Origin of the sequence: Sediminibacillus massiliensis (assembly GCF_900156915.1) — a bacterium.
Lineage (GTDB): Bacteria > Bacillota > Bacilli > Bacillales > Amphibacillaceae > Sediminibacillus_A > Sediminibacillus_A massiliensis.
The window spans coordinates 3,740,582-3,798,252 of record NZ_LT732535.1 but is presented as its reverse complement, the minus strand read 5'-3'; the positions used below and the strand labels follow the sequence as shown (position 1 = coordinate 3,798,252).

53 protein-coding genes and 1 riboswitch (1 of these 54 cut by a window edge) are annotated in these 57,671 nt (G+C 42.0%); of the genes, 14 read left to right on the top strand and 39 right to left on the bottom strand.

The genetic code is table 11. The features are described from left to right. The 3 genes from CZ434_RS19480 to putP form a co-directional block, all read right to left on the bottom strand. On the bottom strand, nucleotides 1-71 hold the start of the coding sequence (locus tag CZ434_RS19480; protein WP_425442083.1) for an LCP family glycopolymer transferase. 892 nt of this gene lie to the left of the window's left edge; the window shows 71 of its 963 coding nt (coding positions 1-71); it begins with the start codon at nucleotides 69-71; the stop codon falls past the left edge of the window. Between the two features lie 250 nt (nucleotides 72-321). After that, nucleotides 322-1,272, bottom strand: coding sequence for an agmatinase family protein (locus CZ434_RS19475; protein WP_077624644.1), 951 nt, complete (start codon nucleotides 1,270-1,272; stop codon nucleotides 322-324). Nucleotides 1,273-1,303: 31 nt separating this feature from the next. Next, nucleotides 1,304-2,803 (bottom strand): sodium/proline symporter PutP, encoded by a 1,500-nt coding sequence (gene putP / locus CZ434_RS19470; protein ID WP_077624643.1) that lies wholly within the window; start codon nucleotides 2,801-2,803, stop codon nucleotides 1,304-1,306. 381 nt (nucleotides 2,804-3,184) lie between these two features. Here putP and CZ434_RS19465 point away from each other — a divergent pair, with 381 nt between their 5' ends. The 3 genes from CZ434_RS19465 to CZ434_RS22715 all read left to right on the top strand — a co-directional run bounded on the left by CZ434_RS19465 (nucleotide 3,185) and on the right by CZ434_RS22715 (nucleotide 5,057). After that, entirely contained in the window at nucleotides 3,185-4,387 is a 1,203-nt protein-coding gene (locus tag CZ434_RS19465) for a dicarboxylate/amino acid:cation symporter (RefSeq protein ID WP_077625272.1), read from the top strand. Nucleotides 4,388-4,518: 131 nt separating this feature from the next. After that, entirely contained in the window at nucleotides 4,519-4,929 is a 411-nt protein-coding gene (locus CZ434_RS19460) for a VOC family protein (RefSeq protein ID WP_077624642.1), read from the top strand. Further along, nucleotides 4,929-5,057, top strand: a complete 129-nt coding sequence (locus CZ434_RS22715; RefSeq protein WP_281252288.1) for a hypothetical protein — start codon at nucleotides 4,929-4,931, stop codon at nucleotides 5,055-5,057. The genes CZ434_RS19460 and CZ434_RS22715 overlap by 1 nt, the downstream gene beginning before the upstream one ends. Before the next feature lie 68 nt (nucleotides 5,058-5,125). Here CZ434_RS22715 and CZ434_RS19455 read toward each other — a convergent pair whose 3' ends face one another. From CZ434_RS19455 to CZ434_RS19435, 5 genes are all read right to left on the bottom strand, one after another. Then, nucleotides 5,126-7,525, bottom strand: a complete 2,400-nt coding sequence (locus CZ434_RS19455) for an EAL domain-containing protein (protein ID WP_179107323.1) — start codon at nucleotides 7,523-7,525, stop codon at nucleotides 5,126-5,128. Between the two features lie 96 nt (nucleotides 7,526-7,621). Beyond that, nucleotides 7,622-7,711, bottom strand: a riboswitch (cyclic di-GMP riboswitch). Nucleotides 7,712-8,340: 629 nt separating this feature from the next. Beyond that, nucleotides 8,341-8,754, bottom strand: coding sequence for a hypothetical protein (locus tag CZ434_RS19450; RefSeq protein WP_077624640.1), 414 nt, complete (start codon nucleotides 8,752-8,754; stop codon nucleotides 8,341-8,343). Nucleotides 8,755-8,756: 2 nt separating this feature from the next. Then, nucleotides 8,757-9,794, bottom strand: coding sequence for a TolB-like translocation protein (locus tag CZ434_RS19445; protein WP_077624639.1), 1,038 nt, complete (start codon nucleotides 9,792-9,794; stop codon nucleotides 8,757-8,759). 13 nt (nucleotides 9,795-9,807) lie between these two features. Then, nucleotides 9,808-10,680, bottom strand: coding sequence for a permease prefix domain 1-containing protein (locus CZ434_RS19440; protein ID WP_077624638.1), 873 nt, complete (start codon nucleotides 10,678-10,680; stop codon nucleotides 9,808-9,810). Next, nucleotides 10,677-11,000: a PadR family transcriptional regulator gene (locus CZ434_RS19435; protein WP_077624637.1), complete on the bottom strand. Its 324-nt coding sequence runs from the start codon at nucleotides 10,998-11,000 to the stop codon at nucleotides 10,677-10,679. Before CZ434_RS19435 ends, CZ434_RS19440 begins: the two co-directional genes overlap by 4 nt. A gap of 349 nt (nucleotides 11,001-11,349) precedes the next feature. Here CZ434_RS19435 and CZ434_RS19430 point away from each other — a divergent pair, with 349 nt between their 5' ends. The 3 genes from CZ434_RS19430 (at nucleotide 11,350) to CZ434_RS19420 (ending at nucleotide 16,616) form a co-directional block, all read left to right on the top strand. Further along, nucleotides 11,350-13,047: a serine hydrolase domain-containing protein gene (locus CZ434_RS19430; RefSeq protein ID WP_077624636.1), complete on the top strand. Its 1,698-nt coding sequence runs from the start codon at nucleotides 11,350-11,352 to the stop codon at nucleotides 13,045-13,047. A gap of 26 nt (nucleotides 13,048-13,073) precedes the next feature. Beyond that, entirely contained in the window at nucleotides 13,074-15,179 is a 2,106-nt protein-coding gene (locus CZ434_RS19425) for a glycoside hydrolase family 3 protein (RefSeq protein ID WP_245831031.1), read from the top strand. Between the two features lie 150 nt (nucleotides 15,180-15,329). Continuing rightward, nucleotides 15,330-16,616: an exo-beta-N-acetylmuramidase NamZ family protein gene (locus tag CZ434_RS19420; protein WP_077624634.1), complete on the top strand. Its 1,287-nt coding sequence runs from the start codon at nucleotides 15,330-15,332 to the stop codon at nucleotides 16,614-16,616. 75 nt (nucleotides 16,617-16,691) lie between these two features. On the opposite strand, the gene CZ434_RS19415 is transcribed toward CZ434_RS19420, so the two are convergent. The 7 genes from CZ434_RS19415 to CZ434_RS19385 form a co-directional block, all read right to left on the bottom strand. Next, on the bottom strand, nucleotides 16,692-17,528 hold the full coding sequence (locus tag CZ434_RS19415; RefSeq protein WP_077624633.1) for a MurR/RpiR family transcriptional regulator: 837 nt from the start codon (nucleotides 17,526-17,528) through the stop codon (nucleotides 16,692-16,694). Nucleotides 17,529-17,606: 78 nt separating this feature from the next. Further along, nucleotides 17,607-18,440: a carbohydrate ABC transporter permease gene (locus tag CZ434_RS19410; RefSeq protein WP_179107385.1), complete on the bottom strand. Its 834-nt coding sequence runs from the start codon at nucleotides 18,438-18,440 to the stop codon at nucleotides 17,607-17,609. A gap of 48 nt (nucleotides 18,441-18,488) precedes the next feature. After that, complete coding sequence (locus CZ434_RS19405) at nucleotides 18,489-19,382, bottom strand: carbohydrate ABC transporter permease (RefSeq protein WP_077624631.1); 894 nt, start codon at nucleotides 19,380-19,382, stop codon at nucleotides 18,489-18,491. 262 nt (nucleotides 19,383-19,644) lie between these two features. Further along, complete coding sequence (locus CZ434_RS19400) at nucleotides 19,645-21,021, bottom strand: extracellular solute-binding protein (protein WP_425442105.1); 1,377 nt, start codon at nucleotides 21,019-21,021, stop codon at nucleotides 19,645-19,647. 99 nt (nucleotides 21,022-21,120) lie between these two features. Continuing rightward, nucleotides 21,121-22,038 carry an N-acetylmuramic acid 6-phosphate etherase gene (murQ, locus tag CZ434_RS19395; protein WP_077624629.1) on the bottom strand — a complete coding sequence of 306 codons (918 nt, stop codon included), beginning with the start codon at nucleotides 22,036-22,038 and terminating at the stop codon, nucleotides 21,121-21,123. Nucleotides 22,039-22,091: 53 nt separating this feature from the next. Further along, nucleotides 22,092-23,042 carry an N-acetylglucosamine kinase gene (locus tag CZ434_RS19390; protein WP_179107322.1) on the bottom strand — a complete coding sequence of 317 codons (951 nt, stop codon included), beginning with the start codon at nucleotides 23,040-23,042 and terminating at the stop codon, nucleotides 22,092-22,094. A 146-nt stretch (nucleotides 23,043-23,188) separates the two neighbouring features. Next, nucleotides 23,189-23,836 carry a M50 family metallopeptidase gene (locus CZ434_RS19385; RefSeq protein WP_077624627.1) on the bottom strand — a complete coding sequence of 216 codons (648 nt, stop codon included), beginning with the start codon at nucleotides 23,834-23,836 and terminating at the stop codon, nucleotides 23,189-23,191. Nucleotides 23,837-24,069: 233 nt separating this feature from the next. Here CZ434_RS19385 and CZ434_RS19380 point away from each other — a divergent pair, with 233 nt between their 5' ends. Then, the gene (locus CZ434_RS19380; RefSeq protein WP_077624626.1) at nucleotides 24,070-24,645 is read left to right on the top strand and encodes a ribonuclease H-like YkuK family protein; all 576 of its coding nucleotides are present in this window, start codon (nucleotides 24,070-24,072) and stop codon (nucleotides 24,643-24,645) included. A 62-nt stretch (nucleotides 24,646-24,707) separates the two neighbouring features. Here the strand turns inward: CZ434_RS19380 and CZ434_RS19375 are convergent, their stop codons facing one another. The 3 genes from CZ434_RS19375 to CZ434_RS19365 form a co-directional block, all read right to left on the bottom strand. Then, the gene (locus CZ434_RS19375; protein ID WP_077624625.1) at nucleotides 24,708-24,998 is read right to left on the bottom strand and encodes a hypothetical protein; all 291 of its coding nucleotides are present in this window, start codon (nucleotides 24,996-24,998) and stop codon (nucleotides 24,708-24,710) included. 200 nt (nucleotides 24,999-25,198) lie between these two features. Beyond that, the gene (locus CZ434_RS19370) at nucleotides 25,199-25,465 is read right to left on the bottom strand and encodes a hypothetical protein (protein WP_077624624.1); all 267 of its coding nucleotides are present in this window, start codon (nucleotides 25,463-25,465) and stop codon (nucleotides 25,199-25,201) included. Between the two features lie 174 nt (nucleotides 25,466-25,639). Next, nucleotides 25,640-27,118, bottom strand: coding sequence for an aldehyde dehydrogenase family protein (locus CZ434_RS19365; protein WP_077624623.1), 1,479 nt, complete (start codon nucleotides 27,116-27,118; stop codon nucleotides 25,640-25,642). Between the two features lie 148 nt (nucleotides 27,119-27,266). Between CZ434_RS19365 and CZ434_RS19360 the strand changes: the two genes are divergently transcribed. Then, nucleotides 27,267-28,169: an acetamidase/formamidase family protein gene (locus CZ434_RS19360; protein WP_077624622.1), complete on the top strand. Its 903-nt coding sequence runs from the start codon at nucleotides 27,267-27,269 to the stop codon at nucleotides 28,167-28,169. Between the two features lie 160 nt (nucleotides 28,170-28,329). Here the strand turns inward: CZ434_RS19360 and CZ434_RS19355 are convergent, their stop codons facing one another. The 3 genes from CZ434_RS19355 to CZ434_RS19345 all read right to left on the bottom strand — a co-directional run bounded on the left by CZ434_RS19355 (nucleotide 28,330) and on the right by CZ434_RS19345 (nucleotide 30,477). Next, the gene (locus CZ434_RS19355) at nucleotides 28,330-28,773 is read right to left on the bottom strand and encodes a YkvA family protein (protein ID WP_077625271.1); all 444 of its coding nucleotides are present in this window, start codon (nucleotides 28,771-28,773) and stop codon (nucleotides 28,330-28,332) included. A 79-nt stretch (nucleotides 28,774-28,852) separates the two neighbouring features. Further along, a complete protein-coding gene (locus tag CZ434_RS19350) occupies nucleotides 28,853-29,245 on the bottom strand; it encodes an ectoine synthase (protein WP_077624621.1) in 393 nt (130 codons plus the stop codon). Nucleotides 29,246-30,090: 845 nt separating this feature from the next. Beyond that, on the bottom strand, nucleotides 30,091-30,477 hold the full coding sequence (locus CZ434_RS19345; RefSeq protein ID WP_077624620.1) for a PH domain-containing protein: 387 nt from the start codon (nucleotides 30,475-30,477) through the stop codon (nucleotides 30,091-30,093). Between the two features lie 260 nt (nucleotides 30,478-30,737). Between CZ434_RS19345 and zwf the strand changes: the two genes are divergently transcribed. Further along, nucleotides 30,738-32,219: a glucose-6-phosphate dehydrogenase gene (zwf, locus tag CZ434_RS19340; protein WP_077624619.1), complete on the top strand. Its 1,482-nt coding sequence runs from the start codon at nucleotides 30,738-30,740 to the stop codon at nucleotides 32,217-32,219. Between the two features lie 102 nt (nucleotides 32,220-32,321). On the opposite strand, the gene gndA is transcribed toward zwf, so the two are convergent. The 3 genes from gndA to CZ434_RS19325 all read right to left on the bottom strand — a co-directional run bounded on the left by gndA (nucleotide 32,322) and on the right by CZ434_RS19325 (nucleotide 35,124). Then, on the bottom strand, nucleotides 32,322-33,734 hold the full coding sequence (gene gndA, locus CZ434_RS19335; protein ID WP_077624618.1) for an NADP-dependent phosphogluconate dehydrogenase: 1,413 nt from the start codon (nucleotides 33,732-33,734) through the stop codon (nucleotides 32,322-32,324). A gap of 229 nt (nucleotides 33,735-33,963) precedes the next feature. Beyond that, on the bottom strand, nucleotides 33,964-34,524 hold the full coding sequence (locus CZ434_RS19330; RefSeq protein WP_077624617.1) for a DUF6241 domain-containing protein: 561 nt from the start codon (nucleotides 34,522-34,524) through the stop codon (nucleotides 33,964-33,966). Between the two features lie 255 nt (nucleotides 34,525-34,779). Further along, nucleotides 34,780-35,124, bottom strand: a complete 345-nt coding sequence (locus CZ434_RS19325; protein ID WP_245831030.1) for a hypothetical protein — start codon at nucleotides 35,122-35,124, stop codon at nucleotides 34,780-34,782. A gap of 170 nt (nucleotides 35,125-35,294) precedes the next feature. Here CZ434_RS19325 and CZ434_RS19320 point away from each other — a divergent pair, with 170 nt between their 5' ends. After that, a complete protein-coding gene (locus tag CZ434_RS19320; RefSeq protein WP_077625269.1) occupies nucleotides 35,295-36,113 on the top strand; it encodes a lipoate--protein ligase family protein in 819 nt (272 codons plus the stop codon). 17 nt (nucleotides 36,114-36,130) lie between these two features. After that, nucleotides 36,131-37,075, top strand: coding sequence for a lipoyl synthase (gene lipA, locus CZ434_RS19315; protein WP_077624616.1), 945 nt, complete (start codon nucleotides 36,131-36,133; stop codon nucleotides 37,073-37,075). A gap of 834 nt (nucleotides 37,076-37,909) precedes the next feature. Here lipA and CZ434_RS19310 read toward each other — a convergent pair. Next, nucleotides 37,910-39,064: a GNAT family N-acetyltransferase gene (locus CZ434_RS19310; RefSeq protein WP_077624615.1), complete on the bottom strand. Its 1,155-nt coding sequence runs from the start codon at nucleotides 39,062-39,064 to the stop codon at nucleotides 37,910-37,912. A gap of 143 nt (nucleotides 39,065-39,207) precedes the next feature. On the opposite strand from CZ434_RS19310, the gene CZ434_RS19305 reads away from it, so the two are divergent. Next, nucleotides 39,208-40,395: an MFS transporter gene (locus tag CZ434_RS19305; RefSeq protein ID WP_077624614.1), complete on the top strand. Its 1,188-nt coding sequence runs from the start codon at nucleotides 39,208-39,210 to the stop codon at nucleotides 40,393-40,395. A gap of 83 nt (nucleotides 40,396-40,478) precedes the next feature. Here the strand turns inward: CZ434_RS19305 and CZ434_RS19300 are convergent, their stop codons facing one another. From CZ434_RS19300 to CZ434_RS19285, 4 genes are all read right to left on the bottom strand, one after another. After that, nucleotides 40,479-41,300 carry a carbohydrate ABC transporter permease gene (locus CZ434_RS19300; RefSeq protein WP_077624613.1) on the bottom strand — a complete coding sequence of 274 codons (822 nt, stop codon included), beginning with the start codon at nucleotides 41,298-41,300 and terminating at the stop codon, nucleotides 40,479-40,481. 15 nt (nucleotides 41,301-41,315) lie between these two features. Next, nucleotides 41,316-42,638 (bottom strand): carbohydrate ABC transporter permease, encoded by a 1,323-nt coding sequence (locus tag CZ434_RS19295; RefSeq protein ID WP_425442082.1) that lies wholly within the window; start codon nucleotides 42,636-42,638, stop codon nucleotides 41,316-41,318. 122 nt (nucleotides 42,639-42,760) lie between these two features. Then, entirely contained in the window at nucleotides 42,761-44,110 is a 1,350-nt protein-coding gene (locus CZ434_RS19290) for an ABC transporter substrate-binding protein (protein WP_077624611.1), read from the bottom strand. Between the two features lie 201 nt (nucleotides 44,111-44,311). Beyond that, entirely contained in the window at nucleotides 44,312-45,061 is a 750-nt protein-coding gene (locus CZ434_RS19285; protein WP_077624610.1) for an SDR family oxidoreductase, read from the bottom strand. Nucleotides 45,062-45,727: 666 nt separating this feature from the next. Here CZ434_RS19285 and CZ434_RS19280 point away from each other — a divergent pair. Beyond that, nucleotides 45,728-46,447, top strand: coding sequence for a metallophosphoesterase family protein (locus CZ434_RS19280; protein ID WP_077624609.1), 720 nt, complete (start codon nucleotides 45,728-45,730; stop codon nucleotides 46,445-46,447). A gap of 45 nt (nucleotides 46,448-46,492) precedes the next feature. Here the strand turns inward: CZ434_RS19280 and CZ434_RS19275 are convergent, their stop codons facing one another. Then, entirely contained in the window at nucleotides 46,493-46,759 is a 267-nt protein-coding gene (locus CZ434_RS19275) for a hypothetical protein (protein ID WP_077624608.1), read from the bottom strand. 169 nt (nucleotides 46,760-46,928) lie between these two features. On the opposite strand from CZ434_RS19275, the gene CZ434_RS19270 reads away from it, so the two are divergent. Then, a complete protein-coding gene (locus CZ434_RS19270) occupies nucleotides 46,929-47,885 on the top strand; it encodes a ribose-phosphate diphosphokinase (protein WP_077624607.1) in 957 nt (318 codons plus the stop codon). A 59-nt stretch (nucleotides 47,886-47,944) separates the two neighbouring features. Here the strand turns inward: CZ434_RS19270 and pdxA are convergent, their stop codons facing one another. The 9 genes from pdxA to CZ434_RS22320 form a co-directional block, all read right to left on the bottom strand. Next, complete coding sequence (pdxA, locus tag CZ434_RS19265; RefSeq protein ID WP_077624606.1) at nucleotides 47,945-48,937, bottom strand: 4-hydroxythreonine-4-phosphate dehydrogenase PdxA; 993 nt, start codon at nucleotides 48,935-48,937, stop codon at nucleotides 47,945-47,947. Then, nucleotides 48,934-50,226, bottom strand: coding sequence for a four-carbon acid sugar kinase family protein (locus tag CZ434_RS19260; protein ID WP_077624605.1), 1,293 nt, complete (start codon nucleotides 50,224-50,226; stop codon nucleotides 48,934-48,936). The genes pdxA and CZ434_RS19260 overlap by 4 nt, the downstream gene beginning before the upstream one ends. A gap of 98 nt (nucleotides 50,227-50,324) precedes the next feature. Further along, nucleotides 50,325-51,200, bottom strand: coding sequence for a 6-phosphofructokinase (locus CZ434_RS19255; protein WP_077624604.1), 876 nt, complete (start codon nucleotides 51,198-51,200; stop codon nucleotides 50,325-50,327). Between the two features lie 133 nt (nucleotides 51,201-51,333). Next, nucleotides 51,334-52,020 carry an LrgB family protein gene (locus CZ434_RS19250; protein ID WP_077624603.1) on the bottom strand — a complete coding sequence of 229 codons (687 nt, stop codon included), beginning with the start codon at nucleotides 52,018-52,020 and terminating at the stop codon, nucleotides 51,334-51,336. Beyond that, nucleotides 52,017-52,385, bottom strand: coding sequence for a CidA/LrgA family protein (locus CZ434_RS19245; protein ID WP_077624602.1), 369 nt, complete (start codon nucleotides 52,383-52,385; stop codon nucleotides 52,017-52,019). Before CZ434_RS19245 ends, CZ434_RS19250 begins: the two co-directional genes overlap by 4 nt. A 130-nt stretch (nucleotides 52,386-52,515) precedes the next feature. After that, nucleotides 52,516-53,388, bottom strand: coding sequence for a LysR family transcriptional regulator (locus CZ434_RS19240; RefSeq protein ID WP_077624601.1), 873 nt, complete (start codon nucleotides 53,386-53,388; stop codon nucleotides 52,516-52,518). Between the two features lie 444 nt (nucleotides 53,389-53,832). Then, nucleotides 53,833-54,606 carry a CheR family methyltransferase gene (locus CZ434_RS19235; protein WP_077625268.1) on the bottom strand — a complete coding sequence of 258 codons (774 nt, stop codon included), beginning with the start codon at nucleotides 54,604-54,606 and terminating at the stop codon, nucleotides 53,833-53,835. A gap of 44 nt (nucleotides 54,607-54,650) precedes the next feature. Beyond that, nucleotides 54,651-57,407, bottom strand: a complete 2,757-nt coding sequence (locus CZ434_RS19230) for a bifunctional diguanylate cyclase/phosphodiesterase (protein ID WP_179107321.1) — start codon at nucleotides 57,405-57,407, stop codon at nucleotides 54,651-54,653. 9 nt (nucleotides 57,408-57,416) lie between these two features. Then, nucleotides 57,417-57,584: a hypothetical protein gene (locus CZ434_RS22320; RefSeq protein WP_179107320.1), complete on the bottom strand. Its 168-nt coding sequence runs from the start codon at nucleotides 57,582-57,584 to the stop codon at nucleotides 57,417-57,419. Between the last annotated feature and the right edge of the window lie 87 nt (nucleotides 57,585-57,671).

Sequence of the window (57,671 nt, the reverse complement as noted above, 5' to 3'; positions counted from 1 at the left end):
ACAATTGCTAAAGATATTTTCCACCATTTTCCAGACTTCCGCTTTTTCGTTGACATTCTGCTTTCTGCCAATCCCAACACCTCGTTTTCCCCTGTTTCTATAAACTCGTCTATTAAGTTATTATACTATAACATTGTAAATTTTTGTCTGAAATATTACAATGCTTTTTCTGAAAATGATTGGTATGAAACGATATTTCCCAGGAAATAGATAAGAATTGTCGAAGAGAGGGAGAATTTGACGGTGAAGTCTGTTTAAATACATTCCTGAATGTATAAAATTTAAAGCCGGTACTTTCTAATGAAAATACCGGCTTTTTGCTTATTTCTGCCCTCGGAGAATATTCCCCGCCAATGCATACAATACGATAGTACTTGCTAAATGGGAAGAAAAGTCATTTGGATCCTGTCTCGGATAAATCTCAACTAGATCCATTCCTCTAACACCGAGTTTGCAAAACTCGTGCACAAGTTCGACCAGCTCATAGGAAGTAAGGCCATTTCCATCAACGGGCCCTCCTGGGTTGAAAGCGAAATCCAAGACATCACTGCATATACTCAGATATACCGCTTCCGTCCCCTCGCTTGCTATGTCGTATGCTTTTTTCGCCATGCCTGCCAGGCTGTCGCACTGCCTGATTTCCCTTGAAGTAATAGTCGTCGCTCCTACTTCGCTTGCATATTTTCCGGTTTCTGGTTTGTTTCTGGGGCCATGAATTCCCATATGGACAATGCTTTCGCTCCGGATATTCCCATCTTCATACATCCGCGCGAATGGTGTACTTCTCGCATATAGATCTCCTTCATGGTCCGGCATGTTATCATAATGAGCGTCCAGATGGATAATTCCCACTTTGCCGTCCAGTTGTTTTCCTAACGCTTTTACAATTGGATAGGTAATACCGTGATCTCCACCAAAGGCAACTGGAAAAGTATTGGTTTTCCAAACATTGCTTGAGAAGTTTTCAATCCTGTTCATGGTTTCTTCTGAATCTGCAGGCACCACATCCACATCTCCGAGATCACCCAACGTATAGTGACTCAACACATCAATATGGTTCAGTTCTGGCAAGTAACCGGAGTATCTGGCCGAACTAAGCCTGATCACCTTAGGCCCCATCTCGGCTCCTGTGTAATCACCCCATGTAACCGCCCCTTCCCATGGGACTCCATATATAAGCACATCTTTATCTTTTATACTCTCGTCTTTAAAAGAGACCTTGCTCCCTCCCAGAAAGCACGGGGTGTTTCCGTATATCTTTTCCTCGCCCATTCGTTTCTCACTCCTTTTGAATAATTAATATCTATTTAACCTTTATTACTTTGTCATACTCTTCTTTTATTTCCTCTGAAGGACCGCTGCCAATTAAACTTACCAGGATAATTGCGATACTGGAAAACACAAATCCAGGAACCATTTCATATAAATCCGAACCTGTATTTCCCCAAAGGAAAATTGTCAGACCCCCGACTATGATTCCTGTCAGGATACCATTTCGAGATGTCCTTCTCCAAAAAAGCGAGAACAATATGGCAGGCCCGAATGTAGCCCCGAACCCGGCCCAGGCATAAGAGACAAGATCCAGAACAGAGTTGTTTTCATTCCAAGCCAGCATTAAAGCAATAACAGCAATCAATAGAACCGCAAGACGACCTACCCAAACAAGCTCTTTCTCAGTCGCTTCTTTCCTCAAATATTTCCTATAGAAATCTTCGGATAGTGCACTGGAGGAAACAAGCAGCTGAGAATCAACTGTGCTCATGATAGCTGCCAAAACAGCAGCTAACAGAAATCCGGCAATCCACGGATTATACACCACTTGCACAAGCTGTATGAACACTTGTTCAGGGTCATCCAATGGCTGGTCAAACGTCACAATTCCGAGCATACCAACAATCAATGCACCATAAAGCGGAATGACAAGTCCCATGCTGACGCTGATCAATCTTGCTTTGCGGACTTCTTTGTGGGATCGTATTGCCATAAATCTGGCAAGGATATGGGGTTGTCCGAAGTAACCAAGCCCCCACGCAAGTGCGGAAATGATTCCTACAATTCCGATTGAGCCGGCAGCTTCCCAGAAAACTCCATCCCCTGCACTATAAGAGGTAGCCTGGAATGCATCTAGCAAACTTGTATTAATAGAACCCAGTTGATTGAATAATTCCCCAAATCCACCAACCTGGATAATTCCTATTAACGAAGTGAACAAAAGGGCTAAAAACATCAAGAAACCTTGAATGAAATCAGTGTAGCTAACAGCAAGGAACCCACCCAAAAATGTATATGCCACAATAATGACAGCACCTACTATTAGTGCGAGGTGATAATCGATTTCAAATGTTCCCTGAAAAAGTTTTGCACCGGCGACAAGACCGGATGCCGTATAAAACAGGAAGAATGCCAAAATAAATAATGCCGAGATAACTCTTAACAAATTAGTTCTGTCCCGGTACCTATTTTCAAAAAACTCCGGTAACGTAATCGAATCTTTGGAGAATTCGGTATAGATACGAAGCCTTTTGGCTACATACTGCCAGTTAATCATGGCACCGATGGCAAGGCCGACAGCGATCCATAAACTCCATTGTCCGAATCCTGCTGCGTACGCGGCCCCGGGCAACCCGATCAATAACCAGCCACTAAAGTCGCTTGCAGCCGCGGAAAATGCTGTGACCCAGCTATTCAAGCGCCTCCCGCCAAGTACATAATCGGACAATGTGTTTGTCATTCTATATGTAATAATGCCGATGGTGATCATGACTGCCAAATAAACAATAAAGGTGATTAAAGTTGCATTCATTGCTCTTCATCCTTCCTCTCTGTAAAAAAAGTAATTACAGCCCATACAATCAACAGGGGCATCGGTACAACGAACCAGAACATCGTCCAACCTGTTAATGCATATTCCTCCATGCAGTGCCCTCCTTTATTTCGAAGATTTTCAAGCCTAGTTACCGCTTACCCTTTCTTACATGGAACATTAGAAATAATAATAAGCATTAAATTCCGAATGTTCTGTATATTGAAAATATATTATTATGATGCATTATGTCAAACATGTTGAGCAGAAATACCTATCCAATACTTTACAGGGAAAAGAAAATTGTGTTTCTACCAACCTTGTTTTTATACTATAATTGGGAGGTTATTATTTAAAAGCGAAGGAGGAAAAATCGTGAAAATTAAATTCAACTTAATTACACAAATATTCATTGCATTTATCGTAGCTATCGCACTTGGAATTATATTCGGCGATTCCATTAGTATATTGGCACCACTAGGAGATTTGTTCCTGCGCTTGATTAAATTCATCATCACTCCGCTGATCCTTTCCACATTAGTGGTTGGTGTTGCAAGTTCCGGGGATCCCAAACAATTAGGCAGGATGGGTTTGAAGACAGTCTTCTACTACCTGCTTACGACAGCGGTCGCAATCATCATCGGTCTATCCGTCGCTTTCCTCATTTCTCCCGGGGAGGGTGTGGATGTTTCGGTTAATGAAAGTGAGCAAGCTGCTGCAGCCGATACCGAGTCACAAAGTGTTGTCGAAACCTTCTTGAATATCATACCGGAAAATCCATTTGATGCATTGGCCAGTGGAAACATCCTGCAAATTATATTTTTTGCTATCTTCATTGGTTTGGCGATTACATTTGTCGGAAAAAAAGCACAGCCTGTCTATGAATTTTTCGACGGATTTGCAGAGATTATGTACAAGATAACGGCAATCATCATGTACACAGCGCCGATTGGTATAATCGGACTTGTTGCGCCTGTAATCGGGGAATATGGATTGTCCGTCCTGCTGCCACTTATAAAGGTAATCCTTGCTGTGGTTATCGCCTGTCTAGTACATGCCGGGATTGTTTATTCTTCTGCAGTGAAAATATACGGAAAAATTAATCCAATCAAATTTTTCAAAGGGATTTCACCTGCAGCTTTAGTGGCTTTCAGTACTGCCAGCAGTGCAGGAACACTCCCTGTCACTCTTAAGAACACTCAAGAAAACCTTGGTGTCTCGACGAAAGTGAGCAGCTTCGTCTTGCCTTTGGGTGCAACGATCAATATGGATGGAACAGCTATTTATCAGGGGGTTGCAGTGGTATTTATCGCTCAATTCTACGGCCTCGACTTATCTTTCCTTCAATTATTGACAGTCGTTTTGACAACTGTCCTTGCCTCCATTGGTACGGCTGGCGTTCCAGGGGCCGGTCTAATCATGCTTACCATGGTATTAAGCTCTGTCAACATGCCTTTGGAAGGTATTGCTTTAATCGCTGGTGTCGATAGAATACTGGATATGTTCAGAACCACTCTCAACGTGGTGGGAGATGCATCGGCGACAGTAGTGGTCGGTGGGTCTGAAAAAGAATTGAAGAAATAATGATAAAAAAATTCCTGTTTTTTACGGGAATTTTTTTATGTCCTGTAATTCAAATCAACTTTCAAATAAAGGAATCCTGCTATTATTAGCGAAACTGATAAATAAATCAATAAAGTGAAGGAGTGAATAACGTGAAAGAAAATCTAATAAGAGTAGGAACGACCTATTTACCTGTGGAAAATCCCGGAAAAGCTTCTACATGGTATGTTGATAATTTGAATGCCGAACTAAACTACCTTGATGATGACAAAGCAATAATTAATTTAGCTAATCAAAGCTTTTTTCTTGTGAAATCCAAACATGGCCAAAAAGCCAACTTTATTGATAGTCAAGGCAAAGAACACTTTTCAGTGACTTTTGAAGTAGATGGACTTGAGGCTTTGGAAACTTTACATAAGAAATTCACAGAAAAGGGTATGGACACCGGAGATATTGAAGATAGAGGACATACAGGGAGAAATTTTGTTTTCTCTGATATTGACGGCAACATGTTTGATGTCTGGAGTCAATTAAGCCCCTCCTTCAAGCAAGAGCAAAGATAATGGAGGATAATCGTTTATTAGAAGCATCCGTGGAACAAGATAGAGAATTACCTTACACCCTTGAAACAGACTGGGGAAGCTGGATTGCAGATAAAATCTTGCAGCCACTATGTTACGTGGCAAAATAATAAATAATCGCCTGAATTATTATTCAGGCGACTTTGATGTCATCCAAAATATAAGCAGTAATTTTTGCTTAATACATGCTCTGGGATTTAGTCTCATTCTGCTTAGCCTTCGTGACCACTTTAAAAATTTCTTCAGCTGGTAAGGGCCTGCTCAGCAAGTAACCCTGGCCAATATCACATTCGTTTTCAATCAAAAACGTCAACTGTTCTTCTCTTTCAATCCCCTCAGCAACCACATCAGCGTTAATGTTCTTCCCAATGTCAATCATTGTTTTCATTAAGCGGTAGCCTTTATAAGAACCCATCATGTCTTGTATGAAGGACTGATCGATTTTCAACGTATCGATGTTCAGGTCCTTTACAAGATTCAACGACGAGTAGCCAGTGCCAAAATCGTCAACAGCTATCAGAATGCCCATTTCTTTTAGTTCATGGAATATCTTTTCAGATTCTTCAATATCGAACATCATGCTTTCGGTTATTTCTATTTCCAAAAATTCTGGTTCAAGCCCTGATTCATCCAATGTCTTCTTTACCAGATCGACAAAACCTTTGTCCATGAACTGTCTGGCCGATACATTTACTGCAATCGGAAATTTGGCGCATCCTTGTTCCTGCCATGATTTATTTTGCTGAACCGCTTCTGCAAGGACCCAATTGCCAATCGGAACAATCAATCCGGTTTCTTCCGCAACAGGTATGAACTCTCCTGGCGATATATAACCGTCTTCATTTTTCCATCTTAGCAATGCTTCGACTCCTACGACTCTCCCACTTGATAACTCTATCTGCGGCTGGTAGTGGAGAAAAAACTCTTGTCGGTCGATTGCCTTCCTAAGTCCCTTTTCAAGGGTCACTTTTCTAAGATTTTGATTATGTAATACCTCTGAATAAAATTGATAATTGTTTTTCCCTTTTTCCTTCGCAAGATACATGGCCAGGTCTGCTTGCTTCACTAGCTCCTCTGCACTGATAAACGTATGTTTATACATAGAGATACCTATACTCGGAGTGACAAAAATTTCATTGTTTCCAACGATGACTGGTTGGATGAAACCTCTTAACAGGCGTTCACTCACGACTTTTACACCCTGTTCTTCTATATCTTGAAGCAGGATGATAAATTCATCCCCGCCCTGCCTTGCCAAAATATCCTTCGAATCCAGCAAGTATCTCATCCTATCGGCAGCCTGTTTTAGAAATAAGTCCCCAACATGATGCCCCAATGTATCGTTGGTTCTCTTGAAATTATCAAAATCGATGAACATGATCGCGAACGAAGAGTTATTGTTCTTCGCCTTCAGTATGGCATTTTCCAAGTAATCCATAAACATGTACCTGTTGGGCAACTGAGTGAGCGTATCATGGTAGGCTAAATAATTGAGCCTTTCTTCCACTTGCTTATATTCATGGATGTCGACTGTAACTCCCTCAATTTGAACCACTTCTCCCCTGGCATTAAAGACAGGAGTTGAACTTGCGCTGACCCAACGGATCGCGCCATCTGAATGGACAATACGGTATTCGTGTTTAATTGCTTCCCCTTTATATACTTTTCCCATATCCATAAGAACGTAGGCTAGATCTTCCTGATGGACTTTATCCCTCCAAGCACGATAATCTACCATAAGTTCTTCCAGGGATAAATCATATACCTTTTCCACGTTTTTGGAACAGAAGATAATCTTCTCCCGTTTCACGTCTAATGCCCACACGAAAGAATCGATTGTATCAAGGAGGTTTTGCAGTTGAAAATTTCTTTGGCGCAAAGCTTCTTCTGTTTGTTTTCTCTCGGAAATATCTTGTAGAACACCCGTTGTTTTGGTGGCCTCTCCCAATCTGTTGAAAACCGGTGCTGATTTACTTTCTATCCAAATCATTTCACCATCCGGCCGGATGATCCGATACTCGAGTTTAGTCGGGAGACCTTCCCGCTGCATTTGCTCCGCTTCTTGTATTTTCTCTTGATCGAATGGGTGGACGTATTCCTTCCATAAAACAGGATTATTGTGTAACTCTCTTTGTCCATGACCGAGCATCTGAGCATTGCCCTCCGAAACTGTCATGCTCGCTTCCGTTCGATCATAACTCCAGATTGCCAATTGCATATTATTGAAAATATCGTTGATATCTTTCGTTTTTCTTCTCAAGCGATGCGCCAGTGCGCCTATCCCCATGGAAATGACAAACATGATCATCACCCTGAGCAAGTAGTTCGATAGGTTAAAAGATTCTCGTTGATACAGTTCAACAAATTCTGAGCCTGTGTATAAGAATACGATAAGGAAAAAAGCGAACGATCCTCCAGAGAATCCGGCATAATATGAAAAAATAACGACTGTGACTAGATTGAGCAACCAGGCAGTATCGTATTGATCTACATAGAAATCAAAAAGAACGGTCAATAATAATAAACCGGAACAGATTAACCAAATATATAAAGGCACTTCTCTCAGATCTCGTTTCATAGTCTTCCTTTCTACACTGTTATTGTGACATTGATTGCTCTTTTGAAACACAAAAAGGCAGTCCATCCCGGAACTGCCTAGTATGTAATACCTATCCTTGGCAACCCGGCCGCCATATCTAATTGATAGATTAAGGCCCGTGGCTTTGCGTCGCCCCCTTTCGGAATGGCTTTGCTATTAACGTGAACAGTTTGATATAAAATTTAAGTCTATTTTACTATATAAATCCATAATTTGCTATTGCGGAAGTCCCGATATTTATCATCAACCAAACGACATGTAAAACTTCCCTGATCAAGGATGTGATTTTTCTGGTAAAAATTCTATGGCATAGTTGAGAGGAATTGCGAACTAGTGAAAAATTTACTTAAGGCGAGACTTCCACATGTTCTTTTCAAGCTGAGTGCGAACCCGGCGCTGCGGAGGCTGAGGCCGTGCCCTAGGAAAGCGAAGTATGCTGCCGAAGCGGTGGTTTAGCATTTGCCTTAATCAGGACGAGAGGAAGTCACACTGCAGTTAGTTCGCAGTTTATGGATATTGCATATAAACATCAAACTTATTTAGAGGAATCTCTTTGCTTCGATGGCTTTGTCTATCTGAGCGTTGATGGGTGGTTTGGTCGTGAAGTTGCAGTTAATGCAAAAAAAAAGCCACATGGCGGACATACCTTGGGGGAGGTCAAATGTCTATTGCCATGTGGCTTTCGAGTGCAAATATTATATTTGCTTTTCCTCTCTTTAATTTATAACAATAATTTAAGTATTTGTCATAGGTCTTAAGATGGAAATGGCCTAATGTTCTTGTCTGACCCTCCATCAAGGCGCGAAAGGAAAGTAAAAAAAACCGATAAAGAAAAGGAGTAAATAGCCAAAAACTAGATAAACGAGATTGCAAAAAACCGCTACAGACCCAACAATCCATTTTTTCGATGGACTTTTCCCTTTCATTAAATTAAAAAACCTGTAATCTATCAAAATTAATAAAGAAACACAGAATGCTATAAAGAAAGGAAGCACCCATTCTCCCAAGATCACGAGATCCTCTCTGTCCGATCCATAGCTATTCGCCTGGAAAAATCCTATGTTGTATTTAATCACCAATGTACCGATGAAAAACACTACAGCTAGCGATACACTCGTAATTCCAAACCATTTTTTTTCTTTTGTGGATGCACCGATCAATAAACAGAATACAAGTAGCAGATATATTGCGAACATAAAGTACTCCATCATTATTCCCCCTTCCCCAAGCCTACATTTTTCACATTTTTTCCATCCATATCCATAGAATATAGGTGGAAATCTGACTCCTGTTGCGCGAATTGCTTATCGACCATAAAGTAAACCTTGTTGTTTTTTTGGTCGATAACAGGGTTGTCGGTATACTCCTTCAAAAACGTCAGCTGTTCTTCTTCTTTATTTTCCATATCATAATAATATAGTTCATACTCGAATGTTCCGCCTTCTTCCGGGTTGCTTATGGACTGATAAATCATTCCATCTTCCTCTGGTAAAAGAGCGAAATCAAAGACATCTTTCTCGGCACTTGTTACAGCTTTCATTTGTTCTGGCTCCTCTAGAGGAATCTCGAATATCCGTTGGTGTGAGGCAAAGATATCTTCGGCCGATTCGGCTTCCAAGTCATCATCCATTCTTACGAAAACAGAATCTGTTGTAGAAGAAACTTCCAGGGAATGCATGGCATATTTAGATAGATTAGTATGCTTTTTCGTTTCGTCAGTAGATATTCGATAACTGTGTATATCGTAGTCATGAGGGTTTGCACTCGCTATAGGGGAATAATTTTCGAAGGTCCCCGCTTGTAAGTAAAAGATTTCATCCGCATTTCCCGGGTCGAATTCTATGTCAGTTATGATGGCCTTTTCGCTGACTGCCTCAAATGTTGCCTTCTGCTGCAAGTCCAGCAAATAAATCGAAGTAGCTGTGCTTTCTTTTACATCTTTCGCTCCCTCTATGTATGCAAGCGACTCCCCATCTGGGGAAAAATCTATATCAAGGATGGTCTTTTGATTATCAAGTTCCAGGATCTTCTGCTCTTCTCCCTTGCCGCTCTTACGAAGATAAATCGTCGGGGAACCCCCATCAAAAATTACGTAGGCAATGCTTCCATCTTCAGCCACATCAAAAACATTCGTTATACCTTGTTGTTTTTCGTTTTCCGATTTATTAAAAACGATTCCGACTCCTGCCAAAATTAATGTAATGACAATGATTGTCGGAAAAATAATGAACATGTACTTTTTTTTCATAGAACCACTCCTGTTACATCTTGATCATCATAACTGCCACCCACACAAATACGGTGATGGAAAAGATCAACGGTATCAACGCCAGAAAATAAGCAAATGCCCGTTTTTTCGAAAGAAGTTTCATCTGGGAAATATAAAGAACGACCCAAAGTCCAAATGGAACAGTCAAAATAAGCATAGCTGGATGAAATTCGGAAAAGAAAGCCAGAATCCCCCAGACAAAAAACAAAGAAACCCCCACGACAATGAAGCCGGCAGTAATATTCAAAGCATGGAGACGCTTGGCTGTTTTGGACAGAGGCTGTTGAATCGAGTTATAGTCGAAAATCGTCGTTCTGTATACTAAAGCGATGGAGAGAATCAAAATAATAGCTGCATAACATGTCAAAAATACATTGATCGGATTGCTTATTCCTGTCGCAAGCAAAAAACCGAACAAATAAAGCGTGATATGAATAATTAATAAACTATTCATCCAACGCCTTCTATTCAAAAATGCTATCGGCTTAAGACAGAAAAACAAAAGGACAGAGCTTTGTGCGACTGATAACAGCAACCAGACAATATATGCATCTGCTTCCAAAAATAATTGTGCCGAATAAATGATGAATGAATAAATAATCGAAGCAATCGATAGGGATAAAAGCATTTCTTTACGATAGGGAAACATAGCCTGCTGAATTTGGGCGCCGACTGTCTCCTCTTCACCAAATTGTTCCATTGCACATTGTTGAGCTTTTGTTTCTTCCATTCCCTCTTGAATAAGCTGTTCTTTTGTTAGTTCCAAGTGGATAAGCAGCTCTTCGTAAAGGTCCTCTTTCTCCTCTTGATTGCCTTCTGTCTGGAGCACAATCTTTTTAACAAAACGGTCGAAAGAAGTAGTCATGTCAGTCCCTCCGAGCTTTTCCGGACTAGTGACTCAATTAACTTCCAATTGGCTCGTTTTTGCTCCAGTTCCCTTCTGCCATCTTCGGTTATCCGGTAATACTTCCTCCTGCCTTGTTCGGTTTCACTCCAATAAGAGTCCAACCATTTCTTTCTTTCCAAGCGCTTTAATGCAGAATACAATGTACCTTCGCTCATTTGATAAACGTCTTCACTGTACTGTTTCAGAATACGAGTCATTTCATATCCGTATAAGTCCCTTTGTGAAACAAGGGACAGCAATAGGAGATCGATGCTTCCTTTCATCATTTCCTTATCCATGTTTTCACCTCGAATTGTTGGTTACTATCATTGTATTACGATGTACCTCGTGTTACAAGGGTAATAAGGAATAAAACAAGCCTACCAATCGATTGATTCAAATGCTGCCAGTTAGCCTGAGGTTTTTTATTTTCTAATGATATAACCGCACTAAATAAAAGATAAGCGGTTTTACCTAGGATAAATTAACGATAACTTAACCATCTTTTCCAGGAAACGGGACTAATTCGGTATAGACAACTATAATTATATTCCTTTACCATTAAATCAAGTTCTGTACTCATTACCTACTCAGAACAAAAGGAGGTTTTCAAACAGTAGTAGAAAAGTACTTTAAAAGGAGGAACTTATGAAAAAAGCATTCTTACCTTTACTATCCGTTGCCCTTGTTTCCAGTCTGATCAATCCTGCCTATACACTTGCCAGCCCGCAGACCTCTAAGAAAAATACACCCACTCAAGAACAACGAAGTCACAAGCTATCTAATCCGAAAGCCCACCCTGTTTTTTCCTGGGATTCTCCAGGAAAAATATCGCCAATACTCCACCCTGGCTCCGCACGTGGAGCAGGAATGATGGACGGTCCCCTTCTCGCCATCGATGGCTCCATGAATTCATTTATCGACAATGGAACAATGCCCGGAGCCGTCACATTAGTCGCCAGGCGTGGACATATCGTGCAAAACAAAGCATACGGCCATGCTGTACGCTACCTCAATAGTTCAACGGAAATGGACAATCCGATTAAAATGTCACAAGATACTATTTTTGATCTCGCTTCTATTAGTAAGATTTTCACCACGACAGCCGCTATGAAACTCTTTGAACAAGGCTACTTCCACCTTGATGACCCTGTTTCTGAATACATTCCTGAATTTGCTCATAATGGAAAAGAAAAGGTTACAATAAGACAACTGATGACCCATACTTCTGGTTTTACTGCATGGGTACCCCTTTACACACAAGGTGAAAACCGGGCAGATCGCCTGGATTATGTCTTTCAATACGGTTTGGATTCCGAACCCGGTGAAAAATATACTTATAGTGACTTAAACATGATCACTCTCGGTGCCCTGGTTGAACGATTATCCGGGCAGCGTCTTGATGAATTCGTGAAAGAAAATATCACCTCTCCACTCAAAATGACCGATACTATGTACAATCCGCCTGCATCTCTGAAACACCGTATAGCTGCAACCGAATATCAAGCTGTTCCGGACAGAGGGCTCGTCTGGGGAGAAGTGCATGATGAAAATGCCTGGTCGCTTGATGGGGTGGCAGGGCATGCCGGAGTATTTTCAACAGCAGATGATCTAGCTAAATTCGCCCATATATTCCTGAATAAAGGACGTTATGCCGGCAAACAAATTCTTGAACCGGAAACTATCGAATTACTTTCGGAAAACCAGATTCCCCAATTTCCTGCTAATAGCCACGGGCTTGGTTGGGAATTAGGTCAAGGCTGGTATATGGACGCCCTTTCGGAAGGCTCGTCCCTGGGCCATACAGGTTATACCGGTACATCCATAACCATAAATAAAAACAATGGCACAATCGCCATACTGCTTACAAACCGTGTACATCCTACAAGAAATACTGTTTCGACCAATCCGGCTCGCCAACAGTTTGCCAGACACGTTGCCGATGCCATTCCTGTCTCCATGCCTGACAAAGACGGCGCCTGGTTCTCCGGCTACGGCAGTAACATAAATCATAATTTGGTTTTTAAAACAGAACCAGGTTCTTCTACATTGACATTTGATACTTGGTACCGAACAGAAGCCAATTATGATTATGGGTATGTGGAAGTTTCCATGGACGGAGAGAAATGGACCCAGCTCTCTGAAATCAATGGGAGCAGTATTGACTGGCAGCGCCAGGAGGTTAGATTACCTGAAGGTTCCAAATACGTCCGCTTCCGCTATGATACAGATGGAAGTGTAAACGGCCGAGGCTGGTATGTAGACAATGTCCAGCTTATATCAGAATCTGACCGCCAGTTGGAGCCGATTCCGACAATTGACGGATGGGTGGAAAGAAACTATTAAATAAGAATGAACTTAGGAGGATGAACATGAAGAAAGCCGCTAAGCCCTTGTCTTTCCTCTTCCTTGTCGCTTTGTTGATTGTTTCCCAGTTAACAAGTCATACAAGTGTACAGGCAGCCGAACAAGGGAAAAAAAGTTTGATTATCTATCAAAATGTCCCGCAAGCTGAACCATCAATAGAGAATGGAAAAATCACACTTCAAGCGCTTTATGTTTATGACGATGGCCGTTTTGAATTAGCTGACAGTGATGGTTTGTCCTGGAAATCGACAAATAAAAATATTGCATCTATCACTGATGATGGTACAGCCACCTTTACCGGCAAGAATGGGAGAACTTTCATCGAAGTTTCAGACGGTGATTTCAAAGACCGCATCACCCTTAATCATAAACCGGAGAAATCCACTGACAAAAAAGGGAAACCAGATTTCATCCCTTCTGTGATGAAATCTTCCGGTGAGAAATATGATATCCTATCACACGCAATGGAAAACATGACTATCAAGGAAAAAGTCGGACAAATGCTAATGCCGGATTTCCGTACCTGGGATGGTCAAAATGTTACAGAAATGCTGCCGGAGATTGACGAATTAGTAAAAGAATATGCCCTTGGCGGTGTCATCCTTTTTAGGGAGAATGTTGTAACAACTGAGCAAACAGCACAGCTTGTTGCGGATTATCAGGCTGCTGCTGAGAAATATGGATTACTATTGACCATAGACCAGGAAGGTGGAATTGTCACCAGACTTCAATCCGGGACCGATATGCCTGGTAACATGGCCTTAGGTGCTACTCGTTCAGCCGAAATCACGAAGGATGTCGGACAAGCAATCGGTGAAGAGCTGGCTGCATTGGGAATCAACATGAATCTCTCTCCTGTCATGGATGTCAACAACAATCCTGACAATCCAGTTATTGGAGTTCGATCTTTCGGTGAAGACCCGCAACTTGTGGCTGATTTGGGAATCGCCTATACCAAGGGACTGCAAAGTACTGGCGTAGCGGCGACTGCCAAGCACTTTCCGGGCCATGGTGATACGGCCGTTGATTCCCATCTTGGCTTGCCTGAAGTCCCTCATGACATAGAAAGGCTGAAAGAAGTGGAACTTTACCCGTTTCAAAAAGCGATGGAGGCAGGAATTGATGCTGTCATGACTGCCCATGTCACCTTTCCGAACATAGACGACACAAAAGTGACTTCCAAAAAGGATGGAACGGAAATCGCCCTTCCTGCCACCCTCTCCGAAAAAGTGCTGACAGGCCTTATGAGAGAAGAAATGGGTTATGAAGGAGTAATCATTACAGACGCTCTGAACATGAACGCAATAGCCGATCATTTTGGTCCTGTTGATGCGGCAATAAGAGCTGTCAAAGCTGGATCTGATATTGTCTTGATGCCGGTTGGGCTGGAAGAAGTGGCGCATGGCTTATACGAAGCCGTAGATACTGGGGAGATTACAATTGATAACATCGAAGACTCTGTTGAGCGCATTTTGACCTTAAAGATAAAACGAGGAATTATCAAAGATAGCAACCCGCAGCCAATAGAGGATAAAATCGTCAGAGCCCATGAAATTGTCGGATCAGAAGCACATAAACAAGTGGAAAAAACAGCATCGGAAAAAGCCGTCACTATGGTGAAAAACGATGCATCCCTTCCTTTATCAGCGAACAACGGAGATAAACTTGTAGTTGTCGGAAACACCTATGCAGAGAGCTTATATAACTCAGTCGAAGCAAAACACAGCAATACTGAATTAATTACTGCCTCCGGCCCATTGTCCAGTTCACAACTTGAATCACTACAGGGAGCCAAAGCTATCATTGTTGGCACTTACACGTACAACGTATCCGGAAGGTCTTCAAACAGTTCGCAAATGCAAATGGTTAATCAAATCGTCGAACATGCTGATGTTCCTGTGATCGGGGTTGGCATAAGAAATCCATACGACCTTATGGCCTATCCGGATATCGATGCTTATTTTGCACAGTACGGCTTTCGCTCATCAAGCTTTGATGCCACAGCAGGTGCTATCTTTGGAGAAATCAATCCAACCGGAAAACTACCTGTTTCAATCCCTGATACAAACGGAACAACGCTGTACGAATTCGGCCATGGCTTGAGCTACTAAAACAAAAGGGGGTTTCCCCCTTTTGAATGAAAAGGATGGTAGGAAGTCACGTTTAGTGAAGCTAGTTATGTAGCAGTTTTATGGTGGGGAGAGGTATCACAACCCAGCGATCTTTAAGGATTACCCTTAAAATAAAAAGGAGGAATTTTGATGAAAAAATGGATTGTTTCTCTGTTATCACTCATCCTGGTGCTATCCTCTCTGACTGTTGTGTTCGCTGAAAATGGCAATAATGGTAACGGGAATGCCTACGGAAAACAAAAGGGTAAAGGGAACCCACACAAATTCCAACTTGGCGTGGAAGTGCTTTTAAAAGAACAAAAAGACTTAATAGAGGGGAAAAAAGTAGGATTAATAACGAACCCGACTGGAGTCGATCAAGAACTAAACAGTATTGTCGATTTGCTTCATAACGATCCTAATGTTGATTTAACTTCTCTTTACGGACCAGAACATGGCGTGCGAGGAAGCGCACAAGCAGGGGAATATGTGGAATTTTACACAGATGAACAAACCGGCCTCCCAGTATACAGCCTTTACGGCCAGACAAGGAAACCAACACCAGAAATGCTGGAAAATATCGACGTACTTTTATTTGACATCCAGGATGTCGGAACACGTTTCTACACGTACATTTATACAATGGCTTATGCAATGGAAGCTGCTGCAGAAAATGACATCCCATTCATTGTTTTGGACAGGCCCAATCCGATTAGCGGCGACAGTGTGGAAGGACCTGTTCTCGAACCTGCTTATCAATCCTTTGTCGGTAATTATCCTATCCCACTCCGTCATGGAATGACTGTAGGAGAACTAGCCAAACTCTTTAATAATGAATTTGACATTGGCGCTGACTTAACAGTTGTAGAAATGAATGGATGGGACAGGGACATGTATTATGATGAAACACCACTTGAATTTGTTCTTCCTTCTCCTAATATGCCGACACTCGATACCGCATTGGTCTACCCTGGAGCAGCATTGATTGAAGGAACGAATATATCCGAAGGAAGAGGCACAACAAAACCATTTCAATTAATTGGCGCTCCCTTCATAAACAGCACAGAGCTTGCTGCTGCGTTAAATAGTATAGATTTACCTGGGGTTACATTCAGAGCGGCATCCTTTACCCCATCATTCTCCAAACATGCCGGTAGCCTGTCTAATGGAGTGGAACTACACGTAACGGACAAAGACAGCTTTAAGCCGGTTGAAACGGGGTTGTATCTCGTCAAAACGATTCACGATATGTATCCGGAAGACTTTGAATTCCGGGCCGAGAATAGCGCAGGAATTTCCTTCTTCGACAATTTGATCGGCAACGGGTGGATTCGGGAAGCAATTGAAGACGGCCAGTCTGTTGAGGAAATGATCGCTCGATGGCAGGATGGCTTAGAAGAATTCAAACAAACCAGAAAGAGCTACTTGCTTTATTAAATTAGAAATATAAAATAACTACAAAAAAGGCTTGGGGAAAAATCCCAAGCCTTTTTATAGTCGAACCCGATATACTTATTTCTCCTTCAAAAACTCCATCGCTGTGCGTATCTCCTTAAAATACTGATCCGCTTTATCATATTCGTCTGTGACAACACTGACAAACAAAATATCTATCATATGCAGCTGGGCCAGCCTGGAGGAAGTAGCTCCACTCCTAAATGGAGCAGGAACTTCACGGGAGGCAGAGATAAACAAATTGATATCTGAGCTCTCGGCTACAGGAGAGCTTCCGTATCTGGTAAGACTGATTGTTGTAGCACCTTTCTGTCTGGCAAGCTTCATGGTTTTCACTGTTTCTGTCGTCTCGCCTGAGAAAGAAATACCGAACACAACGTCATCTTCTTTCACATTTGCAATATACATGACAGCATTATGAACATCGGTGAACGCCGATACAGCTTTATTCAATCGCAAAAACTTCTGCTGGGCGTCCTGGGCGATGATACCTGATGCACCCACTCCGAAAAAATGGACTTTCTCTGCTTTTTTCAATGCAGTTACAGCCCTGTCCAATGTTTCATAATTTAAAAATTCTGTTGTTTCTTTTATTGCCTGTAAACTATTATTGGTTACTTTCTCAACGATAAGTTCCTGTGTTTCCCCTGGCTGAATATCCCTGTATTCCATGTCTGGATCCTTCTGCAAATCACCTGTTATTCTTATTTTCAATTCCTGGAACCCTTTTAATCCTAACGATTTGCATAATCTGATAACCGCAGCGCTGCTGGTTGAACTCAGCTCTCCCAGTTCAGATGCCGTGCAATGGATTGCTTCATGCGGCTGTTCCAAAATAAAAGAGGCGATTTTCCGTTCTGAAGGTGGAAGTTTTTCGATTATCTCATGCAGCATAATTAGTCCACCCGACAGAGATGTTTTTGTATTGTTCTTAATCCTCACTTGTCTCATCCCTCAGCTTTATAAATTTTATTAGCCTTTTATCGCACCCTCTGTCATTCCTTTGGCTATCCTTCTTTGGAAAATGGCGTAAAGGATGATGACCGGAATTATTGCAATGGTTAAACTGGCAAACAGTGTGCCCCAAGCATTTGTGTACTCTGCTTCATTACTAATAAAGTCAATGGCCAATGCCAATGTATAATTTTCTTCGCTTTGCAGGAAGATCAATGCCATAAAATATTCATTCCAAAATTGAATTGCGTTCATAATAGTAACCGTAATAACGCCTGTCATCGATAACGGAGCAATAATCCTCCACAACACACCGTATGGTGACATTCCATCAATGGCTGCAGCTTCCTCCAACGATTTGGGAATGGTACCCATAAAGCTTGTTAAAACAAAGATACTGAATGGCAGCTGACTTACCGCATAAACAATCGCCAGACCAAAGATATTGTCGAGCAATTTAAGCTGCATCAGCAGGAAAAACAATGGAATCCAGCCTAATACCATCGGAATCATCATAGCAGATATATAAATCGTAAACAAAAGTCTGTTACCTTTAAATACCATCCGTTCCAGGGCGTATGAAGTGGGGATGGCGAGAACAAGTGTCAAAACAGCACCTACGACCGTAACAATTAAACTATTGAATACACTGATATCGATATTGTAATCATTCCATGCCTGGGAAAAGTTTTGGAAATTAAACACCTTTGGCAGTCCCCAGGGATTTGCATATATTTCTGCATTCGATTTGAATGCACCGATGAACATCCAAATAATCGGATACAATACTGCAATGGTCCATAACACCAACGGGATGCGCACCATTATCTGACTGAATATACTACCGCCCATACGTTTCACTTGATTCCCTCCTTTTCGTTCCTACAATCAGTTGCCACCTTAGTATTCTACTTTTTCCCTTCTCATGAAAAACTGCATAACCAATACAGTAATCAAGGAAAGAATTAAAATCATAACACCGATCGTGGCACCATAGCCGAAATTATATTGTTGAAATGCCTGTTGATATAGATAGGAACCCATCACATGAGTCGAGTTGTTAGGACCCCCTGCCGTCATTATTTGGACAATGATGAAAGAGCCGTTCAAAGTGGTGATGACTATGTACAAAATGGAAATCTTGATTTGCGGCCAAATCAACGGAAGTGTCACTTTCCAAAATTGCTGCCATTCGGTAGCCCCGTCAATTTCAGCGGCCTCATAATAACTTTTCGAAACGTTGGCGATACCTCCCATAAGCATCAGCATGAACAGTCCGATTCCCGCCCAGACAGAAGGTAGGACCAAACTCGGCAATGCCCAATCCTCACTTCCCAGCCATGGTCTGGTCCAGCTTTCTAGGCCGATCAATTCAAGACCGGAGTTGATCAATCCCAGGCTCGGATTGTAAATGAATGTCCATAAGATACCGATGACAACCACCGACATAATATTCGGGAAGAAAAAAACGATACGGTAAAAAGGTGCCTCCTTGATCCGCAATTGGGTCAGGGCAACTGCAAAGAAAACCGCCAAAATCATAATGCCGATGATTTTGGTCACGACAAGAAAATAATCATGGTATATGGTGCGCGGAATGATCGAATCATTAAATAACTTCACATAGTTATCAAAACCGACAAATTCCGCAACAGAAGAAGACCCGGACCAGGCAAACAAAGAATAATATAATCCATTAAATAACGGATATAGGGTAAATACAGCAAACAAGATAAAAGTTGGCAGCAAACAAAAGGCCAGGAATAAATATTTTTGCTTTTTTGACTGTACCATTCAATCATCCTTTCCGACTCAAATAAGAGAATCCTGCTGATCAAATAAATGGCGGGATGTTTTTCCCATGATAAAAAGAAAATGCTCAAAGACAGATATAATCGTTGCCCTGTTGACATTGACAGTCAATCACCGAGAGTTAGGTTTAGATGACCATTCCAAGAGTCCTTAAACTGGCGGTCACTGGTAAAATCCACTATATAAAAAGGAATGCAAAGACGGATACTTTGCCTTTACATTCCTTTCACTGATTAGAAAATCACTATTGGTTACGGTATTCCTCTGCCGCCGCTTCTGCTTCTTCCACAAATTCTTCTGCACTAATATTACCCAGCATCAAGGACACTAAAGAGTTACTGATCGGTGTTTCCAAATCTGAACTCATCGGGTGAGGTTTCTGATAGATTTGCACCTGTTCTGGGTCGTTGATCATTTCATTGGCTTCTGCCAAATAATCGGGTACCTCTTCATTGCCTGTTAAATCAACACCTTCTATGTTCATGATTGCCCCTGTATGTTCAGAGAACAATGTGGCGTATTCTTTTGAAAAGACAAATTCAACAAACGCCTTAGCAGCTTCTGGGTTTTCAGCTTGTTCAGCAATTGCCAAAGGACGTAAATCCGGAACAATTGCATATGGTTCACCTGCATCCTGCATTGGTGAAGGGATAAAACCATAGTCGAAATCTTCCGGCGTATCATTTGCCATTTCATTTGGAAGCCAGAATCCGACTGGAATAAAGGCATTATCATGGAGTAGGAAGTTCATTTGAGATTGTGTATGATTCAATGCACCGAAACCGGAATCGATAAACCCTTCTTGCTGCATTTGCTCAACCTTCTTCATTACTTCCAACACAGGCTCGCTGGTCCATGCGCCTTCCGCTCCGGTGATGACATCAGCAAGCAATTCATCTCCGCCTGCTGCTCCAAATGCCGGGTACAATACTCCTCTCAAGAAGTAATATGGATATTGTCCGGTCGTCACGAACGGAGCGATGTCTGTCTGCTCTTGGATTGCTCCCATTGAACTCATGAAGCTGTCAAAATCTGTTGGGACCTCCCAGCCATTTTCTTCGAACCATGCTTCATCATACCAGGTTCCCCATGTATCAAAAACCAATGGAAGGGAATAAATGTCACCATCGAACTTACCGGGATCTACAATGAAACTATCCATGAGCGGGGTGCCATCTTCAAGTTCTACACCTTCTGCCCACTCAGTCAAGTTCATTAACTGGCCATCTTCTACCATTTGCGTTTCACTTGATCCAGCACCATCAATATATACAACATCTGGTGGATCATCCGAAACCCATCTTGACCTCATTTCTTCGTTGATATTTGGTCCAGCATGTTCGGTAACTGTTACATCAGGATATTGTTCCTTGAAATCACCGATTACTTCTTTCCACCAGGAATCCCCGTATCCACCCACGAAATACTGGATTTCCAATTCTCCAGAAATCTCTCCATCATCGCTTCCACTTTCTGCACTGTCGGAAGAACCTTCATCGGTTGATTCCTCCTCCTGACCACCGGCTTCTTCATCTCCTCCGCCAGCCCCAGGTGCACAGCCCACAATTAGTACAAGTGTGAAGAAAACCGCCCATAGGAACCAAACAGGACCATTAAACAACTTTTTCAAACCATCTGCCCCCTTTGAATAGTTGAATTTATATGAAACACACCGACGGCTTTACACCGCCATGTAATTCCATCAATCAATAAACACCTGCTATCCTTCTTTTCGGCTGGCAAGATCAATTGCCTGCCGGACATAACCATTGCCCTCTCTAATGGCTTCCTTAGCCCTGTCCAGGGAAACACCTGTCTCAGCCATTACAATCGCCGGTTTGACTTCCCCATTGGCATCCTTCAACGCCTTTTCCGCCTCTTGATAGGATGCTGATGTGATTTCCATAATGATGCGCTTAGCCCTTTCCAACAATTTATAATTGCTTGCATGAACATCGACCATCAGGTTCTCATATACTTTGCCGAGTTTAACCATTGCTGCTGTGCTGATCATATTCAATACCATCTTATGAGCAGTTCCGGCTTTCATGCGAGTGGAACCTGTCAACACCTCTGGGCCGACTACTACTTCGATTTGACAATCGGCATGCCTGCTGATGACTGCATTTTCATTACAAGCTAATGCCACTGTAAAGGCGCCGGTCTCTCTCGCGTATTTCAAGGCACCTATAGGATAAGGAGTTCTGCCACTGGCTGTGATACCAATTACGACATCGCGGCCCGTCAGCTTCTTGGCTTCCAGATCCTTTCTCCCTTGATCCTCATCATCTTCCGAATTCTCTACAGCATTATAAAACGCTTCATCTCCACCAGCCATTATGGTTTGAATCATTTCCGGGGAACTCATAAATGTCGGCGGGCACTCCGAAGCATCCAATACTCCCAACCTGCCGCTGGTACCGGCTCCCACATAAAACAGCCTTCCGCCCTTTACAAATGCTTCGTAGACCTGATCAATGGCTAATGATATTTGCGGGAGTACTTTTTCGACTGCAAAAGCCACCTTTTTGTCTTCCGCGTTAATTGTTTCCAGTATTTCGATGGTGGACATTTTATCCAATCGCTTGCTGTTTTTATTTCTTTTCTCGGTAGTAAGGCCTGATAGTTCCAATGACATTTCATCACCTTGCTTCCTAATTTTATAAAATTAAGTAATACTTTAATCTTGTGTTATTTTGCTGACAAAGTTAACTCCCTGGCAATCATGGCTGCTCCATATGCCGGAATTTGATAGGAGGATTGGTAGGTACCTAGATTTTTGGATAAAATAGTTTCGGTAAAGCGGGTTCTTATGAGGTCAGAATACTTAAATATGGAACCTGCCGTGGTGACAGGCGTATTAGTATTAAAATGGGGACTGCTTTTAAAAAGACTTTCGACATGAAGGATCAGCTCATTCGCTGCTTGTAGTAGTATCTCGATTGCGGCTTCATCTCCAAGCCGGGAAGCTTCAATAACCAGTTTGGCAAACCTGGCGATATCTTTTTTGGAGCGGGGAGTGCTGTAAAAATAATTAACAAGGTCTGTCGTTTCCCTCAGTTTCAACTCTTCAAGGATCATGTTTGTAAGTATTGTTTGAGGGCCTCTGCTGTCGTGTGCCCGAGTGACTTTGTTCAAGGCATGTAGTCCAATTTGATAACCACTTCCTTCATCACCGAGCAAGTGGCCCCAGCCTCCGGTCCTGTACAATCTCCCGGATTCCGTTTGTCCAATTGCATTTGATCCTGTTCCAGATATGACGAGAATCCCATGGGTCTTCCCTGGTGGCAACGCTCCCCGCAATGCTATGTATGTATCGGAGCAAATTTCCAAGACGCAATTTTCTGATAATTTTAGATTAAAAAAAATTTGTCTGATCTCCCTGTCCGCCTTCCTTGCATCATTTCGGCGGCCGACACCTGCCAGGCCACAGCAAACTCCTTTTATCTCAGCAGGATTGATCGACAATTCGTGTATTCCTTCTTCCATCATCTTCTGGATTCTATCGCGCATTGTTTCAAACCCAACCGCATGGGGATTGGTTCCCTCGCCTGTTACCAATAGGGTCTGCTGTCCCCCTTCCTTCATGAACAGACAGGTCGACTTCGTGCCTCCTCCATCGATACCAATCAGATATGACATATTTGTCCTCCAGTTATTATTTGCTTTCATTATAGAATTATTGAATTATTTTGTCAATAAAACTTTATTTTTTTGTAATATTATTTCACATTTAAAAAAGGATATAGCTAAGGCCGCGTATATGTCGTTATCCATCTCGTGCCCCTTTATCTCCAGATAAAATTGTTTATGATGAAATAACCTGTATAAATGGCCTGGCTGAAAAACACCATCCCCCATACAACTGCTGGAATTTTTGTCAGTCTGGATAAACTGGAAGCATCTCCAGCCTCCCCAGGATGTTTCGCACTGATTTTGAGGACATAAGCTGAACTGATAATCGATTCTATAAGAATAATGGAGGATACCAGAAAACTGATATGCCATAACAAGGAAAACATTTGCTTGTAGACCATGAAGCCAAGAATCATGACAAAAGTTATCGACCATAACAAACCAACCAAATTTCTAATCCATAAAAAAGCTGAAAGGAAGGTTAAACATAAGACAAACAAAATCACAGCAGCCTGGTAGCCTATGTGCAGCCAATAAAACAACAACAATGCAGCTGCAGACGAACCTGTATAACCAGCATATCCAGTGAGCACCCTGCCAAACCAGGAGGGAGAACTGACTTCGGCAAGACCCGAATTATCAGCATTCAAGGTAATCGAGTGCCCTTTTCCACCTGTCACCTTAGCTGCAATAATGTGGGATACCTCATGGATTACCGTGTTCAACATCTTCATATATGGGCCGATCACCGGCATATTGATCAGAATCAATGCCGCCAGAAAATAAAAGATAGCTTCCATATAAGACACTCCTTTAGGTATCAATATGATGTATGTTTTTCCCAAAGTACATACCTTTCCGGTTAATAGGGAAAGCTACAAACATCAGCTGGATAAGCCAGTCATAATCACCCACACAGACAGCATAATGTGGAATATAATAGTACAAACAAGCATCTGGTTGCTCCCTGAGTTAAAAGCTTCTAATTAATGGAACCACAATTGTCTTTACGTTTAAAGGAGATGGAGAAATTATGAAGAAGAAAGAAGGCTTTCCTTCTATACAGGGAAAAAAATTCATGAACCTGTCTAGAAACAATATGTCCTTCAACGAGGTATTTAATCATATCGTCCAATTTATGGAACAGGACCCAAAGGCAAGCTACCGCTTAATGGTCGGGACTGATTCCCAAGTGCATCAAATGTACACTATTTTTGTAACTGGAGTTGTCATCCAGCGGAAAGGAAAAGGCGCGTGGGGATGTATACTGCCTATTAAAGTCAACCGCAAATACTTAAACCTGCATGAAAAAATCTCCATGGAGACAACATTGACAGAACAGGTCGCTTTCCTGTTTGACGAAGATCACAAAAATAAATTAATTGATATAGTTCTCCCGTACTTATACAAGGGTAGTTCTTTGACAATGGAAGGTCATATCGATGTCGGTCTGGAGAAAAAGTCGTTATCCAGATTTTTAGCCGGCGAAATGATGGCCCGTATAAAATCTCTAGGACTCGAGCCAGTCGTAAAACCAGAAGCATTTGTGGCCTCTGCTTATGCCAACAGGTACACGAAGTCGTCTCAGAAACATTTGCTCAATGCCTGAATGCTCCAGCAAAAGTCCGGGGAACAAGAGGTTCCCCGGACTTTTGCTGGAGCATTTTTTTGTTATATCGTTTGGCCTTCAGAAACAAACATCACATCCTTGCTTTTTCCTGACTGATGTTTTTTTTCCTGTTTTTCGAGGACTTGAAGCATGTCTTCGAAAACAACACCTTTTCCATCAAGAATATCCTTTTTCAAACGGTTTTTGAGGATTTTTCTGGTCGATGTGTCAAACTCTTTCACAAGCTCTTCCCACATCTCCATATAAGACATGCCTGGAACGATGGAAATGCCATACAATCTGCACGTTTTCAGGACTTGGTCATGGAGTTCTTGAAACACGTCCTTGTTCATCATTTACCTCCCCGGCAATACATAGTTTAGCAATCCCATTCTTGTTGAAACACAGCTTCTCCGGCTCTATTAGGTTTGGAATCTGTTACTTTATTACTATCATTATATACAAAACTATCTTTTATATACCCCATAATTAATAGACTGCATATGTATATTTAAAGCCACCCAGGTTAACCTCTCAGGTGGCTTTGGAGAAACTATTCCATGGAGATGTGGCCCCGGCTTTCTTTCACGATTTTATCTGCCTCTGGATAATCTTCCTCGGCTACATCAAATTGGAGAACCTGAGGACTATGGCCTCCGTTTTTATTCGGTTCGATTATTTTTTTTATGATGTCTTCAATCCTGTTGTGATTCTCGGGAATTCTTTCAACTGAAACGTTCTCCACCTTTAAAGTCGACACACTTGTCTTGGCATCCTCTGCATCGTTTTCATTTTGAAAATATGCCTGTATCCGTTTCATTTTCACACATCCCTTCATCTTATTTCATAGAACAAACTTTTTATCTTATTGCTCTATTAATACTATTGCCTTTTTAATAGAATTGGAAACCACCTTTATTCACTTGAAAGATATCCAAGCCTGTAAAGTCTTATACGAGCGAAAAGCAGCAGGTGTACCTGCTGCTTTTCTGCCTTATTCCGGAATATATTCCAGATCCTTATTTAGCGGAGCATTGATAATATGCTTGGACACGTATGCCCTCAATCCGTCATCACCATATTCACGACCAATACCGGATTGTTTTACTCCTCCGAAAGCGTAGCGGACATCAAGACCCTGGACAGCAGCCGTGTTGATCATTGTTGTTCCTGCTTCAATTTGTCTGGCTACTTTGATGGCATGTTCTTCTTCGCCCCAAACAGAACTTGTCAATCCGAAAATACTATCGTTCGCAAGTTCGATCGCTTCTTTCTCATCTTCGTAAGGGATGATTGGAACCGTAGGACCGAATTGCTCTTCTTCAACGATTCGGTCTTGCTGGTTTGCGCCTAACACTACCGTAGGCTGTAAATAATATCCTTGATCGAACAAGTCCTCATGAAGGATTCGGCCGACTTTCCGTACTTCGGCTCCGTTTTTTTGTGCATCTTCCACCAGTTCCTCTACATATTCTTTCTGTGCTTTATTATTAATAGGACCTGTTGTCACTTCCCTGTCCAATGGATCGCCAATCCGAATCCATTTGTTGGCCGCCTCTATATATTTCTCCACAAAGCTATCATGCATGGAACGCGGCACATAAATTCTTTTTGCAATCATGCAAATTTCCCCGGCTGTGAGGAAATTAGAAATAACCAACCGCCGCATGGCTGCCTCATCATTAACATCGAAATCCGGCAAGATGATTGCTGGATCGTTGCCCCCTAATTCAAGGGTGATTTTCTTGATAGTATCCGCTGCCGACTTCATGATTTTTTTACCTGTTTCCGTTCCCCCTGTAAAGGCAATCTTCTGTATCTTTGGGTTGGATGTTAGTTCGATTCCCACTTCTGCTTCGCCGTTGACTAAATTTACCACCCCTGCCGGAAACTCTTCCGCAATGATTTTAATGGCTTTACTAACAGCAAGGGGCGCCAGTGGACTAGGTTTGATAACGATCGGGTTGCCCGCAAGTATGGCCGGCGCAATTTTAATGGTGGACAGCGATATGGGATAATTCCAAGGCGAAATAGCAGAAACCACCCCTAAAGGATCATATTGTGTAATAGTTCTGCCGTTTTCGTCCTCATTCACCTCATCTTTCAACACATCTACAGCTCTATCAGCTGCGCGTTCCATCCATGCCAGGGAAACAGCAATTTCTCCTTCAGCATCATAAATAGGCTTACCATGTTCACGGGCGAGCAACTCGGCAATTTCGGGTGTTGCCTCTTTCAATTTCTGTACTGCCCGCTTCATCCGGTTAATTCGTTCCTCTACAGGTGTTGCCGACCAACCCTCAAACGCTGCATCTGCAGCATCAATAGCACGTACTGTATCTTCTCTTGTATTCAAAGGAGCGTAACCGACAATCTCATCAGGCTTGGACGGATTTTCACGAGTAATCTTTTCCTCTGTTTGAAAATCTTCTCCATTTATATAAGCATCTACAACAATTTCTTTTGCACTCATCTTACCCCTCCTTTTTAACTTCAGTTTTGTATTCCCGAATCTGCGCTGGTATTAAACAAAACCATAATGCAAACATTGCTCTTCCTATGTATCTAGGCTTATGGCATGATAAGAATATAAGGAAGGTCATATAGAGGAGGAACCTGATATGGAAACATTGAAACGCGCAGAAGGAATTATCTTTCATTTCGACAAAAATAATAAGCCGGTCAAAAGAGTTAAAGCAGGTACTACTATTGAAATTGAAACATTTGATTGTTTTGAAAATCAAATAGGTTCTGAAGATACCGAAATTGCTGGAATTGACTGGAACAGAGTAAATCCGGCGACCGGACCTGTATTCATTGAAGGAGCCGAGCCAGGGGATATTCTGAAGGTACGGATAGAGAAGCTGGAGATTGGAAATCAAGGAGTTATGGTAGTGGGCCCAGATTTAGGGGTGATGGGGCATCGAATTGAACAAATGGAGGCAAAAATCATTCCGATTCGCGATGGGAAAGCTCTTTTTAACGAGTACGAACTCCCGTTAAACCCGATGATTGGCGTAATCGGCGTGGCGCCCGTTGGAGAAGCTGTCAATTGTGGAACTCCAGGATCACATGGCGGGAATATGGATAATAAAATGGTGACGGAAGGAGCTACCCTTTATTTTCCTGTGTACACTCAAGGTGCTTTATTTGGTCTTGGTGATTTCCATGCCGCAATGGGCGACGGGGAAGTGAGTGTATCCGGAATCGAAATTGAGGGGAGAGCGACTGTAACATTAGATGTTCTGAAGCAGAAAAAACTGCAGCACCCAATGCTGGAAAATGAAGAAGTGGTGACCCAAATTGTTTCTGCACCCACCCTTGATGAAGCAGTCCGGACAGCTACAGAAGAAATGGTTGACCGCATTGTGGAGAACTCTAATTTAACTGTCAGCGAAGCGACCATGTTGATGAGTGCAGCAGGTCAGGCAGAAATCTGTCAGGTGGTCGATCCGTTGATTACAGCTAGATTCGTTGTTCGGAAAAGTTTACTGAACCAGCTTGGTGCAACTTTAATCGGTTGACATTGACTTTCATATACACAATCATCTGCCAACAAAAAAGTGCTGCCAGAGATAGGCAACACTTTTTTATAGGATGGGGAGATTTTCCAACAAAACAAAGTGACATGAATTTTTATAACATACATTTAAGTAAGATAGGTAGTCATTAATAAAGAAGAACCTACTTATTTATTTCTTGTTCTGCAACCAATTCTCCATCCACCTCTTCGCCGGTAAAGTCTCCAAAAATTTTCCTTACACGTTCCGCGGCTTTTCTTTTCATACTTTCGTCAATATGGGAAATGACCTTATAAATGGCCGAAATGATAACTGCAGCATCATCCGCGAATCCGACAACCGGAATAAAATCCGGAATTACATCCACTGGTAAAATCAAATACCCAAGCGCTCCGGCAATAGTCAATTTAGCGGAGCGCGGTGTATCAGGAGATTGGAAGGCATAGTAAAGCAGCAAAGCATAGTAGACCGTCTTAGTCCCTATCCGCTTTCCATAGTTAGCGATTTTCTGTAAGAATTTTTGATTAGTGAAGTATTTTTCCTTCCCTTGGGCTGCTTCATCAGGATCAAGCCTGGTTAGTTTTTCCTCATAATGATTATCTGCCATCTGCCTTTTTCCTTTCTTATTTGTATAGTAAAAGCAGCAGGCCACCCTGCTGCTCCTGTAATTCCCTATTTTTGATTACTTATTCTTCATCGTCAACGATTTGGTATACTCCATTTTCATCGTGAACTTCCCTGCCTGTTATCGGTGGGTTGAATACGCAAACCATGCGCATATCCGTTTTGGCACGGAGCAAGTGTTCATCGTTTTTGTCAAGCGCATATAGTTCGTCTTTTTTAATCGGCCAGATTTTGTTATCGGAAAGGGTTTCCACTTCTCCTTCTCCTTCTATACAATAAACCGATTCCAAATGATTTTGATACCAGATATGAGTTTCTGTACCTGCTTTGATTACTGTATCATGTACAGAGTACCCCATCCCGTCTTTTTTCAGGATAAGACGTCTGCTAACCCAGTTACCTCCGTCTACATCCATGTCTGTCCCAATGACATCTTCCAACTTTACTACTTTCATGTTTGTGCACTCCTCACTATAATAATAGATTGGTATACAACCCCATTATAAAGGGAATGAATTCAAATTTCACGTGATTAAAGCGCTACCCTACCACTTCATAACGGCCTGAGGCCAGTCATAGCAAGAACTTTGACAAATTTCGATAAATTTAAAAAATTTATTTCACAGCTGCTTTTCGCTTAATTTGTTTCTATATTATTATTTTACATTTGAGAGAAATTGCGACATAGTGAAAATTCATTCTAGGGAGACTTCCTCTCGTTCTGATTATAAATGATTGGTATGGCCCCGCTGCGGTAGAACACTTCGCTTTCCATGGGCACGGCCTCAGCTTCCTCATCAGCAAAGTACGCTTCTTGCGGGGTCTTCGGACACGTGGGACTGCGATTACTCGCCCCATCTAAGACCTTTCGCTGTTCCCACAGGAGTCTGCGTGTTCAGCCTCTCGCTACGTAAAGTTTTCTCCATTCTTGTTAGGGAGATCCATGTTAGACACATCTCAGGATCGCTTCGCACCAAATCAAAAAACTATACCAAGCTGCGGAAAAATGCGAGACTCCTTGAAAATAAGAATTGATTTTCTGCGTGCGGTGTAAATTCACGGTGGTCTTTTCAAAGTCCTGTGGGAAAGGAACAGTCTGAAGATCCCGCAGGGGCGGGCTTTGCACCGAGGAAGCTGAAGCGTTCCCAACGGAAAGCTAGTGTTTTTCCGCAGCGTCGGCTTAGCACTCAATCCGAAGAGAATGGAAGGAAGCCACACTGAGGTTATGTCGTAGTTTATGGTTATTATGAAATATCCACTGATGAAATGGAGAAATTTATACTAAGTTTAGTTCCATAAATCAGAGTTCTTCCTGGATTCTTTTGTCTATTGTTGTTTTTACTTGTTCTGCTGTTTTCTCCGGTGCTTTTGGCAGTGTAATTGTGTGGTTATCTGTGTAGATATGAATATCTGCCAATTCCTGATCAAGCACTATTTCACAAGAGGTAATATTTTTATAAGATAGTTTCTTATCCTCTTCGTCGCCGGATTTTATCATGTTATAAAAACACACCTTTTTATCGGTAACGAATAATAGTTTCGTCGGCTTGTCATATGGTGAAGCAACTTCCAGAAGTTCCTCGCCTTCCTCTAGATTGTTGTCGGAGAACGTCTTTATATACCGCTTCATGATACCTTTTCTGCCGAATCCTGCTTGCTCGATTGACTTCTTTATACTATCAAACATTTCTTCCCGCCTTTCATCTATGTTGACTTATTAATATTATTGTTTGAACCCCTATTATATTAGTGTATCAATATTGTAAACCTTTTCCCATATAAATGTGTCAATATTTGTCGTATCAAAAATTTTATCATTTTTGATTTACATGGTATGGTATAAGAAGAACTTTTCACGCCAGTTCAGAAAGCTTGGTGTGATGACACCACCTATGGTACATACTACAAATATTGACTATTTTATATAAAAAGTGAGGTTTAGAAATCATGCAAGTGGAAAATCCAAAATCAATACTCGTAATCTTTGGAGCAACTGGTGATTTGGCTAATCGAAAGCTGTTCCCATCGATTTACAGGCTTTATAAGAACGGAAAACTATCTGAAGACTTCGCTGTTGTCGGAGTAGCAAGGCGGCCGTTGACAAATGAAAATTTCCGCGACAATGTAAAACGTTCTATACCGGAAAAATGGCAGGATAATGAAGCTATCGACTTGGAGACCTTCGCTTCCCATTTCTATTACCACCCATTTGATGTTACTGACTTGGCTTCCTATCAGAAACTGAACGACCTGCTTGGAACACTTGACGAAAAACATCATACAGAGGAAAACAGAATCTTTTACTTAGCAATGGCTCCGAACTTCTTCGGGACAATTGCCAAGAACTTGAAAAGTGAAGGGTTGACCGACACTAAAGGCTGGTCCAGGTTGGTCATTGAAAAACCGTTTGGAAGTGACTACGAGTCAGCAAAGCAATTAAATGAGGAAATTCGTCATGCTTTCACGGAAGATCAGATTTATCGTATCGACCATTACTTAGGAAAAGAAATGGTACAGAACATCGAAGTCATCCGGTTTGCCAACGCCATTTTCGAGCCGCTTTGGAACAACCAGTACATAGCCAACATTCAAATCACTTCCAGTGAAACCCTGGGGGTAGAGGATCGAGGACGTTATTATGAAAAATCTGGCGCCCTTCGTGATATGGTTCAAAACCATATGCTCCAAATGCTTGCACTTCTGGCAATGGAACCTCCAATCAAGTTGTCTCCTGATGAGATTAGAAGTGAAAAGGTAAAGGCGCTTCGTGCGATGAGGACAATGACTGTAGATAATGTAGATGATTATTTTGTCCGCGGTCAGTACGGGCCTGGACTTTCACAAGGTCAGGAAGTTGAAGGTTACAGAGAAGGAAATTCAGTAGATCCTGAATCCAATACAGAAACATTTGTGGCAGGCAAACTATTGATCGACAACTTCCGATGGGCAGGGGTTCCATTCTATATTCGCACCGGAAAAAGAATGTCCATTAAAGCAACGGAAATAGTCGTTCAGTTTAAAGATCTGCCGATGAATTTATATTTCAACAAAGGTAAAGACATTCAACCAAACCTGCTTGTCATCCATATCCATCCGGATGAAGGAGTAACGCTTCATCTGAATGCAGAAAAAGCCGGGAAGGGCACTACTTCCACTCCGATCAAATTGAATTACTATACTTCCAATGAAGATAAGATCAATACTCCAGAAGCATATGAAGTATTACTTTATGATTGCATGCTCGGGGATTCTACGAACTTCACTCATTGGGACGAGGTCGCATTGTCCTGGAAATTTGTCGATACGATTTCCGAGGCTTGGGAAAAAAATAAGGCCAAGAACTTTCCAAACTATGAGTCAGGTTCCATGGGACCGAAAGAAGCAAGTGCACTACTGGATAAAGACGGCTTCCATTGGTGGGAAATATAAAAAGATTAACAAATACCTCATTCTGCCCTATTTCGCAGAGTGGGGTATTTGTTTTTAATCATAAGAAAACTCTCCCCCTTGTAACGAGAGGAGAGTTTTTCATTAATCAAGCCATTCTGTATGGAAGATTCCTTCTTTGTCCAGACGTTGATACGTGTGGGCGCCGAAGTAATCACGTTGTGCTTGAAGCAGATTTGCCGGAAGTTTTTCTGAACGATAGCTGTCATAGTATGCGAGTGCACTGGAGAATGCAGGCACCGGAATACCACTCTTAATCGCCACAGCCAATACTTCACGAAGAGAAGACTGGTAATTTTCCACAATCTCCTTGAAGTATTCGTCCAACAATAAATTGGCGAGATTTGGATCACGGTCATATGCTTCTTTGATTTTCTGAAGGAAATGGGCACGGATAATGCAGCCACCACGGAAAATCATGGCAATATCGCCATAACGCAGATTCCAGTCATATTCCTTAGAAGCAGCGCGCATTTGTGCGAATCCTTGAGCATATGAACAAATTTTGCTCATGTATAATGCTTTGCGAATTGCTTCGATAAGTTCTTTTTTGTCACCGTCGAAAGCAGCACCTTGTTCAGGGCCTGTCAACACCTTGCTGGCCTTAACACGCTCTTCTTTCATTGCTGAGATGAATCTTGCAAACACACTCTCTGTAATAATCGGAAGCGGAACGCCAAGATCGAGAGCACTTTGGCTTGTCCATTTACCAGTACCTTTTTGACCAGCTGTATCAAGAATGACATCAACCAGCGGTTTGCCTGTCTCGTCATCTTTTTTAGTGAAGATATCCGCCGTGATTTCAATCAAGTAGCTATCGAGTTCACCTTTGTTCCATTCTGCAAATACTTCATGCAATTCCTCTGCTTCGAGGCCCAGTACATTTTTCAAAATGAAATAGGCTTCGGAAATCAACTGCATATCGCCATACTCGATACCATTATGCACCATCTTCACATAGTGGCCGGCACCATCCGGGCCAATATAGGTTGAACAAGGTTCTCCGTCTACTTTTGCAGATATAGAATCCAGAATCGGCTGAACAAGATCATATGCTTCTTTTTGGCCGCCAGGCATAATCGAAGGACCATTCAATGCACCTTCCTCTCCACCGGAAACACCTGTCCCTATAAAGTGAAGGCCTGACTCTGCAAGTTCTTTATTTCTTCTGATCGTATCTTGATAGAATGTATTACCTCCATCAATCAAGATATCCCCTTCATCCAGATGTGGTTTTAATGATTCAATAGTGGCATCCGTGGCTGTTCCGGCTTTTACCATCAGCAAAATCTTTCTTGGCTTTTCCAATGAAGCAACGAACTCTTCGATTGTTTTCGCACCGACAAAGTTTTTACCTTTTGCCTCATTTGCCAGGAAATCTTCTGTTTTTTCATAAGAACGGTTGAAGACTGAAACGGAATTTCCTCTGCTTTCAAGATTGAGCGCAAGGTTTTTTCCCATTACAGCTAAACCAATTACACCGATTTGTTGTGCCATGTGAAAAATCTACCCTTTCTCCAAGTGATTTAATGTTAGCTTCCCCTGTTTTGACGATAAAAAAATGCTTTTATGTAAAGTGCCCGCATTTTTATATTAAAAAGCATATATTAACATTCTGCTCAAGACAAAATGCATGGAATACGAGGAGCCGGTCTTGCTTTTCTTAGTATATCATTTTTTGTCTCTTCTCTGTAGTATGCCGAATTATGGTTTTTTCCAACACCTATCAATCACTGTTCTTGTTGATATATTCTTGTTCTTCCTCCGGACTTAAGACGCCTGTAGCTCTTCCTATTGTTCCACCTTGCAGCTCCCAAATAGCATTGTGGTCCTCATCCACACTGGAAAAATTCCCGTTCTCCCACTTTTCCAGTATTCTCTTGTATAACTTTTCGTGCTCCAATTCAACTTCTTCCAATCCATCTAGTAGCCACTGGATCCGCTGTGGATGAATTTCATAGAACCCCCACTTTTCCTTGGCTTCGATTTTCTGATGGGACATTCCGTGTATGTATTCCTGATAATCACCATCTGTCAATTCCTGATTGTTTTCATCATGGCCGAATGGATTCAGCCCCTCTTCTTCATATTGCTGTAAATCTTCCTCAGCAATCTGTCCTGCTGCCTCCCTTTGTTCCTCCACACCTTGTTCGCCATCTTCTGCCTGTTCCTCTGTCCGGGTATTGTTATTTTGTGCTGTGTCTCCGTTTGCATTCCATGAATAGGTTCCCCAACCTATGACAATAAGTAGTATAATTGCTGAAATCGCGACAAGCCATTTATACACCCTTTCTCCCCCCCATAATAGTTCTTTTGAATTATTGTACACGGTATTGGCAAAACTGTACAAATTATTCCAATTAAGCAGGAACAAAGTTGTCTTTTATTTATTTTGTCGCTTACAAAGCTCCGTCTTGAAAACTCCTGTACAGGGAAAAACCGCTTCAGGAAAGTTTCTTTCTGATAAGTATCGAATTGCCTCCACCTTTGCAAAAAAAATGATGCTGCGTTCCTGATTGAACCCAGCACCATCACCTGGTAATTAGATCTTTTGCTCGGAAGTTCTTGGCAACGCTGCATCAATCAATAGGAATACTGCTGTAATTATATGCATAATCATCCCTACAAACGGTATCCAGGCGATACAAGAAGTAACGATGCCGATTATGCTTCCCCTTGATTTTTTACCTTCGTTCCTTGCCAGCAGCAATGTGATGATATGCAGTGCCAGCATGATGAGCAACGGCATCCAGCTCCACCCGAGGACAATTAAACCACCCAAGAATGGGATGCCCAATACTGCTTCAAATGCACCAGTAATCCATTTCATTGTTCTAGAGATAGACATATCTTCCAGTTCACCCACTTTTCCCAAAATATGATTCATTAATTATTTCTTTCCCTCATATGTATATCAGCATAACAACAAATGGACAAATAAAACGAACTTTTATCAGGCTTTTCACCTAATAATTCTAATAAAACTAATTTTTTGACATTTCATACCCGGTTGTTAAAATTGGAATGTGTTACCAATCTAATAAGAAGAAGGGGAGCATCATGAAGGAAACGTGGTATTTTGTCGATTCGGGGCATTGCACGCCTTCTTTTAACATGGCGATGGATGAAGCACTTTTGAATTGGCACAGCGAAGGAAAAATCCCGCCGGTCTTGCGATTTTATGGTTGGAAACCTGCCGGGATTTCTGTAGGTTATTTTCAAAAAGTAAATGGCAAAATTGACGTGGATGGAGCAAAAAATTATGGCATCGATCTCGTCCGTCGGCAGACAGGTGGACGGGCCGTTCTGCATGATCAAGAACTTACATATAGTGTGCTCGTATCTGAAAACCATGAATCAATGCCCAGCTCCGTAAAGGAAGCTTATCTTGTATTATCAAAAGGACTTCTGGAAGGATTTCGCGAATTGAACATCAATGCAGAATTTGCCATTCCTGAAGGAAAATTAAAAACGACCAATTCGGCAGTATGCTTCGAAGAGCCTTCCTGGTATGAACTTATTGTCGAAGGAAAAAAAGCGGCCGGCAGTGCCCAAACAAGAAAGAAAGGGGTCATCCTGCAACACGGATCGATTCCGATAGAAGTAGACAAGGTGAAACTATTTGATTTATTCCTTTACCCAAATGAACGGGTCAAAGAACGGGCAAGGCGTGCTTTTGATGATAAAGCAGTTGCAATCAATGAAGTCTCTAAGACGAATATAAGCTTTGAACAAGTAAAGACTGCTTTTAAGACAGGTTTCGAACGAGGGCTGGATATCGAGTTTGAACCTTTCGAGTTATCCAGTGGGCAATTAGCCGAAGTCCATGAATTAGAGAAAAAGTATAAAAGTGAAGAATGGAATTATTCAAGGTAGAAAGGGAGTGCATGTAATTGACCAAAAACCAGGAACATGTAAGAAAACCCGAGTGGTTGAAGGTAAAGTTGAACACAAACAAATCCTACAACAAATTAAAACGATTAATGAGGGAAAAAAACCTGCACACCGTTTGTGAAGAAGCCAAATGCCCGAACATTCATGAATGCTGGAGCGAAAGGGCTACTGCAACATTTATGATATTAGGGGATACATGTACAAGAGGCTGCCGCTTCTGTGCTGTGAAAACAGGACTTCCGAATGAACTTGACTGGGGTGAACCGGAACGTGTTGCAGAATCAGTGGAAATTATGGGCCTCAAACATGCAGTTGTCACTGCAGTGGCGAGAGACGATTTAAAAGACGGCGGTGCGGCCGTTTTTGCTGAAACAGTACGTGCCATCCGTCGAAGAGTACCTGGGTGCACAGTTGAGATCCTCCCTTCTGATATGAAAGGGGACTACGACAGCTTACATACCTTGATGGACAGTGAACCTGATATCTTCAATCACAATATTGAAACAGTCCGCCGCTTGACTAAACGAGTCAGAGCAATTGCAATGTACGACCGTTCCTTGGAATTGTTGAAACGTGTAAAGGAAATCGCTCCGAATACTCCGACTAAATCAAGCATTATGGTCGGACTGGGGGAAACAAAAGAAGAAATCATCGAAGCGATGGATGATTTGTTGGCACATAATGTGGACATCATGGCAATCGGCCAATACTTACAACCGACGAAAAAGCACTTGAATGTTGAACGTTATTATCATCCGGATGAGTTTGAAGAGTTGAAGCGGATTGCGCTTGAAAAAGGGTTCAAGCATTGTGAAGCCGGTCCTATGGTCCGCTCTTCCTACCATGCGGACGAACAGGTCAATGAAACATCTGCACAACGTCGTATCAAGTACATGAAAGGATACGAATCGCAGGGAGAACAACTAGAAGACGTCAAATTTTAAGAGAACAAAGTCCCCTTCAAGCAGAAGGGGACTTTTGGTTTATCTTGACTGCTATATAACTACTTGTGCACAAAATAGATAAACTGCGAACCATCTTTCTTTAGTAAGACTTCCTCCATCCTGAATAAGTCGGGTGCTATACAACCGCTGCGGCAGAACACTTCGCTTTCCGCGGGCACGGCCTCAGCCAGGGGACTACTTTGAATAAGCTTCCCTGCTCCCTTGGGTCGAGGAATTTGCTACGAAGCTTAACGGGAAGACGCAGACCCATCACTCGGGGTCTTCGGACACGTGGGACTGCGATTACTCGCCCCATCGAAGACCTTTCGCTGTTCCCACAGGAGTCTGCGTGTTCTGCCTCCGCTGTTAGAGATGTTCTGAATTCAGGTTGGAAATACCTCATGTTAGACATATATCAGTATTTCTTCCTCCTTAATCAGAAATCTGTCTTAAGCGGAGGAAAAATGCGACACTCCTTGAAAATAAAGTTCCATTTTCTGCGTGCGGTGTAATTCGTGGATGTCTCTACAAAGTCCTGGGGGAAGAGCAGCTTCCAAAGCCCCCGCATTGACCGCTTTTTGCTCAAGAGGACAAAGATTTTCGGTGGGCCGAGTAATCGCAGGCCCAAGTAAGGCTTCGACAGCGAATCATCGCACGCAGAAAATCGCTTTGTATTTTCAAGGAGGCTGAGGTGCTGCCCCCCGGAAAGGGAGTGTTTTTCCGCAGCGCCGGGTTAGCATTCAACTAAAATCAGGATAGCAAGAAGCAACACCAAAGTAGAATTTTCACTATGTCGTAATTTCCCTCTAATGCAAATTCTGGTGTACGCTTATTTTAAAAGAAATCTGCCAAGAATGTCTGCTTATTCGGGATAGCTTTTTCGAGAGCTTCTACTTGTTTCATGTCCCCTTCAATAAGGCCGGCTCGGTATAGATCTATCGGGCGTTTGTATCCAAGCAGCATTACCGTGAGCTGTTGGATCGTACAATATACTTTTTCAATGGAGCTATCGCTTCTTTTTACTGTATTTCGGCCTGTATCTATCACATATGTCCCGCTGTTTTCTTCCATGAATGTATCCTCTACTTCAATAGCCACTGTTTCTTTAGATTCTCCACGATATGGATATGCCTGTAAAAATGCCGGGACATCTAAGATTCGCGCCATAAAGTAAGGTTCAATTTCCTGAAGAAAACGGGGTTCTGCTATGAATAACGGCATAAGATCATTTTCCGGAACTGTATATTTTATCTTTGTTGCCATCGAATCATGGTTTGCCGTAAATTGCATCAGTACTTTCCAGGCATTCAATGAGTTAAAGACTAATTCTTCAATAATAAACACATCATCTTTCACCATATATAATAGATAGCCTTCTGCCTGCTGTTTGTCATTGTAAGCAACCGCAATCTGGTAGTTGTCTTTTAGTACTCGCTGTTTCCACCATTTCTCGTCCCGTACAAGCATTCCATTAAAATGCTTGGCGTACTCTGTATATATTTTTTGTAAAAGCGGGATATCTGCATCTGAACGTTCTACATACCCATCACCATTCCAAGGTCTTTTCAGCTTATCCATAGGGATTGTATACTTTTTGTTCACAAAAGTCAGTTCCCATCCGAATTTGCGGTAAAACGGAAAGGCGAATGGATGTAGAAAAGATAATGTTTGCCCTTCCTGTTTCATATACTTAAGAGCATGTTCAAGCAAATCTCTGACATGTCCTTTGCGGCGATACTCGGGCCAGGTTGCAACAGCTCCGATGCCGCCCATTTCGAATGGTTGGCCATCAATATAACATTCCAGCGTATGAAGGTGCAGTTTAGCTGCAAGTTGATTATCTTCCATGCATCCCCATATTACATGATTTTTTGCCTCTTCTTTCTTTTTACTGAGTTCTTCCTCTGTCAATTTGTACTGGAAAGCGAATTCGGACAAAGCGAAAATTTCATCGAAATCCGCTTCAGAAAGTCTTTTTATCTTCTCCATCGATCTACCCCTCTCATCTGTCTTATTTCCATTGTAATAGTTCTTTATTATTGTTCAATAAATAATAGTAGTTGCTTATTTTTTCAATATTCGGCCAACTCCTGTATAATATATTTCGAGTGCCGAAGAAAGGAGCTATCTTCATGGACGGAAACACAAGAGCAGCACATTATACCGAAAAGGAAAAAATCTGGACGAAAGACTTTATTCTCATTTGTATGGCTAATTTCTTTATATTCTTAGGTTTTCAAATGACATTACCCACCATTCCGCTATTTGTACAGGAACTGGGAGGAACAGACGAGCTGATCGGTTGGATAACAGGAATATTCACCTTCTCTGCCCTTGCTTTGAGACCTTACGCAGGGCATGCACTGGAATCAAAAGGAAGACAGTTTGTGTATATGCTCGGGCTATCCTTGTTTGTCCTTTCTGTAGGTTCTTATGCTATTATCACCAGTATTTTATTTTTATTTATTATGAGGATTGTTCAAGGAGTAGGTTGGGGCTTTTCCACGACTGCCACCGGTACAATTGCCACTGACATTATCCCGCAAAAACGCCGGGGCGAAGGAATGGGCTATTTCGGATTATCCGGAAACCTGGCCCTTGCTTTCGGGCCTGCTCTCGGTCTTGCGCTGACCAGCTATATCTCATTCACCCTGCTTTTCTTGATTTGTGCAATCCTTGGATTGGTCGCCCTTTTACTGTCGACAAGAATCAGTTACAAGAAAGTAGAGCAGGACGACAATTCGAAACCTGCCAAGTTTGACATTTTCGAAAAAACGGCTATACAGCCAGCCATTCTACTATTTTTCATCACGACCACATTCGGCGGGATAGCTTCCTTCCTTCCGCTTTACACTGAGCAGGAAGGCATTGCAGGTATCGAAGTCTATTTTCTGGTATTCGCCATATTTTTGATGATTTCCAGAACATTCGCTGGAAGATTGTATGATAAAAAAGGCCATATTGTAGTCTTTTTGCCAGGGACAGCACTGATCCTAACCGCGATGCTGTTGCTGACATGGCTGCCAAATTCGTTCATTCTTTTCCTGGCTGCCGGACTATACGGTTTAGGTTTTGGAAGTGTACAACCGGCACTGCAGGCTTGGGCTGTCGATAAAGCTTCCTCCCGACGCAAAGGGATGGCAAACGCTACATTTTTCTCCTTCTTCGACTTGGGTGTCGGCATCGGGGCCGTTTCCTTCGGTCAAATTGCGTCTGCATTCGGCTACAGTTTCATTTATTTAACCGCAGCCTGCTCTGTGCTAGTCTCAATGATTATTTACACTGGATTACTAGTTAGAACAAGCAGACAAGAATCATAGAGCAGAAGAAAATCAGGCTCCAATTAGAGCCTGATTTTTCTGCCAGTTTTGCAACTCGTTGCTTATTGCTTCTCTGTATTCTTTTATTCTTTCACTGATCCGGACGTTAAGCCGGACACAATTCTTTTCTGGAATACCAACACAAGGATGACAATCGGGATGGTCACTAGAACAGTAGCCGCTGTAATGTCCCCCCACGGGATAGTGTACTGGCTTGTGTACATGGAGATACCTACTGGAACAGTCCTCCATTTATCATCACTGTTGATTGTCAGTGCGAACAAATACTCATTCCACGCAGCGATAAAAACGAGAATGCCTGTAGTAAATACCCCGGGAGCTGCGAGCGGAAAAATGATTTTGCGAAAGGTCTGAAACGGGCTAGCCCCATCCAGTTTGGCTGATTCCTCCAATTCATAAGGTATTTTCTTGAAAAACGTAGAAAGAATCCATATTGCCAGTGGTAAGCTGATGGTAATGTAGGGAATGATCAAACCAATATAGCTGTTTCTCAGTCCCAAATTGGCCATGAAATTATACATTGGCGAAATGATAGCAATTTGCGGAAACATCGCTGCTGCCAGGACCACTCCCAAAAACAATCCTTTTCCTTTAATAGGCAGCCGGGTAACAGCATAAGAGGCAAACGATGCAAAGGAAATCGCTATTAAAGTTGTCAGGCCTGAAACGATGATACTGTTGGCCATATATCGAAGCAGCGGCCTTGCTGTCAATGCCGTTTCATAGGAAGCCAAAGTCGGGTTACTTGTGAACCAGGCAAAAGAAGAGAATATTTCTGCCGGCGGCTTGATCGATGTCAAAAATACCCAGATAAACGGAAACATTGTCAGGAACACAAATAGAGACATAAAGACATAAAACCAGATACCTGCTCGTTTTCTCACACTTTTCCCCTCCTTCTATTTTGTCCGTCCTTCAAATAGGTCAGAGCCGATCAGTTTAACGTAAAGGACACTTATCAATGCAACAGCCAGGAAAACGAGCACGGAAAGAACCGATCCTTCTCCAAAGTTTTGCTGGGCAAACAGCGTTTTATAAGCATAAATCGAGATACTTTCCGTTCCATTTGCCGGCCCTCCACCCGTCAATACATAGATAAGGTCAAAGACCCGGAAAGCATCCAATGTCCTGAATAGTAAAGCGACTAGAATCGCAGATTTCAAGAGTGGGAGTGTGATTTTGAAAAATTGCTGAATTTTACCAGCCCCATCCACTTCCGAAGCTTCATAAAGGGAACCTGGTATCGTCTGTAAACCAGCAAGAATTAACAAGGCCATATAGGGCGTTGTCTTCCATATATCAGCAAAGATGACAGAGAACATGGCCCCGTCAGATGTACTCAACAGCCATGAATCATCAGGAATAATATGAAAAATATTTGCGAAATAGTGTGCTACAATACCCGACTGACCATCATATAGAAATCCCCACATCATGGCTGAAACCGCCGTCGGAATTGCCCAGGGAATAAGTACCGAAGCCCGAAAGAGGCCCCTTGCTTTGAAAGCTCTATTGATGGCAAGAGCGACACACAATCCGATTATTAATTCAAAGAACACAGAAACAACTGTAAATACTGTGGTATTCCACATTGCTCCCCACATGCGGGGATCTTGTAGATATTTACCATAATTTTTCAATCCGATAAAATTGGACTTTAGGATACTCTCTTTTGTGGAACCTATTAATTCCGACGCTTGCGACAATGCCTCCGCCTGATTGTCCGATGTTTCGCTCAGCTGTTGTAACTCCTCTTCGTAACCAGCCAGCGTGTCGCGGTATTCATTGGCAAAGTCGTTATCCACTTGTAAGTATTTTAGATCCGGGTCATTTACAGGCTCGTAATTATTTAGCATTTCATTTATCGTATCTACCTTTTCGGCAACTTCCGGATCGCTGACAAGTTCTTCATGATAATCATTGATTCCCGTTCTAATCTGCTCAATCGTATCCTGTATCTCCCCGTTACTTGTATTGTTTTCCAGGCTCTCCAGTTGATTGGGGATATAATACTGGTCATTCACATATCTTTCCATGTCGATATGTGCATTCAACATTTTTTGTGACCGTGCCGGATCATTTAACCTGTAATCAAATAAACTGTTCCAAAATGACTGGGTCACAGGCCACAATATGACTAAAATGACTAAGATCAGTGAAGGCAGGATCATCAAGTAACCCAGTTGTTTTTCTGATAATTGCCGTCTCCTTTTCATTGTCATGCCCCTTTACTTAAATTAAGTGAACCCCCGTCTTTCGATACTGCGGGATAATAGAAAAGGGCAAGAAAAGTGAAATACACCATTCTTACCCTTATTCCTTTTCACTTTACTAATATCCAGATTTATTCATTCATAGCTTCTGTTATTTTAGTTTCCATATTGGAAGCAGCTTCTTCAGCAGTCTGGTCTCCTGTCAATGCTTTAGAAAGCTCGATTTGCATGATATCGGAAATCTCTGGATAAATTGGAGTGACCGGTCTTGGGACAGCATTCTCCAAAACTTCTACAAAATCTGGATTATCGAACAATGCACCTGCTTCCTGTACTTCTGGATCATCGTAAAGGGCAGGGATTGTCGGAGGAGAGCCTCCTTCAATAGCGGTTATTTTCTGACCTTCCTCCCCAGTCATAAATTTAACAAACTCCCATGCTTCCTGGGGATGCTCGGAATGTCGGTTTATCATCGCCATCCAGCCGCCCAATGTGGAAGCACTGCCCGCATCTCCTTCAGGCAGAGTTGTCACTTCTACATTATCTACGACGCTGGATCTCTCTTCATCATTCGCAGATGCCTGCATATATGGCCAGTTTCGTGCAAACACGGCATTACCTTCAATGAACGCCGTTTCCGTCTCCACTTCCTGGAAATTCAAAATGTTATCCGGAACGAAGTCTGAACCGACTATTTCTTGCATTTTTTCAATTGCTTTTATCGTTTCCGGACTGTTGACAACCACTTCATTGTTCTCATTTATTACCTGTCCACCGTATGATTGAATAAATTCAACCGCATTACATACCAGCCCTTCGTATTGGGCCGCCTGCATTAAGTATCCGGAAGATGTACCTTCTTCCCCTTGGTACTGGCCTGCCTGCTCAATCAATTCATCCCATGTAGCCGGCGGCTCTTCTACAATATCTGATCGATAATACAACATTCCTGCATCAGAGAATTTCGGCATGGCCCATTGCTTCCCATTGAAATTCCCGGCGGCAACAGTTCCGGGGAAATATTGCTCCATATCGATTCCGTCCTGTTCGATGAACCGGTCCAACTCCAAGGCATAATTGGCCTGGGCAAATTCGGCCGGCCAGATCACATCTGCATCAAATACATCGATTTCAGCACTTCCGCCACTGAATTCCGTAACATACTGATCATGCTGCTGCCCGGTGTCTGAAGGCATTTCTCTATATTCCACATTGATATTCGGGTGCTGCTCTTCGAATGCGGCTACCAGTTTTTCGTTTGCTCCTGTTGTATCGACACCACGTGCATAAACAATTGTCACTTGTTCATCTGATTCTTCTGTTCCTTCCCCACCTGAATCTCCTGAAGTATCTTCTGTAGTGTCTTGAGGTTCTTCTGTTCCGCCATCGCCGGACGACTGTTCAGAATTGTTACATGCAGCTAAAAAGAGAGCCAAAATCATAAGTAGAAAAAAACTAACACTCTTTTTGTAAAGCTTCAATACAACTACCCCCTACATCCAAATTTTAAAATACTTCCCGTTAAGTAAAGCGCTTACATTAAAGTTAAAGAAAACGTTTACTTACTGTCATTATATTAGATAGAAAACTATTAATCAACCGATTTAAGCAGCGGTCCATTATGAAGCTGCTCATAAAAAGAAACATCAAATAAGGGGATTATTGCCCCCATTCATATTTAATCATTGTCTTAAAAAAGCGCCTTCTGAATTAATTACTTGTCCCGTGATCCACCCAGCCTCTTCACTGGCTAAAAAACCAACCAAGTTTGCAGCATCTTCCGGTTGTCCTATTCGCCCCATCAAGAATTTAGGCTGAAGCGATTCTTTTATTCCTCCTGTCATCCAACCCGTATCAGTAGGTCCGGGATTAACGGCATTTACTGTTATTCCGAGCGGAGCTACCTCTGCCGACAAGGATAAAGTAAAAGCAGAAATGGCCCCCTTAGTAGCTCCATAGGCCAATTCCCCGATCATCGGTCCTTGTCCCTGACCTGATGTCATATTGATAATCCGGCCGTTTTTTGCTTCTGCTTTTTCAAACCGTCGAGCAAATTCTACTGACAGCATCAAAGTTGCCCGCATATTTACAGCATAATGCTGATCGATAATCTGACTGTCTAACGCCATATAACCGTCATTTACCGAATAGGCGGCATTATTGACCAAAACAGATGGTGTATCAAAATCTGCTTGTGCAGCATTCAGTACATACTCATGTGCTTCTGATTTCGATAGGTCTATTTCCAAGTGAGAACAATCGACACCTTTCTCTATTATTTCTTTTTGAAATGAAACGCCCCATTCAGGTTCAGATTCCCAATGGGTGAAAAAAATGTTCATTCCTTTTTCCGCCAGTGTCCTGCAAACGGCAGCCCCTATCCCGTTTGCATGGCTTACCCCGGTGATGACAGCTGTTTTTCTACTAGTCATAAAATCCGCCTCCTTTTTACCTAAACTAATATTTCTCTTAATCAATAAAAATTCCTGCAAATTTTGTTTGTTTAAGTACGTCTGATTTTGTCGCAATAATCATCCAAAGACAAATCCCTAGTCTCATTTTCTTATAATGCTATTTAATAAAACAATTAACACAAAATCCATAAACTGCAACATAACTTGGTGTGGCTTCCTACCATCCTTTTCTGATTGAGTGGTAGTCCAGCGCAGCAGAAAAACACTCGCTTTCCGTGGAGAACGCTTCAGGCTCCTCGGGAAAAACGCCCTGCGGGGTCTTCAGACTGTTCCTTTCCCACTGGAGTCTCGCATTTTTCCGCAGCTTGGTATATTTCTTTGATTAGGTGAGAAGTGATTCTGGGTCGACGACCCCGCAAGAAGCGTCCTTTGCTGATGAGGAGGCTGAGGCCGTGCCCGCGGAAAGCGAAGTGTTCTGCCGCAGCGATTACCAACACTCAATAAACATCAGAATGAGAGAAAACGTCACAAAAAGTAATTTTCACTAGTTCGCAGTTTGCCTCAACAGTGAACTTACATCATATGTGTATGATTAGGGGTGGGGAACAGCAAGCCATGACAAAGTATTTTATAAACCCTATCAAAAAGTGCTACCATAAAAGAAAACAGAAAAGGGGAGTTTGGATGCGAATTGCTTTTTTATCTGATATCCATGGAAATGCGGATGCCTTAGAGGCTGTATTGGAGGATATAAATAAAAAACAAGCTGACAAGATTTACGTTCTGGGAGACATCGCCTATCGCGGGCCTGAACCAAAACGTTCAATTGCACAGATTCAAAGCTTAAATACTACAGTCATCAAAGGCAATGCCGATGAATGGGTCGTCCGGGGCGTACAACGAGGGGAAGTTCCCGACCAGGCACTGGCTTTGATGCAGAAAGAACAAGCATGGACAGTTTCCCAATTGGAAGAGAAAGATATTGATTATCTATCCGGACTTCCAGATCAAGCTACCTTTACAGAATCAGGAGTAACATTCCATCTATTTCATGCGACACCAGACAGCTTGTTTGATGTTGTATTGCCCGATGCTGACGAGGAAAAAATCGCAACAACCTTCATGCAGAAAGAAACGGCAGATGTTTACCTTTACGGTCACATTCACAAAGCTTATATCCGGTATTTAAATGGCAGAACAGTAATTAATACAGGCAGTGTGGGTTTGCCATTTGACGGAACTTCCAAAGCCTCTTATGCTATGGTTGATGTCGAAAATGGAAGTATCAGCACTTCCATTGAACGTGTAAAATATGATATTGAAAGTCCTATCGAAAAATATAAAGAACGGCAGTATCCAAACACGGAAATGATGGAAAACATCATCCGCAATGCCCGGGTTTAATATAATAACCAGCCGCCACATAAGGCCGGCTGGTTCATTTTGTAACTAGCTGATTTTTTCTTTCCCGTCTTCTTCTTTATCTTGATTGGATTCTAGTATCAAAAGCATCTCTTTCAGTTTACGATTATTGTTCAGATTAACTTGTTCTGTTAAGCGTTCAATCCAAATTTTTCTGGAAAAGGAGTCCATTTCAGCTGCTAATCTTCTCCACATGTCTATTAACGTCATTCCAGGTGCCATGTGGATGTTATGACAGAAACAAGTTTTAAGTATTAAATAGAATATTTCTTTTTCCGAAACGCGGACCTTCATGAAACACCCTCCTATGCAATCGGTCGTGTGTTGTCATCCTTATTATGGTCGCGCTTACATCTTTATATACATACCGACACAGGCAAGGGGAAAACTTGTCTATAGTATTCTTTTTTGAGATAATAATGTGTAATTAAAATGACCTCAGATACATAAGGAGGAGCGGTCCATGTCCACAGGAAGTCCAGATTCTAAACTAAAGGTTTTTTCGTTAAGTTCCAATCGTCCGCTTGCTGAAGAAATCGCTGCGAATATGGGAATTGATCTAGGAAAGAGTTCTGTCGCTAAATTCAGTGACGGAGAAATTCAAATTAATATTGAAGAAAGTGTGCGAGGATGTGATGTTTTTGTCATCCAATCTACTAGCGAACCTGTCAATCAGCACATCATGGAATTGCTTATCATGATAGATGCTTTAAAACGAGCATCGGCTCATTCTGTAAATGTCGTAATCCCTTATTACGGATATGCACGCCAGGATCGCAAAGCTCGTTCAAGAGAACCAATCACAGCCAAACTCATTGCGGATTTGATAGAGACTGCTGGAGCGACAAGAGTAATGTCCATTGATATCCATGCCCCGCAGGTTCAAGGTTTTTTCAACATACCAGTAGACCTGCTGGTAGGAATCCCGCTGCTTTCCGAATACTTCAATAAAAAAAATCTGGATGAAATAGTCGTCGTTTCTCCGGACCATGGCAGTGTGAAACGAGCCCGCCAGTTTGCCGACCGGGTCAAAGCACCGATTGCCATTATCGATAGACGCGGACCTCGTGAAGGAGCTACCGCAGTAACCAACATTGTCGGAGATATCGAAGGCAAAACGGCTATCCTTATCGATGATATCGTTGATACAGGAACACGGATTACTACCGGTACAAAAGCACTGCTTGATAAAGGTGCCAAGGATGTTTATGCCTGCAGCACTCATCCCGTCCTTTCCGGCTATGCAATCGACAGGATTGCGGATTCACCAGTGAAGGAATTGATTGTAACCAACAGTATCCTTCTCTCGGAAGAAAAGAAAATCGACAAACTGACCCAGTTATCAATCGCGCCACTGATCAGTGAAGCGATTAAGCGCGTCTTTCAAGATGAACCGGTCAGCCCTTTGTTTAACAGCTGATCTCATTTATAAAAGGATCGTCTTTCGAAAAAGACGATCCTTTTATATTTACGGACAATTCATCTCGGCGCTAATTCAGCCGCTGAGTAAATCGCTGCTATCAGACTATCAGGCTTTGCTATATTTTTTCCGGCAATATCAAAAGCTGTTCCGTGATCGACCGATGTCCTGATAATCCCTCCTTTCAAGCCCGCGGTTATATTGACTCCTTCTTCTATTCCAAGAACTTTGATGGGAACGTGCCCTTGGTCGTGGTAGCAAGCAACCACAATATCAAAATCACCTCTCATGGCACGGTAAAACAGTGTATCTGCAGGATATGGGCCGCTTATGTCAATCCCTTCGGCTTTTGCTTTTTCCACTCCAGGAATCAACTTCTCTTCTTCTTCCCCATTTCCAAACAGTCCGTTCTCCCCTGCATGAGGATTTATTCCGCATAATGCTATTCTGGGTTGATTGGTTCCGGCTTTTCTGAGTGTTTCATGCGCTATTTTTACAACTTGATAAACCCTCTCAGGGTTTATTAAATCAATTGCCTCCGTTAACCCTACATGGGTGGTCAAATGGATGACCTTCAATTGAGGGGATGTCAGAAGCATGGAAAATTCTTCGGTGTCTGTTAATTCGGCCAGAATTTCTGTATGGCCCGGATAGAGATGACCCGCTTGATGAAGTGCCTCTTTATTTAAAGGGGCTGTACAAATGGCTTGTATCTCTTTGTCTTTGGCCAGTTCCACAGCTTTCACAAGATATTGGAAAGCTGCATCTCCTGCTGTAGAAGACAATTCCCCAAACGGCAAATCTTCGGGAATCAGTTCTAAATCGAAACAATCCACAACGCCTCTTTGAAACTGAGCATCTTTCGCCTTATTTATCTTGCGGAAGTCCACCTTTGTTTCCGTTATCTCTGCCGCTGTCCTCAATCTTTCGATATCACCAATGACCAATGGACGACACTCCTGATACAGACTGTCATCCTGTAATGCTTTGACGATAATTTCCGGTCCGATACCTGCCGCATCTCCCATTGTGATTCCAATTACTGGTCTCATATTTTCCCTCCCAGCTCTTTAACAGATTTTATCATAGCATTGTCAGTGCCAAAGCTCCCTGCTTTGGTTATAACATACAAATCTCTTTTTTGATTGCAACCATAATGCAGCTTTCCTAATGGAATTCCAGATTCCACTTCATTCAACAGTTCAAATTCCCGGGTATCGAGTTGATCGAAAACATGACTGGCAGTGTCTCCCCCAGTCAGGAAGACTCGCTTTATCCCGTGTTCCTTTATTATAGAGGCCGCTAACTCGCCCAAAAAAATGGATATTAGATTACTAGTTTCCAGTTTACTATAACCGTTTTTATTACCAATTTTTCGTGTCGATTCAAGGTCGTCAGTCGAATATATGGCTGGATGGTGGCCTTTTTCCAGGATATCCCCGGCTTTCTTTTTTAATAGTGTAAGCTCTTTGTTGCGCAGTTCAGGGGATTGAACTAACTTTTGTGTGTCTACTTGCAGCCCGCTGACATGGGGTTTCCTGAGAACATTCGCCAACTGGACCCTCCCCCTCGCACTAATACTTCCAACAACCAATAACACCGGTCTACACGAATCTGAAAGCGGAATCATTTCTAAGGTCTGCTTGCCAGCTTTCCTATTTTGGATATGTTGGCATAATCCGGCAGACCCAACCCATAATATTTGATACTCTGTCTGTTTGATTATTTTAACAATCTCAGCAAGATCATTGTCTTCTTTAGAGTCAAAAACAATATAACGAATCCCTGTTTCTTTAAATACTTCCAGACTCTTTTTGATAGAATCATGACCGTACCTGATTTTTTCACAAGTTATCAAGCCAACTTGTCTGTTTGACTGTTCTTCGATTATCTGTGGAATATACGAAGTGCCAACCGGAGTCTTAGGGTCTCTGGCAGCTTCGGTTTCGTGCAGTAAATGGTTATGGACGTACAGATTACCGTTTATTACTTGTCTGCCTGTGGCAGGGAATCCAGGAGCGATGATGGCAAATTCAGGCTGAAAAGTATCAAAAACGGCGTTGATTTCTTGCCCGATATTTCCCCTCATCGTCGAATCAACCTTTTTATAGACCAGACTCGAGACGTTTTGTTGAATGAACGCTGATACTTCTCTCACCTTTTTGTATGCATCTTCAGGGGCAGCGGACCTGCTAGCGGTATCGAATATCAGAACGTCTTTGTTATCAATTGATTGCTTGTTCTGCGTGAACAGCACAGAACTCCTCAACCCTCGTTTTGCCAGTTGGACACCGCTATCACTGGCCCCTGTTAAGTCATCCGCTATTACGCTAATCTTCATTCAATCCTCACCTTTCCACTGATAATGTGATTGGAGTACAGTCTAATAAGAAGGAATTCAAAAAAAGTAACCGGTCAGACCGGTTACTTCCCTTCTATCTAATTTTGTTTGTGTACCGCTTGTCTGTTTTTATAATAGAGCGAACCGGTCGCTTCTTCCTTTTCCACCCATTCGACAATCCGTCTTGCGAATTGCATCGCAATAATCCGGTCCGCAGCCTGAGGATCTGGTCCCAGACAAAGCGCTTCATCCACTTTATGCCATTTCCAATCCACTTTCAGACCTGGCAAGACTTCCTCATGCAAGTTGTCCGCTTCGAATGTCTCATCAAATATCAAGAAGGAATGGGTTTGTCCCATAGAAAACTCTTCTTCCAATGATGACTCCAAGCTCTGTTTCTTTTCTTCCCCATAACCTCGCGGCAGTGCGTGGCCTCTTACCGCCACAGCAAGCTCGTTGAGCATTTCCTCGGGTGCGTGTCCTGGAAGTTGAATACCGAACAACCTCGGATCAGGGTATTTCAACGAATCAATGGTATCTCTTATTTTGAAAATACTTTCCATTATGTAATTCAAAGCTGTGTCATAACCGAGCGAGAGATCCGTTTCTTCCAGATTATTGTAAATAGAAAAAGGTACAAACAGGAAAGAAGTCCGTTGAAACCGGGCTTTCACTTGTTTCAATGACTCGACGGCCTGTCCTGTTCCAAAAACTATCACAGCATCATAATCTGCCATTAACTGATAATCATCAGGATCTTCTGATATGTATGAAACCTGAAGAAGACTTGGATAGTGAAATGGAAAGTTCTCCAACAATTCCTTGTCTAGTTCCTTTTCTAATGACTGCTGTCTTACCGGATCAATGGTAATACCTGATAGTGAATGTTTTACCGATAGATCACTAATTAACTTGTGGAGCAATTGATTCAGACCAGCTGGGGCCATTTCAAAATTAATTATTCCTAGCTTCATATGTGTGAACCTCGCTTCAAGATGATTTCTTCCTTCATTATACAATATTTTCAGTTTATTGAAAGGATAGCTTACATCAGCTATGAAATAAAAAGAAAGCAGTTTCCCTGTGGAAACTGCTTTCTGCTGATAATCAGACCAATCCTACGAGCCACGGTATCAGCAATTTCCCCCAGAGGATGGTGATACACGCTGCAAATATCATGGCCAGCGTTGAAAATGTTGCTTCTTGTTCCCCATATTCCATTGCCTTGTTGGTGCCAACTCCGTGTGCGCTTGTTCCAAGGGCAAGTCCTTTCGCTATCGGTGATTTGATCGATAATCCTTTGATCACAGACGGCCCGATTATTCCTCCGATAATTCCTGTTATAATAACAAAAACTGTGGTCAATGTCGGTAGACCGCCAATGTCTTTGGAAACTTCTATGGCAATCGGAGTGGTAATGGATCTTGGAAGCACACTTACTAGAAAGTTGGGAGTTAAGTGAAACAAAAGGGATAAGGCAAATGAGGAGACAATCGCCACCAACGTTCCAGTTGTTATGCTGATCAAAATAGTTCCAATATACTTTTTCAAAATGGGCAAATGCTTGTAAATCGGAATCGCAAAAGCAATTGTTGCCGGACCCAGCATATGGGTCAAGAACTGTGAACCGTCCAAATACTGGTTGGCAGGCACGTGAACCAAGCTGATGAGCAGGATGATAAGCATCGGTGTTAACAACAATGGATGAAACAAGGGAAATGGTAATTTAATATAACCTAATTTGGCTAATCGGTATAGTATATAAGTGATTACCGTAAAAAGAAGTGCGCTCAATGAACCTCACTTCCATTCTTCTTTGAAAACTTATCAGCAATATATGCCGTGGAACCCATCACGATAAATGTGCTGATGCCGATCAATAACAGCATCTCGATTCCCTGCCAGCTTAAAATTTCGTCGTAGTTGACAATCCCGACTGCGGAAGGAACAAAGAAAAGCAGCAGCTCGGCCAATAACCAATTTCCGCCTTGCTCCACCCATTCCAATTTGACGATGCCCAAACGCAAGGAAAGAAAAAGAAATACCAACCCTATCATAGAAGCTGGTATCGGAATCGATATCAGGGCCTTTACTCCGGCGCCCAATAGTAAAAATATATGAATAAACAATATTTGTAGTAAAATGGTCAATACTTTCATCGAAAAACTCCTTCCCATACAGGAAACAGCAAAGCTTCTTGAGGTTTATCAGATTTCTGTATGAACTCATTTTACTAGCCTCAACACCATTCGTAAAATACATATTTATTATAACTTCCATAACTTTTAGTTATGTTTGGTGGATGAATTGGATAAACTCTCTTCCAGCAAAAGATAGATACCGGCCCTTTTTGGTGATAATAGCTAGATTCCAGGGTGTTTTCGGTTTTAGATCGATTATTCTCACTTGATCATTTTGAACTTTGCTGCATATGGACTCAGGCAAAATCGTAATGCCTAGATTTGCTGCCACCATTTCGGACATAAAATCCCATTGAGAGCTTTTAAATAATATCTTCGGTTCGAAGCCTTCTCTTATGAAATTTTTCCACATAATATCATGGAGAGCAAAATCCTCATGATAAAAGATGAATTCTTCATGTCTCAATTGTTTGTAATGGACAGACTTTTCATTGGCAAGGGGATGTTCATGATGGACGATTACCTTCATTTCTTCCTCGACTATCGGATATATATCAAACAGTTCTGTATTAACTGGCAGGACGGCAACCCCTAAATCGAGCTCGCCTTCTTCCACACTTGTCACCACTTTGGCCCCGCCGTATTCGGTAATGGTCATCGAGACATTCGGATATTGTTTGTGAAATTGAGAGATAACATAAGGAAAGTACAAGCTGCCTATAATCGGGGGCAGCCCTATATCAATTGATCCTCTTTTTAGTTCTGTCATGTCATTCAGTGCCGTCGACATTTCGTCCAGCTGGGCGAACACTTTTTGGGCATGTTCCATTACGATTTTTCCTGCATCTGTCAACTCACTTGTCTTATGAGAACGGATGATCAATGTCATTCCTAATTCTTCTTCCAGACTTTTTATCATTTTACTGAGAGCAGGCTGCGAAATGTGCAGGGCCTCAGCTGCTTTGGTAATACTCCTAAGCTTACCTACCTTTAAAAAATATTGTAATTGCCGTAATTCCAAGTTAACACCTCCGAGACTAGTATAACCCAGAGACAGTTAAATGAAAGAATCCCCAACAAACAAGTTTCTAAAAAAGTTGGTTTATTGAAAGGGTTTTCAAAACCAAAAGAAGAATAACTTAACAAGGTTTTAAAATTGGTCAACATGTGAATACAACCATAAAGGCGAAAAGTCTGGCTTCTACTAAAGGAGGTCTTCCCATTGTTTAAAGAGAATGATTTCATTACAGGACTTCGATGGGCCGTGCTTCTCAGTTTTCCGTTATGGGTATCGATTTTTGGATGGATAAATATTTTCAGGAATATATGGAGTGCCTGATAAAGGCACTTATTTTTATGAAATTACTCTTCCTTAGCCAACATCATATTTTCTATCAGAACTTCCCGAACACCAAAAACACGCTTCCCTTTCCAATAGAAGCGTGTTTTTCCCGTTATAAAGGTATTATACTTTTTCAAAGAAAAAGGATTGAATCGGTTTAAGGCCGTATTGTTGGGGATTGTTAATACGTTCTGTCGTTCCTAAAAATAAGATACCGCCTTTTCTCAAGGAATCACTGAACTTGCGGAAGACCTTTTCCTTCGCTTCTTCCGTAAAATAAATCAGGACATTCCGGCAGACAATTAAATCAAAATCGGTTCCATAAGTACCTTCCAACAAGTCATGTTTCTTGAAAGAAACCATCTGCTTATATTTTGAATCGATTTGATACGAACTTCCGCTATTGATAAAGTACCTGTCTACTTCTTCTTTCCTCAATTCTTTTAAAGACTTCTCGGAATAAAGACCGAGCTTTGCCTGTTCCAGAACCATCGAATCAATATCTGTAGCCATTAAAGAAACAGCGATACTTTTTTTGTAAGGATGTAACAGGGTCGCAAGAGAATAGGGCTCCTCACCTGTCGAGCAGGCGGCACTCCATATTTTGATGTTTTTTTGATTCTCCGTCATCGATGGCAGAATATCTTTAGCCAAAATATCCCACTGCCTCCTGTTCCGGTAAAATTCCGATACATTAATCGTCATATGAGAAAGGAACTTGTCCATCAGTGCCTTGTCTTTTTCCATCTGCTCATAGAAAGATTTCAAAGAGGAAAATCCATTTTTGACGCTTAGTGATGTAAGCCTCCGTTTCATTTGCTTTTCCTTGTATTGAGACAAATCTATCCTTGTTTTCTTTTTCACCTTGTCTATAAAAAACTGATAATCATTATCCATGTCTATCTTCTCCGCTTCTGACAAATGAATTTTTCCTAACACAGCTATGCAGCATTCCCTTTCACGTACTCAATGAATTGTTTATCTGCCAACGGCTGACTGAATAAAAAACCTTGGACATGATGACAATATTTTTCTTTAAGATAGGCATATTGCTCATCTGTTTCGATTCCTTCTGCGATGACGGTAAGTTTCATTTTTTCAGCTATATCGAACACTGCATTCAAGATGACGTCTTCCACCTCTTTTTCCAATAAATGCTCGACAAAAGAGCGATCGACTTTCAATGTATCGATTGGCAGGCTTTTTAACAGATTCAGAGAAGAATAGCCAGTTCCGAAATCGTCCATTGCTATCCGGACACCGATTTTTCGCAACTGCTTCAACAGCTTGATCACTTTACGACTGTTTTCCATTACGGTTGATTCAGTGATTTCAAGTTCTAAATACTCCGGCTTCACTCCGGTTTCTGCCAATACATCCTTGACTATTTCAATAATGCGACGATCTTTCAACTGAACTGGTGATAAATTAACAGCTATCTTTATTGGAGTAACTCCGGTCCTTTCCAGTTCTTTCTGGTGCCTGCATGCATTTCTCAGGACCCATTCACCCAGCGTGTGAATCAAACCTGTTTCTTCTGCAATCGGAATGAATTTGGCAGGTGATATTAACCCTAGTTCCGGATGCTCCCAGCGCAACAAAGCCTCCATGCCGGATATGCTTCCGTTTTCCGTGCTCACGATAGGCTGATATTGAACAAACAGTTGATCTTTTTCCAATGCCTGGTATAAATCCATTTCCAGCCTCAGTTTGGACTCCAGTTCTGTTTCCATGTCGGAAGTGTAAAAACGAAAGGTGTTCTTCCCTTGTTCCTTAGCCTTATACATAGCGATATCTGCATGTTTGACTAATGAATCTGCATCCGTGTCGTCATTCGGAAAGATACTTATTCCAATACTTGCAGTACTGATAAATTTATAATCCTCCATCTCGTACGGATCGGATAATTCAGTCAGGATATCTTTGGAGAGCAGCGCGACTTCCTTTCGATTGTTCAATCTCGGGATAAGCACAGTGAATTCATCTCCCCCCAGCCGGTAAACCGTATTGGAATCTGGAAGCAATCCTGTAAGACGTTCACCCGCCATCCTCAACAGTTTGTCCCCTGCATCATGGCCAAAACTGTCATTAATATATTTAAACCGGTCCAAATCAAGGAATATCAACGCAAACGAATATTCCTCTTCTTTGGCAGCTTGTACTTCTTGTTCCAACCGTTCCAAGAACAACTTGCGGTTCGGCAGCATGGTAAGGTCGTCATGGTATGCCTGGTGTCTGATTACTTCTTCCTGGTATTTTCTGTCAGTAATATCTGTCGTCACTGTCAACACCAGCGGCTCATCATCCCCGTTCTTGATCGGTACCTTCTCAATATGATACCAGCGCTTCTTCCCGCTCTTGTCGATAAAATAATCTTCCATTTCTTTCTCTTTACCTGTCGAGATGACTTCGCGGTTTATCTCCAAGTATTTCAGGACATCCGGATCATTGGGGTTAAGCTCTTCTTCCTTCTTGCCAATGACCTCCTCCGGGTCGAGGTGGAACATCTGGGCGAACTCTTTGTTAACGATTGTATATTGTCCCGACCAATTCATCGCATAAATCCCATTAGGATTGTTATTAATAATCCGCTTTAAAAAATTCCTGTTTTGTTTAAGTTCTTTAGTCTTCTGTTGAATATCCTCTTTATGCAACCTTAATTCTTTTACCATCAGATTGAACTTGTTGATAATCGACCCAATCTCAGTGCGATCATCAGTCCCCTCAATAAATTCTGGATATCTGCCCTTTCCCATTTTATCCAATGCTGCAGACAAGCTGGAGAATGGCTTTAGACTCCGATGCATTTGATAGGTGATGATCAAAAACAATCCAATAGATAATACCAAAAAGATAGGAAATAGCACATGCTGGAATTCCATAGATGCAATAAATGTGGATGTGACCGGAACGAGTGTAATGATCCGCCAGTCTAAGCCGCTGACATGCTGAAAAGAGGTATAAAAAGACTCACCCTGGTCATTCGTGATTTCTTCATATCCACTTTGCCCTTGCAATGCCCATTTTGTCATAGTTTGAGCAGATGTGTCCCAGCCGATTTTTTCTTCATCCGGATGAAACAATATATTCCCCTTGTCATCTATCACATAAGCATAACTTCCTTCGCCGATTTCCAGTCCTCTGAATATAGACTGAAACATATTATTGCTTTTAAGGTGAATGGAAAGGTTGACGATTCTATCTATGGTCTCGTTTTCCAAGATCGGCACAGACATGACGATGATTTCCCGATCGCCGGTTTTGATAATATTGCTGAAGTGAATGGCCTTGGTGGCTATCGTTTTCTGTACATAATCTCTTCCAAGCAGATTGCCGGCATCTCTTAATTTCTCCGGATAGTAACCAACCACGTCGCCTGAATCATTAAGAACTGTCCCACCATCTATATAGGGAGAATATTGAACAATATTGCGCAGATAATCATTTAACGCTTCTTCACTGGCTTCTTGCTGAATAGATGAACCCAATTCTTTTAACTCCAGCAAAAGACTAGTTATTTGATGTTCCATTCTGGAGGTAACATTTTCTGAAAGGGTCCGATAGTGCTTTTCTGAGTAATTAGAAAGGACGAGCTGGGAACAAATGGTCAAAAGCAAAAAAAGAATACCGACAATAGCAACGTTTATTCGAATGATCAGCCAAAACGTTTTTGACTTCCAAAAGGATAAATTATTCATCATATCCTCCTACAGTAATGGCCTTGCAGGACCCGATGCAATTGCCGTAAAATAAATTTCTCCCGTAATGGTGACAACTTTCATCACTGCATCTCCGCCGACCAATTTCCCTGCAATACAAGCGGTCTCCAAAAAACGTCCGATTCTATATAATATAACTATTGATTGTTTTCCCATCATTCCATCATTCCTTTTACTACTGATGCGTTTCCGTTCTCCACATTCACTCATCCAATCTTTTAAAACGGGATAACCAGTTTGTCT

What these genes read in the sequence shown, in the direction of transcription:
- CZ434_RS19345 (WP_077624620.1), bottom strand. Translation starts at nt 30,477, where the DNA reads ATGTTTGATAGTATAAAGAAGTCAATCGAGCAAGCAGGATTCGGCAGA.
- CZ434_RS19355 (WP_077625271.1), bottom strand. Translation starts at nt 28,773, where the DNA reads ATGGCAGATAATCATTATGAGGAAAAACTAACCAGGCTTGATCCTGAT.
- CZ434_RS19255 (WP_077624604.1), bottom strand. Translation starts at nt 51,200, where the DNA reads ATGAAGCTAGGAATAATTAATTTTGAAATGGCCCCAGCTGGTCTGAAT.
- CZ434_RS19245 (WP_077624602.1), bottom strand. Translation starts at nt 52,385, where the DNA reads ATGAAAGTATTGACCATTTTACTACAAATATTGTTTATTCATATATTT.
- CZ434_RS19235 (WP_077625268.1), bottom strand. Translation starts at nt 54,606, where the DNA reads ATGGATAATGATTATCAGTTTTTTATAGACAAGGTGAAAAAGAAAACA.
- CZ434_RS19425 (WP_245831031.1), top strand. Translation starts at nt 13,074, where the DNA reads ATGAAGAAAGCCGCTAAGCCCTTGTCTTTCCTCTTCCTTGTCGCTTTG.
- CZ434_RS19305 (WP_077624614.1), top strand. Translation starts at nt 39,208, where the DNA reads ATGGACGGAAACACAAGAGCAGCACATTATACCGAAAAGGAAAAAATC.
- CZ434_RS19440 (WP_077624638.1), bottom strand. Translation starts at nt 10,680, where the DNA reads ATGACTACTTCTTTCGACCGTTTTGTTAAAAAGATTGTGCTCCAGACA.
- CZ434_RS19365 (WP_077624623.1), bottom strand. Translation starts at nt 27,118, where the DNA reads ATGAGTGCAAAAGAAATTGTTGTAGATGCTTATATAAATGGAGAAGAT.
- CZ434_RS19405 (WP_077624631.1), bottom strand. Translation starts at nt 19,382, where the DNA reads ATGGTACAGTCAAAAAAGCAAAAATATTTATTCCTGGCCTTTTGTTTG.
- CZ434_RS19385 (WP_077624627.1), bottom strand. Translation starts at nt 23,836, where the DNA reads ATGGAAGCTATCTTTTATTTTCTGGCGGCATTGATTCTGATCAATATG.
- CZ434_RS19270 (WP_077624607.1), top strand. Translation starts at nt 46,929, where the DNA reads ATGTCCACAGGAAGTCCAGATTCTAAACTAAAGGTTTTTTCGTTAAGT.
- CZ434_RS19285 (WP_077624610.1), bottom strand. Translation starts at nt 45,061, where the DNA reads ATGACTAGTAGAAAAACAGCTGTCATCACCGGGGTAAGCCATGCAAAC.
- CZ434_RS19360 (WP_077624622.1), top strand. Translation starts at nt 27,267, where the DNA reads ATGGAAACATTGAAACGCGCAGAAGGAATTATCTTTCATTTCGACAAA.
- CZ434_RS22320 (WP_179107320.1), bottom strand. Translation starts at nt 57,584, where the DNA reads ATGGGAAAACAATCAATAGTTATATTATATAGAATCGGACGTTTTTTG.
- CZ434_RS19310 (WP_077624615.1), bottom strand. Translation starts at nt 39,064, where the DNA reads ATGGAGAAGATAAAAAGACTTTCTGAAGCGGATTTCGATGAAATTTTC.
- CZ434_RS19475 (WP_077624644.1), bottom strand. Translation starts at nt 1,272, where the DNA reads ATGGGCGAGGAAAAGATATACGGAAACACCCCGTGCTTTCTGGGAGGG.
- CZ434_RS19390 (WP_179107322.1), bottom strand. Translation starts at nt 23,042, where the DNA reads ATGTCATATCTGATTGGTATCGATGGAGGAGGCACGAAGTCGACCTGT.
- CZ434_RS19435 (WP_077624637.1), bottom strand. Translation starts at nt 11,000, where the DNA reads ATGGATAAGGAAATGATGAAAGGAAGCATCGATCTCCTATTGCTGTCC.
- CZ434_RS19420 (WP_077624634.1), top strand. Translation starts at nt 15,330, where the DNA reads ATGAAAAAATGGATTGTTTCTCTGTTATCACTCATCCTGGTGCTATCC.
- CZ434_RS19325 (WP_245831030.1), bottom strand. Translation starts at nt 35,124, where the DNA reads ATGAATCATATTTTGGGAAAAGTGGGTGAACTGGAAGATATGTCTATC.
- putP (WP_077624643.1), bottom strand. Translation starts at nt 2,803, where the DNA reads ATGAATGCAACTTTAATCACCTTTATTGTTTATTTGGCAGTCATGATC.
- gndA (WP_077624618.1), bottom strand. Translation starts at nt 33,734, where the DNA reads ATGGCACAACAAATCGGTGTAATTGGTTTAGCTGTAATGGGAAAAAAC.
- murQ (WP_077624629.1), bottom strand. Translation starts at nt 22,038, where the DNA reads ATGTCATTGGAACTATCAGGCCTTACTACCGAGAAAAGAAATAAAAAC.
- CZ434_RS19350 (WP_077624621.1), bottom strand. Translation starts at nt 29,245, where the DNA reads ATGAAAGTAGTAAAGTTGGAAGATGTCATTGGGACAGACATGGATGTA.
- CZ434_RS19375 (WP_077624625.1), bottom strand. Translation starts at nt 24,998, where the DNA reads ATGAACAAGGACGTGTTTCAAGAACTCCATGACCAAGTCCTGAAAACG.
- pdxA (WP_077624606.1), bottom strand. Translation starts at nt 48,937, where the DNA reads ATGAGACCAGTAATTGGAATCACAATGGGAGATGCGGCAGGTATCGGA.
- CZ434_RS19295 (WP_425442082.1), bottom strand. Translation starts at nt 42,638, where the DNA reads ATGACAATGAAAAGGAGACGGCAATTATCAGAAAAACAACTGGGTTAC.
- CZ434_RS19410 (WP_179107385.1), bottom strand. Translation starts at nt 18,440, where the DNA reads ATGGGCGGTAGTATATTCAGTCAGATAATGGTGCGCATCCCGTTGGTG.
- CZ434_RS19230 (WP_179107321.1), bottom strand. Translation starts at nt 57,407, where the DNA reads ATGAATAATTTATCCTTTTGGAAGTCAAAAACGTTTTGGCTGATCATT.
- CZ434_RS19280 (WP_077624609.1), top strand. Translation starts at nt 45,728, where the DNA reads ATGCGAATTGCTTTTTTATCTGATATCCATGGAAATGCGGATGCCTTA.
- CZ434_RS19260 (WP_077624605.1), bottom strand. Translation starts at nt 50,226, where the DNA reads ATGAAGATTAGCGTAATAGCGGATGACTTAACAGGGGCCAGTGATAGC.
- CZ434_RS19275 (WP_077624608.1), bottom strand. Translation starts at nt 46,759, where the DNA reads ATGAAGGTCCGCGTTTCGGAAAAAGAAATATTCTATTTAATACTTAAA.
- CZ434_RS19455 (WP_179107323.1), bottom strand. Translation starts at nt 7,525, where the DNA reads ATGAAACGAGATCTGAGAGAAGTGCCTTTATATATTTGGTTAATCTGT.
- CZ434_RS22715 (WP_281252288.1), top strand. Translation starts at nt 4,929, where the DNA reads ATGGAGGATAATCGTTTATTAGAAGCATCCGTGGAACAAGATAGAGAA.
- CZ434_RS19450 (WP_077624640.1), bottom strand. Translation starts at nt 8,754, where the DNA reads ATGGAGTACTTTATGTTCGCAATATATCTGCTACTTGTATTCTGTTTA.
- CZ434_RS19370 (WP_077624624.1), bottom strand. Translation starts at nt 25,465, where the DNA reads ATGAAACGGATACAGGCATATTTTCAAAATGAAAACGATGCAGAGGAT.
- CZ434_RS19380 (WP_077624626.1), top strand. Translation starts at nt 24,070, where the DNA reads ATGAAGAAGAAAGAAGGCTTTCCTTCTATACAGGGAAAAAAATTCATG.
- CZ434_RS19445 (WP_077624639.1), bottom strand. Translation starts at nt 9,794, where the DNA reads ATGAAAAAAAAGTACATGTTCATTATTTTTCCGACAATCATTGTCATT.
- CZ434_RS19415 (WP_077624633.1), bottom strand. Translation starts at nt 17,528, where the DNA reads ATGCTGCATGAGATAATCGAAAAACTTCCACCTTCAGAACGGAAAATC.
- CZ434_RS19430 (WP_077624636.1), top strand. Translation starts at nt 11,350, where the DNA reads ATGAAAAAAGCATTCTTACCTTTACTATCCGTTGCCCTTGTTTCCAGT.
- zwf (WP_077624619.1), top strand. Translation starts at nt 30,738, where the DNA reads ATGCAAGTGGAAAATCCAAAATCAATACTCGTAATCTTTGGAGCAACT.